Annotated in this window: 58 protein-coding genes and 1 tRNA gene (1 of these 59 running past the window's edge); 43 read left to right on the forward strand and 16 right to left on the reverse strand. The window is 67.1% G+C overall.

Annotation, left to right across the window (positions count from 1 at the left end; genetic code table 11):
• The first annotated feature begins 201 nt into the window (after window positions 1-201).
• Window positions 202-867, forward strand: a complete 666-nt coding sequence (locus BA899_RS08965; RefSeq protein WP_159300381.1) for a peptidoglycan DD-metalloendopeptidase family protein — start codon at window positions 202-204, stop codon at window positions 865-867.
• Here the strand turns inward: BA899_RS08965 and BA899_RS08970 are convergent.
• Complete coding sequence (locus BA899_RS08970; RefSeq protein ID WP_110882793.1) at window positions 855-1,235, reverse strand: Mth938-like domain-containing protein; 381 nt, start codon at window positions 1,233-1,235, stop codon at window positions 855-857. The two genes, BA899_RS08965 and BA899_RS08970, sit on opposite strands and share 13 nt — an antisense overlap.
• Window positions 1,236-1,383: 148 nt before the next feature.
• Here BA899_RS08970 and alaC point away from each other — a divergent pair, with 148 nt between their 5' ends.
• Genes alaC through recJ form a run of 5 tightly spaced genes read left to right on the forward strand, consistent with a single transcriptional unit; the run spans window position 1,384 to window position 7,802 of the window.
• Window positions 1,384-2,574 carry an alanine transaminase gene (alaC, locus tag BA899_RS08975; protein WP_110882795.1) on the forward strand — a complete coding sequence of 397 codons (1,191 nt, stop codon included), beginning with the start codon at window positions 1,384-1,386 and terminating at the stop codon, window positions 2,572-2,574.
• A gap of 19 nt (window positions 2,575-2,593) precedes the next feature.
• Window positions 2,594-3,904 (forward strand): homoserine dehydrogenase, encoded by a 1,311-nt coding sequence (locus BA899_RS08980; protein WP_144348294.1) that lies wholly within the window; start codon window positions 2,594-2,596, stop codon window positions 3,902-3,904.
• Window positions 3,904-5,040 carry a threonine synthase gene (gene thrC / locus BA899_RS08985; protein ID WP_144348448.1) on the forward strand — a complete coding sequence of 379 codons (1,137 nt, stop codon included), beginning with the start codon at window positions 3,904-3,906 and terminating at the stop codon, window positions 5,038-5,040. Before BA899_RS08980 ends, thrC begins: the two co-directional genes overlap by 1 nt.
• Before the next feature lie 54 nt (window positions 5,041-5,094).
• The gene (locus BA899_RS08990) at window positions 5,095-6,060 is read left to right on the forward strand and encodes a hypothetical protein (protein ID WP_159300382.1); all 966 of its coding nucleotides are present in this window, start codon (window positions 5,095-5,097) and stop codon (window positions 6,058-6,060) included.
• Window positions 6,042-7,802 (forward strand): single-stranded-DNA-specific exonuclease RecJ, encoded by a 1,761-nt coding sequence (gene recJ, locus BA899_RS08995; RefSeq protein ID WP_159300383.1) that lies wholly within the window; start codon window positions 6,042-6,044, stop codon window positions 7,800-7,802. Before BA899_RS08990 ends, recJ begins: the two co-directional genes overlap by 19 nt.
• 6 nt (window positions 7,803-7,808) lie before the next feature.
• Here recJ and BA899_RS09000 read toward each other — a convergent pair whose 3' ends face one another.
• Window positions 7,809-9,878 (reverse strand): carboxy terminal-processing peptidase, encoded by a 2,070-nt coding sequence (locus BA899_RS09000; protein ID WP_159300384.1) that lies wholly within the window; start codon window positions 9,876-9,878, stop codon window positions 7,809-7,811.
• Between the two features lie 107 nt (window positions 9,879-9,985).
• Between BA899_RS09000 and BA899_RS09005 the strand changes: the two genes are divergently transcribed.
• Complete coding sequence (locus BA899_RS09005) at window positions 9,986-10,837, forward strand: alpha/beta hydrolase (protein ID WP_144348290.1); 852 nt, start codon at window positions 9,986-9,988, stop codon at window positions 10,835-10,837.
• Window positions 10,838-10,841: 4 nt separating this feature from the next.
• On the opposite strand, the gene BA899_RS09010 is transcribed toward BA899_RS09005, so the two are convergent.
• Both BA899_RS09010 and BA899_RS09015 read right to left on the reverse strand, forming a co-directional pair.
• Complete coding sequence (locus BA899_RS09010) at window positions 10,842-11,324, reverse strand: DUF6231 family protein (RefSeq protein WP_144348289.1); 483 nt, start codon at window positions 11,322-11,324, stop codon at window positions 10,842-10,844.
• Window positions 11,321-12,088 carry a ParA family protein gene (locus BA899_RS09015; RefSeq protein ID WP_144348288.1) on the reverse strand — a complete coding sequence of 256 codons (768 nt, stop codon included), beginning with the start codon at window positions 12,086-12,088 and terminating at the stop codon, window positions 11,321-11,323. Before BA899_RS09015 ends, BA899_RS09010 begins: the two co-directional genes overlap by 4 nt.
• 86 nt (window positions 12,089-12,174) lie before the next feature.
• On the opposite strand from BA899_RS09015, the gene BA899_RS09020 reads away from it, so the two are divergent.
• A complete protein-coding gene (locus tag BA899_RS09020) occupies window positions 12,175-13,194 on the forward strand; it encodes a quinone-dependent dihydroorotate dehydrogenase (protein WP_370456338.1) in 1,020 nt (339 codons plus the stop codon).
• A 43-nt stretch (window positions 13,195-13,237) separates the two neighbouring features.
• Window positions 13,238-13,327 (forward strand) — tRNA-Ser (locus BA899_RS09025).
• Between the two features lie 26 nt (window positions 13,328-13,353).
• On the opposite strand, the gene BA899_RS09030 is transcribed toward BA899_RS09025, so the two are convergent.
• On the reverse strand, window positions 13,354-13,932 hold the full coding sequence (locus BA899_RS09030; protein ID WP_144347286.1) for a hypothetical protein: 579 nt from the start codon (window positions 13,930-13,932) through the stop codon (window positions 13,354-13,356).
• Between the two features lie 93 nt (window positions 13,933-14,025).
• On the opposite strand from BA899_RS09030, the gene BA899_RS09035 reads away from it, so the two are divergent.
• Entirely contained in the window at window positions 14,026-15,009 is a 984-nt protein-coding gene (locus tag BA899_RS09035; protein WP_235011877.1) for a L,D-transpeptidase family protein, read from the forward strand.
• A gap of 46 nt (window positions 15,010-15,055) precedes the next feature.
• Here the strand turns inward: BA899_RS09035 and BA899_RS09040 are convergent, their stop codons facing one another.
• The 3 genes from BA899_RS09040 to BA899_RS09050 form a co-directional block, all read right to left on the reverse strand.
• Window positions 15,056-15,325: an Lpp/OprI family alanine-zipper lipoprotein gene (locus BA899_RS09040; RefSeq protein ID WP_157809086.1), complete on the reverse strand. Its 270-nt coding sequence runs from the start codon at window positions 15,323-15,325 to the stop codon at window positions 15,056-15,058.
• Between the two features lie 120 nt (window positions 15,326-15,445).
• The gene (locus tag BA899_RS09045) at window positions 15,446-16,027 is read right to left on the reverse strand and encodes a murein L,D-transpeptidase family protein (protein ID WP_235013342.1); all 582 of its coding nucleotides are present in this window, start codon (window positions 16,025-16,027) and stop codon (window positions 15,446-15,448) included.
• A complete protein-coding gene (locus tag BA899_RS09050) occupies window positions 16,024-16,260 on the reverse strand; it encodes a glutaredoxin family protein (RefSeq protein ID WP_110882821.1) in 237 nt (78 codons plus the stop codon). Before BA899_RS09050 ends, BA899_RS09045 begins: the two co-directional genes overlap by 4 nt.
• A gap of 53 nt (window positions 16,261-16,313) precedes the next feature.
• Between BA899_RS09050 and dusA the strand changes: the two genes are divergently transcribed.
• Window positions 16,314-17,321, forward strand: a complete 1,008-nt coding sequence (gene dusA / locus BA899_RS09055) for a tRNA dihydrouridine(20/20a) synthase DusA (RefSeq protein WP_159300425.1) — start codon at window positions 16,314-16,316, stop codon at window positions 17,319-17,321.
• On the opposite strand, the gene BA899_RS09060 is transcribed toward dusA, so the two are convergent.
• Window positions 17,257-18,105, reverse strand: coding sequence for a TatD family hydrolase (locus BA899_RS09060; protein ID WP_200833087.1), 849 nt, complete (start codon window positions 18,103-18,105; stop codon window positions 17,257-17,259). The two genes, dusA and BA899_RS09060, sit on opposite strands and share 65 nt — an antisense overlap.
• On the opposite strand from BA899_RS09060, the gene BA899_RS09065 reads away from it, so the two are divergent.
• From BA899_RS09065 to fdxA, 4 genes are read left to right on the forward strand one after another with little or no spacing between them, the layout of a single operon-like run.
• Window positions 18,061-19,713: a class I adenylate-forming enzyme family protein gene (locus BA899_RS09065; RefSeq protein WP_235012770.1), complete on the forward strand. Its 1,653-nt coding sequence runs from the start codon at window positions 18,061-18,063 to the stop codon at window positions 19,711-19,713. The genes BA899_RS09060 and BA899_RS09065 overlap by 45 nt on opposite strands.
• Entirely contained in the window at window positions 19,710-20,531 is an 822-nt protein-coding gene (thiD, locus tag BA899_RS09070) for a bifunctional hydroxymethylpyrimidine kinase/phosphomethylpyrimidine kinase (RefSeq protein ID WP_159300386.1), read from the forward strand. Before BA899_RS09065 ends, thiD begins: the two co-directional genes overlap by 4 nt.
• A 16-nt stretch (window positions 20,532-20,547) precedes the next feature.
• A complete protein-coding gene (locus BA899_RS09075; RefSeq protein ID WP_110882827.1) occupies window positions 20,548-21,030 on the forward strand; it encodes an Rrf2 family transcriptional regulator in 483 nt (160 codons plus the stop codon).
• Window positions 21,027-21,350, forward strand: a complete 324-nt coding sequence (fdxA, locus tag BA899_RS09080) for a ferredoxin FdxA (protein ID WP_144347295.1) — start codon at window positions 21,027-21,029, stop codon at window positions 21,348-21,350. Before BA899_RS09075 ends, fdxA begins: the two co-directional genes overlap by 4 nt.
• A gap of 14 nt (window positions 21,351-21,364) precedes the next feature.
• On the opposite strand, the gene ispG is transcribed toward fdxA, so the two are convergent.
• Complete coding sequence (gene ispG, locus BA899_RS09085) at window positions 21,365-22,606, reverse strand: flavodoxin-dependent (E)-4-hydroxy-3-methylbut-2-enyl-diphosphate synthase (RefSeq protein ID WP_144347298.1); 1,242 nt, start codon at window positions 22,604-22,606, stop codon at window positions 21,365-21,367.
• 27 nt (window positions 22,607-22,633) lie between these two features.
• On the opposite strand from ispG, the gene BA899_RS09090 reads away from it, so the two are divergent.
• The 3 genes from BA899_RS09090 (at window position 22,634) to BA899_RS09100 (ending at window position 24,564) form a co-directional block, all read left to right on the forward strand.
• Window positions 22,634-23,326 carry a glutathione binding-like protein gene (locus tag BA899_RS09090; RefSeq protein ID WP_148122033.1) on the forward strand — a complete coding sequence of 231 codons (693 nt, stop codon included), beginning with the start codon at window positions 22,634-22,636 and terminating at the stop codon, window positions 23,324-23,326.
• Entirely contained in the window at window positions 23,323-24,147 is an 825-nt protein-coding gene (mazG, locus tag BA899_RS09095; RefSeq protein WP_159300387.1) for a nucleoside triphosphate pyrophosphohydrolase, read from the forward strand. Before BA899_RS09090 ends, mazG begins: the two co-directional genes overlap by 4 nt.
• Before the next feature lie 84 nt (window positions 24,148-24,231).
• Entirely contained in the window at window positions 24,232-24,564 is a 333-nt protein-coding gene (locus BA899_RS09100) for a 4a-hydroxytetrahydrobiopterin dehydratase (RefSeq protein WP_110882834.1), read from the forward strand.
• Here the strand turns inward: BA899_RS09100 and moaC are convergent.
• Window positions 24,561-25,034 (reverse strand): cyclic pyranopterin monophosphate synthase MoaC, encoded by a 474-nt coding sequence (gene moaC, locus BA899_RS09105; protein WP_159300388.1) that lies wholly within the window; start codon window positions 25,032-25,034, stop codon window positions 24,561-24,563. The two genes, BA899_RS09100 and moaC, sit on opposite strands and share 4 nt — an antisense overlap.
• Window positions 25,031-25,729: a 2,3-diphosphoglycerate-dependent phosphoglycerate mutase gene (gpmA, locus tag BA899_RS09110; protein ID WP_144347309.1), complete on the reverse strand. Its 699-nt coding sequence runs from the start codon at window positions 25,727-25,729 to the stop codon at window positions 25,031-25,033. The genes moaC and gpmA overlap by 4 nt, the downstream gene beginning before the upstream one ends.
• 76 nt (window positions 25,730-25,805) lie before the next feature.
• Here gpmA and BA899_RS09115 point away from each other — a divergent pair, with 76 nt between their 5' ends.
• From BA899_RS09115 to BA899_RS09125, 3 genes are read left to right on the forward strand one after another with little or no spacing between them, the layout of a single operon-like run.
• Window positions 25,806-26,291 (forward strand): L,D-transpeptidase, encoded by a 486-nt coding sequence (locus BA899_RS09115; protein WP_110882837.1) that lies wholly within the window; start codon window positions 25,806-25,808, stop codon window positions 26,289-26,291.
• The gene (gene nagZ / locus BA899_RS09120) at window positions 26,291-27,298 is read left to right on the forward strand and encodes a beta-N-acetylhexosaminidase (RefSeq protein WP_159300389.1); all 1,008 of its coding nucleotides are present in this window, start codon (window positions 26,291-26,293) and stop codon (window positions 27,296-27,298) included. The genes BA899_RS09115 and nagZ overlap by 1 nt, the downstream gene beginning before the upstream one ends.
• A gap of 45 nt (window positions 27,299-27,343) precedes the next feature.
• Entirely contained in the window at window positions 27,344-27,919 is a 576-nt protein-coding gene (locus BA899_RS09125; protein ID WP_200833088.1) for a hypoxanthine-guanine phosphoribosyltransferase, read from the forward strand.
• Here BA899_RS09125 and BA899_RS09130 read toward each other — a convergent pair.
• Complete coding sequence (locus BA899_RS09130; RefSeq protein WP_159300390.1) at window positions 27,916-28,515, reverse strand: CsiV family protein; 600 nt, start codon at window positions 28,513-28,515, stop codon at window positions 27,916-27,918. The two genes, BA899_RS09125 and BA899_RS09130, sit on opposite strands and share 4 nt — an antisense overlap.
• On the reverse strand, window positions 28,512-31,982 hold the full coding sequence (mfd, locus tag BA899_RS09135; RefSeq protein ID WP_159300391.1) for a transcription-repair coupling factor: 3,471 nt from the start codon (window positions 31,980-31,982) through the stop codon (window positions 28,512-28,514). The genes BA899_RS09130 and mfd overlap by 4 nt, the downstream gene beginning before the upstream one ends.
• Window positions 31,983-32,081: 99 nt before the next feature.
• Here mfd and sfsA point away from each other — a divergent pair, with 99 nt between their 5' ends.
• The 10 genes from sfsA to BA899_RS09185 are packed head-to-tail and all read left to right on the forward strand — an operon-like array spanning window position 32,082 to window position 42,149.
• Window positions 32,082-32,783: a DNA/RNA nuclease SfsA gene (gene sfsA / locus BA899_RS09140; RefSeq protein WP_144347318.1), complete on the forward strand. Its 702-nt coding sequence runs from the start codon at window positions 32,082-32,084 to the stop codon at window positions 32,781-32,783.
• Window positions 32,780-34,027, forward strand: a complete 1,248-nt coding sequence (locus BA899_RS09145) for a lipoprotein-releasing ABC transporter permease subunit (protein ID WP_159300392.1) — start codon at window positions 32,780-32,782, stop codon at window positions 34,025-34,027. The genes sfsA and BA899_RS09145 overlap by 4 nt, the downstream gene beginning before the upstream one ends.
• A complete protein-coding gene (gene lolD, locus BA899_RS09150; protein WP_110882842.1) occupies window positions 34,020-34,706 on the forward strand; it encodes a lipoprotein-releasing ABC transporter ATP-binding protein LolD in 687 nt (228 codons plus the stop codon). Before BA899_RS09145 ends, lolD begins: the two co-directional genes overlap by 8 nt.
• 46 nt (window positions 34,707-34,752) lie before the next feature.
• On the forward strand, window positions 34,753-37,113 hold the full coding sequence (locus BA899_RS09155) for a DNA internalization-related competence protein ComEC/Rec2 (RefSeq protein ID WP_159300393.1): 2,361 nt from the start codon (window positions 34,753-34,755) through the stop codon (window positions 37,111-37,113).
• Window positions 37,101-37,724, forward strand: coding sequence for a MotA/TolQ/ExbB proton channel family protein (locus tag BA899_RS09160; protein ID WP_159300394.1), 624 nt, complete (start codon window positions 37,101-37,103; stop codon window positions 37,722-37,724). The genes BA899_RS09155 and BA899_RS09160 overlap by 13 nt, the downstream gene beginning before the upstream one ends.
• A complete protein-coding gene (locus BA899_RS09165) occupies window positions 37,721-38,143 on the forward strand; it encodes a biopolymer transporter ExbD (protein WP_159300395.1) in 423 nt (140 codons plus the stop codon). The genes BA899_RS09160 and BA899_RS09165 overlap by 4 nt, the downstream gene beginning before the upstream one ends.
• On the forward strand, window positions 38,140-39,924 hold the full coding sequence (gene msbA, locus BA899_RS09170) for a lipid A export permease/ATP-binding protein MsbA (RefSeq protein WP_159300396.1): 1,785 nt from the start codon (window positions 38,140-38,142) through the stop codon (window positions 39,922-39,924). Before BA899_RS09165 ends, msbA begins: the two co-directional genes overlap by 4 nt.
• The gene (gene lpxK, locus BA899_RS09175) at window positions 39,917-40,909 is read left to right on the forward strand and encodes a tetraacyldisaccharide 4'-kinase (RefSeq protein WP_159300397.1); all 993 of its coding nucleotides are present in this window, start codon (window positions 39,917-39,919) and stop codon (window positions 40,907-40,909) included. Before msbA ends, lpxK begins: the two co-directional genes overlap by 8 nt.
• Window positions 40,906-41,673: a 3-deoxy-manno-octulosonate cytidylyltransferase gene (kdsB, locus tag BA899_RS09180; protein ID WP_159300398.1), complete on the forward strand. Its 768-nt coding sequence runs from the start codon at window positions 40,906-40,908 to the stop codon at window positions 41,671-41,673. Before lpxK ends, kdsB begins: the two co-directional genes overlap by 4 nt.
• Window positions 41,670-42,149, forward strand: a complete 480-nt coding sequence (locus BA899_RS09185) for a low molecular weight protein-tyrosine-phosphatase (RefSeq protein WP_148122020.1) — start codon at window positions 41,670-41,672, stop codon at window positions 42,147-42,149. The genes kdsB and BA899_RS09185 overlap by 4 nt, the downstream gene beginning before the upstream one ends.
• Here the strand turns inward: BA899_RS09185 and rne are convergent.
• Window positions 42,146-44,761, reverse strand: a complete 2,616-nt coding sequence (rne, locus tag BA899_RS09190; protein ID WP_235013343.1) for a ribonuclease E — start codon at window positions 44,759-44,761, stop codon at window positions 42,146-42,148. The two genes, BA899_RS09185 and rne, sit on opposite strands and share 4 nt — an antisense overlap.
• 369 nt (window positions 44,762-45,130) lie before the next feature.
• Here rne and BA899_RS09195 point away from each other — a divergent pair, with 369 nt between their 5' ends.
• Both BA899_RS09195 and BA899_RS09200 read left to right on the forward strand, forming a co-directional pair.
• Window positions 45,131-46,063, forward strand: a complete 933-nt coding sequence (locus tag BA899_RS09195) for an RluA family pseudouridine synthase (protein ID WP_159300399.1) — start codon at window positions 45,131-45,133, stop codon at window positions 46,061-46,063.
• A 35-nt stretch (window positions 46,064-46,098) separates the two neighbouring features.
• Window positions 46,099-47,043 carry a S49 family peptidase gene (locus BA899_RS09200; RefSeq protein WP_148122737.1) on the forward strand — a complete coding sequence of 315 codons (945 nt, stop codon included), beginning with the start codon at window positions 46,099-46,101 and terminating at the stop codon, window positions 47,041-47,043.
• Window position 47,044: 1 nt separating this feature from the next.
• On the opposite strand, the gene BA899_RS09205 is transcribed toward BA899_RS09200, so the two are convergent.
• Window positions 47,045-47,623 carry a nucleoside triphosphate pyrophosphatase gene (locus tag BA899_RS09205; protein ID WP_159300400.1) on the reverse strand — a complete coding sequence of 193 codons (579 nt, stop codon included), beginning with the start codon at window positions 47,621-47,623 and terminating at the stop codon, window positions 47,045-47,047.
• Between the two features lie 125 nt (window positions 47,624-47,748).
• On the opposite strand from BA899_RS09205, the gene BA899_RS09210 reads away from it, so the two are divergent.
• The 10 genes from BA899_RS09210 to mltG all read left to right on the forward strand — a co-directional run.
• Window positions 47,749-48,276 carry a DUF177 domain-containing protein gene (locus BA899_RS09210; RefSeq protein WP_159300401.1) on the forward strand — a complete coding sequence of 176 codons (528 nt, stop codon included), beginning with the start codon at window positions 47,749-47,751 and terminating at the stop codon, window positions 48,274-48,276.
• A gap of 27 nt (window positions 48,277-48,303) precedes the next feature.
• On the forward strand, window positions 48,304-48,483 hold the full coding sequence (rpmF, locus tag BA899_RS09215; protein ID WP_110882854.1) for a 50S ribosomal protein L32: 180 nt from the start codon (window positions 48,304-48,306) through the stop codon (window positions 48,481-48,483).
• An 81-nt stretch (window positions 48,484-48,564) separates the two neighbouring features.
• Window positions 48,565-49,593 carry a phosphate acyltransferase PlsX gene (gene plsX / locus BA899_RS09220; RefSeq protein WP_144347342.1) on the forward strand — a complete coding sequence of 343 codons (1,029 nt, stop codon included), beginning with the start codon at window positions 48,565-48,567 and terminating at the stop codon, window positions 49,591-49,593.
• Window positions 49,590-50,561, forward strand: a complete 972-nt coding sequence (locus BA899_RS09225; RefSeq protein ID WP_110882856.1) for a beta-ketoacyl-ACP synthase III — start codon at window positions 49,590-49,592, stop codon at window positions 50,559-50,561. Before plsX ends, BA899_RS09225 begins: the two co-directional genes overlap by 4 nt.
• A 12-nt stretch (window positions 50,562-50,573) precedes the next feature.
• Complete coding sequence (gene fabD, locus BA899_RS09230; protein WP_159300402.1) at window positions 50,574-51,521, forward strand: ACP S-malonyltransferase; 948 nt, start codon at window positions 50,574-50,576, stop codon at window positions 51,519-51,521.
• Window positions 51,522-51,523: 2 nt separating this feature from the next.
• The gene (fabG, locus tag BA899_RS09235) at window positions 51,524-52,267 is read left to right on the forward strand and encodes a 3-oxoacyl-ACP reductase FabG (RefSeq protein ID WP_159300430.1); all 744 of its coding nucleotides are present in this window, start codon (window positions 51,524-51,526) and stop codon (window positions 52,265-52,267) included.
• Between the two features lie 91 nt (window positions 52,268-52,358).
• Window positions 52,359-52,598: an acyl carrier protein gene (gene acpP / locus BA899_RS09240; RefSeq protein ID WP_159300403.1), complete on the forward strand. Its 240-nt coding sequence runs from the start codon at window positions 52,359-52,361 to the stop codon at window positions 52,596-52,598.
• 17 nt (window positions 52,599-52,615) lie between these two features.
• Window positions 52,616-53,860: a beta-ketoacyl-ACP synthase II gene (gene fabF, locus BA899_RS09245; RefSeq protein ID WP_159300404.1), complete on the forward strand. Its 1,245-nt coding sequence runs from the start codon at window positions 52,616-52,618 to the stop codon at window positions 53,858-53,860.
• The gene (pabC, locus tag BA899_RS09250) at window positions 53,857-54,711 is read left to right on the forward strand and encodes an aminodeoxychorismate lyase (RefSeq protein WP_159300405.1); all 855 of its coding nucleotides are present in this window, start codon (window positions 53,857-53,859) and stop codon (window positions 54,709-54,711) included. Before fabF ends, pabC begins: the two co-directional genes overlap by 4 nt.
• Window positions 54,708-55,043, forward strand: partial view of an endolytic transglycosylase MltG gene (mltG, locus tag BA899_RS09255; RefSeq protein ID WP_159300406.1) — the start only. The gene runs 684 nt beyond the window's last position; 336 of the gene's 1,020 nt are visible here — the first part of the coding sequence; the start codon lies at window positions 54,708-54,710; the stop codon falls past the right edge of the window. Before pabC ends, mltG begins: the two co-directional genes overlap by 4 nt.

Raw genomic sequence — 55,043 nt, forward strand, 5'->3', positions numbered from 1 at the left:
GGCCGTCCTGCTGGCGTGGCTGCTGGGCCGGGGGGCGGGGTGCTAGCGGGTGGCTGCGGTGCTGGGGTGGGGCGGTCCGCGCATGGAACCGTGGCTGCGTCGTTATATGGAGCGGATCGGGTGGTTCAGTGTGATCGTGCTGCTCGCCCTTGTCGTGTACCTGTCGCGGTAGGGCGGCCTCTGGCGGCATGCGCGGCGGCAATGCTCGTGCTGGGCGGCTGTTCCGAGTTTGACTATCCCGCCGACCGGGCCGTGCGCGAGTCGGCCATCCCCACTGGAAGGGCTGCCCCCACCGGGACGGCCGACACCTATACCGTGCGCGAGGGCGATACGCTCTATCAGATCGCCTTTGGCGCCGGGCTCGACTTTCGTGACATCGCGCAGTGGAACGACATTGAGCCCCCTTATGTGATCTATCCCGGTCAATCCCTGCGGCTGCGTCCGCCGCAGGGTCGGCAGTCTCAGACCGCGGCGACGCCGGCGCCGGTGCAGCGCCCGGATCCGTCGACCTGGCAATGGCCACTGGACGGCGAGATCGTGCGCGACTACAACCCCGGGTCACCCGGCAAGCGGGGCATCGGGATCGCGGCCGATCCGGGCAGCCCGGTGCTTGCCGCCGCCGCCGGCGAAGTGGTCTACAGTGGGGATGGACTGCCCGGCTACGGTAATCTGGTGATCATCCAACACAATGCGCGCTACCTGACCGCCTATGGCTACAATCGCGCCCTGCTGGTGGACGAGGGCGCCACGGTCGCCCAGGGGGAGACGATCGCCCGGGTGGGCGCCAGTGACGCGCGGCCCGGCGAATTGCATTTCGAGCTCAGGCAGCGGGGCGAGCCCGTGGATCCGGGTGACTATCTGCCCTGATCGATGATCAGCGCGGCCACCACCCGCCGGCCCTCGGACATTAGGACGTTGTAAGTCCGGCAGGCCGAGGCGGTGTCCATGACCTCCAGCCCCACGCCGGTCTCCATCACGCTCAGCATGAGCTCACGGCTGGGGAAGGTCTGGTGGACGCCGGTGCCCAGCAGGACCACTTCGGGGTCGAGTTCATGGACGGCGGCGAAGTCGCTCGTGCGGGCGGCCTCCACCGACGCCGGCCCCCACTCGGTGACCAGGGTATCGGGGGTCACCAGCAGGCTCCGGTTGTAGCGCACATCGTTGATGCGGATCTCGCCGTCGGCGTAGCCCTGGATGCGGTAGGTGCCCTCGGCACCGTCAAGACTCATCTTCATGGCGCAACAATAGCGACTGGGACGGGCCCCGGGCAACTGCCCCCGATTTGACAGGTCCGGGAGGCAATTTTAGCGTTCAGGGTTTATCATTGTGCCTTTCGGGAAATGATCCCGAGTTCGATCAAACGACCGCCCCGAGGGGACCGCCTTGAACGAAGAATTCCAGCGCATCAAGCGCCTGCCGCCGTATGTGTTCAACATCGTCAATGAACTCAAGGCAGCAGCCCGCGCCCGTGGCGAGGACATTGTCGACTTTGGCATGGGCAACCCCGATCAGCCCACGCCGCGGCATATCGTCGACAAGCTGGCGGAGGCGGCCCAGCGGCCGGACACCCATCGCTATTCGGTCTCCCGTGGGATCCCCCGGCTGCGCCGGGCCATCACCCGCTGGTACGAGGATCGCTATAACGTATCGCTCGACCCCGAGAGCGAGGCCATCGTGACCATCGGCTCCAAGGAGGGGCTGGCGCATCTGGCGCTGGCCACCCTCGGGCCGGGCGACGCGGTGCTGGTGCCGAACCCGGCTTATCCGATCCATCCCTACGGCGTGGTGATCGCGGGCGCCGACATCCGTCATGTGCCGCTGGTTGAGGACGGTGACTTTTTCACCGAGCTTGAGAAGGCCATCAAGGACACCTGGCCGAAGCCGAAGATGCTGATCCTCAACTTTCCCGCCAACCCCACGGCGCAGTGCGTCGATCTGGCGTTCTTTGAACGGGTGGTGGAGATCTGCCGCGAGCACCGGATCTGGATCGTCCACGATCTGGCCTATGCCGACCTGGTCTACGACGGCTATCAGGCGCCATCGATCCTGCAGGTGCCGGGGGCCCGCGAGGTGGCGGTGGAGTCGTTTTCGCTGTCGAAAAGCTACAACATGCCCGGCTGGCGGGTCGGATTCATGTGCGGAAGCGAGAAACTGATCGCTGCACTGGCGCGGATGAAGTCCTATCTCGACTACGGCATGTTCACGCCCATCCAGGTGGCCGCCATCCACGCGCTGGAAGGGCCGCAGGACTGCGTCACGGAAATCCGCGACACCTACCAGGGGCGTCGTGACGTGCTCTGCGATGGGCTGGAGGCCGCGGGCTGGCCCATCAAGCGCCCCCAGGCGACGATGTTCGCCTGGGCGCGCATCCCCGAGCCCTATCAGTCCATGGGCTCGCTGGAGTTCGCGAAAAAGCTGATCAGCGATGCCGGCGTGGCGGTTTCACCCGGGGTCGGGTTTGGTGAATACGGCGACACGCATGTGCGCTTCGGGCTGATCGAGAATCAACACAGAACACGCCAGGCGGTACGGGGCATCAAGCAGATGTTCCGACGCGATGGGCTTGGGCAGTAACAGGAAGGGAGAAACGAACTTGGATCCGGTAAAGGTCGGGGTACTCGGGCTGGGCACGGTGGGCGGCGGAACCGTCAACCTGCTGGAGCGCAATCGTGACGAGATCACGCGACGGGCGGGGCGCCCCGTGGATGTCGTCCGGGCCGCGGCGAGGCATCCCGATCGCCCGCGGACCTGCAGCACCGAGCATATCCAGCTCGACTATGATGCGCATGCCGTCGTCGACGATCCCGAAATCGAGATCATCGTCGAGTTGATCGGTGGCGAGACACTGTCCAAGTCGCTGATCCTCCGGGCCCTGGATAACGGCAAACATGTCGTCACCGCCAATAAGGCGCTGATCGCGCTGCATGGTAACGAGATCTTTGCCCGGGCCCGGGCCAATGGCGTGACGGTGGGTTTTGAGGCCGCCGTCGCGGGAGGGATCCCCATCATCAAGGCGGTCCGCGAGGGCCTGGTCGGCAACCGCATCGAGTGGCTCGCCGGGATCATCAACGGAACCGGCAACTTCATCCTCACCGAGATGTGCTACGCCGGCCGTGAATTCGGCGACGTCCTCGCCGAAGCCCAGCGCCTGGGGTATGCCGAGGCTGATCCCACGTTTGATGTCGACGGTATCGACGCCGCCCACAAGCTGACCATTCTGGCCTCGATCGCCTTTGGCATCCCGCTGCAGTTTGACAAGGTCTACACCGAGGGCATCGGCCAAGTCAGCACCGACGATGTCAACTACGCCGCCGAGCTGGGTTTTCGCATCAAGCACCTGGGCATCTGCCGCCGAGAGGGCGACGGCATTGCGCTGCGCGTGCACCCCACGCTGCTGCCCGAGCGCCAGCTGCTGGCCAATGTCGATGGGGTCATGAACGCGGTCATGGTCAATGCCGATCCGCTGGGGCCAACGCTCTACTACGGGGCCGGTGCCGGCGCCGAGCCGACGGCATCGGCGGTGGTGGCCGATCTGGTGGATGTGGTGCGCGAGTTCACGCTCGAGCCCGAAAACCGGGTGCCCTACCTCGCGTTCCAGGCCCACTCGCTGTCCGACGAGCCGGTGCTCGGCATGCAGTCCGTGGAAACGGCCTATTACCTGCGCGTTGAAGCCCAGGATCAGCCCGGCGTGCTGGCCGATCTGACCGGCATTCTCAGTAACGCCGGCATCAGCATTGAGGCGGTCATCCAGAAACAACCCGCCCCCGGGGCCGAGACCGTGCCGGTCATCCTGTTGACGCATCGGGTGCAGGAGTTCCGCATGGATGAAGCCTGCAGCCGTATTGAGGCGATGGAGGCCATTCACGGCAAGGTGACCCGCATTCGCGTGGAGGCGCTACTGTGATGCAAGGCAATCGCTATACCGGATTGATCGGTGCCTACGGGGATCGCCTGCCGCTGACACCGGGCGCCCGGCCGATCAGCCTGGGCGAGGGGAATACGCCGCTGATCCGGCTCGAAAACCTGCCGGTCGCGCGCGACCGCGACATCGAGCTCTACGTCAAGTATGAAGGGCTCAACCCCACGGCCTCGTTCAAGGACCGCGGCATGACCGTGGCGGTCACCCAGGCCGTGGCGGAGGGCAGTGAAGCGATCATCTGTGCCTCCACCGGCAACACCTCGGCGTCGGCGGCGGCCTATGCCGCGCGTGCCGGGATCAAGGCGTTCGTGCTCATTCCCGATGGCAAGATCGCCATGGGCAAGCTCGCCCAGGCCATCATGCACGGTGCCGAGGTGCTGCAGATCCGCGGCAATTTCGACGATGGCATGCGCATCGTCAAGGAAATGGCCGAACAGGCACCGGTGAGCCTGGTCAACTCGGTCAACCCCTACCGTCTGCAGGGGCAGAAGACCGCCGCGTTCGAGATCTGCGAGGCATTGGGTGCGGCCCCGGATTATCACTGTCTGCCGGTGGGCAACGCCGGCAACATTACTGCCTACTGGATGGGTTACAGCGAGATGGTGCTGAGCCCCGGGCAGGCAGGCACCCAGGCCTGCGGATTCTGTGGCGGCGACTGCCAGTTCCATCAGGGAGTCGGTGGCAAGCGCCCTGTCATGCTGGGCTATCAGGCGAGTGGCTCGGCGCCGTTTCTGCGCGGCGGACCGGTCAGCCACCCGGAGACCCTCGCCACGGCCATCCGCATCGGTGCGCCCCAGAGCTGGGATTATGCGCGCACCGCCTCACGCGAGTCGGGCGGCTGGTTTGACGAGTTCAGCGACGAGGCCATCCTTGATGCCCAGTGGCAGCTTGCCAGTCACGAGGGGATTTTCTGCGAGCCGGCCTCGGTGGTCTCGGTGGCGGGGGCGCTGCGCGACATCGACAACGGCCAGATCCCGGCCGGCAGTCGCGTGGTCTGTACCCTCACTGGCCACGGTCTGAAAGATCCGGATGTGGCCCAGCGCCATGCCGAGTCCGCCGTCAGCACGGTGGATGCCAGCGGGGCCGCCGTCCGCGAGGCCATCCTCGGTAAGATGGGTTAGGGCGTGTCAACGACGCCCAGGATCCGTTGTCTTGCGCCGGCCTTACTCGGCCCGGTGCCGGCGACGCTGGCCGACGCGACCGCCTCAGCGGGGCCGTTTCCCGCATTGGAGTATCTGCTGGGCAAGGCCCGGCGGCGTCGCGACGGGGCGGCGGACGGCGAAGCGCTGATTCGGGGGCTCGTCACGCCGTCGCCGGCGCCCGGGGCGTTGCTGGCCCGGGCGTTCGCGGCGCCGGCAGGGCGTCGGGGCTACCGGGCGGCGCCCGTTCATCTGCGCCCCGATCGAGATCGCCTGCTGCTCTTTGCCGGCGATGCGCTGCGCCTGAGCGATGACGAGTCGTCGTCGATCTGTACCGACTTCAACCGCCTGTTCGGCGTCGATGGACTGGCGCTTGAGAGTCGGGACGGTGAATGGCTGCTGACTGCCGAACAGCCCCCCGGGCCCGAGCTGCCGGCATTGCGGGCGGTCGCTGGGCAGTATCTTGATACCGTCATCCCGGACGACGCCGCCAGCCGACCGTGGCGGCAACTGCTCAACGAAGTGCAGATGTTCCTGTTCGATCATCCCGTCAATAGTGCCCGCGAGGCGCGGGGTGACCTGTCAGTCAATGGTCTGTGGTTCTGGGGCGGTGGCGCCGGCGATGCGGCCGCGGCGGATGCCGATATGGACTGGATCGTCACGGATGATCCGTTCGCCCGTGCGGTGGGGACGGCGCTGGGCCTCCCCGTCAGCCCCTGCGATGCGGTCACGCGTGCGGATCTCGCGGCCGCGGGGAATGTCGTCATTGTCTGGATCGATGCCGAGCGGGCGTTGCTGGGCGGGGATGTCGAGGGCTGGTTGGCGGCGTTGCAGCGTTTCGAGGCAGGCTGGGCGCCCTGCCTGCGGGATCTCGCCCTCAGCGACGGGCGCCGGGTCGCGCTTCGCACCGGGCGCAGCGGCGAGTTTGGCCTCGATCCGGGGGCGCGGCGCCGGTTCTGGCGCCGTCTACGACCACTCGGTGAATGGGTGGCACGCGAGTGACGCGGCCGCCGGGCGCGCAGATCCGCCACCGTCAGCCGGCGCCGGGTGTCGGAGCGCTACCGGATGACTGGTCCGCGCTGCTGCGAAGGCTCTATGCGGCCCGCGGTGTCACCACCGCCGAAGCGCTGGATTACCGCCTTGCGGCTCTGCCACCGCCAGCCGGCCTCGCCGGCCTCGAGCCGGCGGCGCAGGCCCTCGCCGAGGCCGTCGTCAGCAACGCCCGGGTGCTGGTCGTGGGCGATTTTGACGCCGATGGCGCGACCAGCACTGCAGTGGCGGTCAGCGCGTTACGGGCCATGGGCGCGGGTTCAGTCGACTATCTGGTGCCCAATCGGTTCGACTTTGGCTATGGCCTGTCGCCGGCGCTGGTCGAGGTGGCCCAGGAGTACACACCCGACCTGATACTGACGGTGGACAATGGCATCAGCGCCAATGACGGTGTCGAGGCCGCCAACGCCGCCGGCATCGAGGTGGTGGTCACGGATCATCACCTGCCCGGGTCCGCGCTGCCGCCCGCCCGGGCCATCGTCAATCCGCAGGTCGACTCGCCGGCGTTCGGCGCACCGCATCTGGCCGGCGTGGGGGTCTGTTTTTATGCGATGCTCGCCACGCGGGCGGCGCTCCGCGAGCGGGACTGGTTTGGCGATACACGCCCGGAGCCGGCCCTGGTGGATCAGCTCGACCGTGTGGCACTGGGGACCATTGCCGATGTGGTCCCCCTGGATCACGTCAATCGCCTGCTGGTGGATCAGGGCCTGCGGCGTATCCGCGGCGGTCGGGCCAACCCGGGCACGCTGGCGCTGCTGGAGGCCGCGGGCCGTGATCCGGCCATCACCACGGCCACCGATCTGGGTTTCGGCGCGGCACCGCGACTCAACGCCGCGGGCCGGCTGGACGACATGAGCATCGGCATCGAGACACTGCTGGCCGCGGATGCCGCCGCGGCGCAGCGTCACGCCGGCCGGCTCGAGCAGCTCAATCGCGAACGTCGGTCCCTCGAGCAGCAGATGCGGGACACGGCGGTCGCCGATATCGAAGCCGAGGCGGCCGCGGCGGAGGGCGACATGGCGCCGATCCTGTGCCTGTTCAACCCCGACTGGCACCAGGGCGTCGTCGGGATCGTGGCCTCGCGTCTGCTGGCCCGTTTTCGCCGACCGGTCATCGCCTTCGCCCCGGGAGACGCCGATACCCTGAAAGGCTCGGCGCGATCGGTGCCGGGTCTGCACATGCGTGACCTGCTCGATGCCGTGAACACCCGCAGCGACGGCCAGCTGGTGGACCGGTTTGGTGGCCATGCGATGGCGGCCGGGCTCACGCTGGCGCGTCGTCATTTCGAGCCGTTCAAGACACTCCTGATCGAGCAGGTGCGCCTGCGGTTGGGCGATGAGCCGGTGAGCGAAGTGATCTGGACCGACGGTGCGCTGCCGGCGGACGCCTATACTCTTGAAACCGCGGCAATGCTGCGCGATGCCGGCCCCTGGGGTGCCGAGTTCCCGGAGCCGCGGTTTAACGATGTCTTTCGGGTGCTCGATCAGCGTGTGGTGGGTGATTATCACCTGAAGCTGGCGCTGAGCCCCGAGGTCGTGCCGTCCGTGCGCATTGACGCCATTGCCTTCAATGCCGCACCGGATGTTGCCGTGGCCCCCGGCGATCGCGTTGAGGCGGTGTTCCGGCTGGAGGTCAATCGCTTTCGCGGCGTTGATCGCCCCCAGCTGGTGGTGGATCACCTGATTGCGAGCTGACCGCGGTCAGTTACCGGCAATCCGTGCCCCCTCATCGGCCCGCAATTCGGCCAGATCGGCGATGATCTCGGCGCTTTCATCGAGCAGTACGTCCGGCACGGCCTCCGGGTCAAGCTCAGAGAGATCGCCCAGCGGCTCCTGGCCGTAGGCCTTGCGCTGGGTGTTGATCGCCGTGAGGCGCGCTTCGGCCTGCCGGTCCATGGCAGCCTGTCGCTCCGCTTCATTGAGCGAGACCCGAGTTTCTTCGCGGGCGGTGCGCATCCGCTGCGCCTCGTCCGAGACGGCCCGTAAAGCGGGCGCTTCGCGCAGGCGACGTTCATGGCGCCGCTGCAGTTCACCGAGCATCCCGTTGAGTCGGTTCATGCGCCGGTAATCGGCGGTCTGGATGGTGTCCCAGGGCAGGGCATTGTCGGCCGCGCGCTCGCTCATGGCATCGTTGCCATGCGGGTAGGGCATTTCGAGATCCGGCGTGACACCCTGCATCTGCGTGCTGTTGCCGTTGATGCGGTAGAACTTGGCGATCGTCAGCTTCAGCCGACCACTGCGGGTGTCCTCATTCCCGACACCGAACCGGTCGAGATTGATGAGGGTCTGCACCGTGCCCTTGCCGAAGGTCTGATCCCCCATGATCACGCCGCGGCCGTAATCCTGCATGGCGGCGGCGAAAATCTCCGAAGCCGACGCGCTGCGACCATCCACCAGCACGCCGAGCGGGCCGTCGTAGGCCGCTGCATCGCCCGTTTCATCGTCAAGCACCCGACGTTCGCCATTGCGCCGATGCACCTGCACGATCGGACCGTCATCGATGAACAGCCCACTCAGGCGCACCGCCTCGTCCAGTGATCCCCCGGCGTTGCCGCGCAGATCGATGATCAGCCCGTCGATGCCCTCGAGCTGCTTGCTGTCGATGAGGTCGCGCACATCACGGGTCGTGCTGCGGTAGTCGTCATCCCCGGCGTTGGCCGCGGCGATGTCGGCATAGAAGGTCGGGATCTCGATAACGCCGATGCGGCGGGTGCCGGCGTCACGCTCAACGGTGCGCACCTCGGCCTGAGCCGCCTGTTCCTCGAGCTCAATGGTGCTCCGGGTCAGGGTGATCGTGTCCTGTGTGCTGCCGGCGGCCTCGGATGGCGGAAGGATCTGCAGATGGACCCGGGAATCCTTCGGCCCGCGGATCATGTCCACGACTTCGCCGAGGCGCAGGCCGACCACGTCCTCGATGTCGTCAGCGCTCTGACCCACACCGACGATGCGGTCGCCGGCGCTCAACTCACCGCTACGGGCGGCGGGTCCGCCGGGGATGAGCTCGACGATCTCGACAAAGTCCCCTTCGCTGCCGAGCAGCGCCCCGATGCCCTCGAGGGAGAGGCGCATGTTGATGTCAAAGTTCTCGGAGCGGCGTGGCGACATGTAGCTGCTGTGCGGGTCGTACTCACCGGCCCAGGCGCTCATGAAGGTCTGGAAGACGTCCTCGGCTTCGTACTGGTTCAGGGTGCGCGCCACCCGTTCGTACCGACCGCGCAGCGACTCTTTGATCGCGTCCATGTCGCGGCCACTGAGTTTCTGTTTGAGCGCGTCGTGGGTCACACGGCGTTTCCAGAGACGGTCGAGGCCCTGTTCCGAGGTCGCCCAGTCCGCTTCGGAGCGGTCGGTCTGGAAGGTGGCATCGCCCTCAAAGTCAAGCCCCTGATCGAGCAGCTGCAGTGCATAGTCGCTGCGCGCCTGGACACGTTCGCGGTAGCGCTCGAAGATCGCGTAGGCCGTTTCGAGGCGGCCGGTACTGACCTCGTCGTCGAGGCGGGTGCGGCGATCCGCAAAGGCGTCGATGTCCTCGCGGGTAAAGTAATAGCGCTGTGGGTCGAGGGCATCGAAGTACGCCTCGTAGGCAGCCCGGGACAGGTCATCACCGCTGGCGCGGTCGTTATAGTGGTAACGGGAAAGCAGCTGATTGACGACCTGGGCGGACTCCTGCTGGATCGCGCCCGGCTCGATTGGCTCAGCCGCCAGTAGTCCGGCGGGGGCGGCGGACAGGATCAGTCCGGCGAACAGGCCTGTCAGTCGATTGGCATATCTCAATGGTTCACCTTGATCGGGTCGATGACGATGATTATCTGACAGGTGAGCCTGCACGAAAATTCAACGGTTTCTGGTAGCGTATCGACTCCGTGACAAAGGGGGAACCGATGTACGCCGATTTTCGCTGGCCCAACTGGGCCCAGACCGCCGAACTGCAGCTCGAAGTCCTCAGCCAGCGGCCGCCCGCCGGCGTCGCTGCGCGGAGAACGCCCATCGTGTTCGCCCATGGCGCGTTCATGGGCGCCTGGTCCTGGCAGGCGCATTTCCTCGATTATTTTGCCCGTCACGGCTTTCATGCGGTCGCTCCGAGCTTTCGTGGACACGGCGGGAGTGAGGGATTCGAGCGCCTCGACAGCGCTGGTATCAATGATTACGTCAATGACCTCAGTACGGTGATTGATGGACTGGATGGCCCGCCACCCATCCTGGTCGGCCATTCCATGGGGGCCCTGGTGGCACAGCGGTACATGGAGCGTGCGCCGGTCGCGGCGGCCGTGCTGATGGCACCGGTCCCGCCCCACGGCCTGATGCCCTCGACGCTGCGCATGCTGGTGAGTGATCCGATGCTGTATCTGCAGTTCGGCATGATGCAGTTTTTCGGCCCTGACAGCATGGACACCGAGGTGGCCCAGCGCGCCGTGTTCTCCAAATCCGCCGCAGAGCAGGATCTGAGCGGCTATGCCGAGCGGGTACAGCGCGAGTCCCAGCGCGCCCTGTGGGACATGAACGTCCACGCCCGCGGTCGGCCGACGCTGTGTCGGGCGGACTGCCCGATGCATGTCATCGCCGGCGGGGAGGATGCACTGTTCAGTGAGTCTGAAACCCGCGCCGTGGCCCATGTCTGGAACGCCAGCTGGGAAACCGTCCCGGGCCTTGCCCACGCCTTGATGATCGAGCCGGGCTGGCAGCGGGCGGCGGATGCCGTCATCGGCTGGCTGGATCGTCAGGCGCTGGCTTAGGCGGTTACCAGCGGTACCGGTCCCACAGCTCCGGATTGGCCCAGTGTCGGGCATTGAGCCAGTCCGGCGTGACCTTGTAATCGGCCAGGCTGAACTCGTACCAGCGTCGCCGTTCGTCGCCCTCGCCGGTGGTGGCCCAGCGCCGGAACCCCAGACCGATCAGCTGCTGGCGGCCCATCAGCGTGGGTGACTGCCGTGGGCCGATGACGAGCACCTGCACGGCCTGCACGTCACGCAGTCGGCTGATCAGCTGGACGGCACTGGCCTCGTCGGCGAAGCCCGCCTCGGCATCGACCAGCGCCAGGTCCACCTGTGGCAGGTGATCCCGGCGCTCGTCCGCGTGGCGCGCGCTCAGGACAAGCATGTCGGTGCCGGTGGCGAGCGATGCCATTGCGTCATCGTCAGTGATCACCAGTGCGCCATTGGAGAAACCGCCGTCCAACGTTGAGCGGACCTGCTCGAGGGTGGCGTCGAGGGGAGCGTTCACTGCGCCTCCAGTTGGTCGTGGAGTTCGGCGAATGCCATCGTCAGCTTATGGCGTGGCGCCAGATCCGTCAGTGGGCGCCGGGCCTGATGGGATTCGCGCACCTTGACCGAGGCGGGCAGGAAGGGCTCGACCACTGGATAACCCTGCGCGCGTAGCTCGTCCACCAGTTCCCTCGGCAGTCGGGCCCGCGCCTGAAACTGGTTGATGATGATCGCCTCGATCGTCAGCTCGGGATTGTGGTCCATCCTCAGCTCATCCACCGTTGCCGAGAGTTCATCCAGGGCCTGCCGGGCAAACGCATCGCAGTCGAATGGCACCAGGCACCGGTCGGCGGCGATCAGCGCCGAGCGTGTATAGAAATTGAGTGCCGGCGGGGTGTCGATGTAGATGCGGTCGTAATCCGCCAATGCCGCCAGCGACTCCCGCAGCTTGTAGATCTTGTAGCGGGACTCCAGCCGACCCTGCAGGGTCTCGAGGCTGGGATGGGCGGCCACCACGGCCAGATTCTTGTAGGGAGTAGGGTGGGAAACGCTTTCAATATCGCGGGGATAGATTCGAAAGCTCAACGTATCTTCGAAATAACCGGCAATGGTGTCGTCCGCCTCCGCGGGCTGTTCGCCCAGTAGATAGTGCGTGGCATTGGCCTGGGTATCCAGATCGATCACCAGTGTCCGCAACCCGCGGCGAGCGGCCATGGCGGCGAGATTGCAGGTAATGGTCGATTTCCCGACCCCGCCTTTCTGGTTGAAGATCACCCGACGCATGCAAGCACTCCTGCTATGATTGACGCTCCGTTGTGCCAGTCTAGGCACCTCCATCACCCGGGTCGAGGGCCATTATGTTCAGTGCCGTGAGACGTCTGCTTTTCATGCTACCCCCCGAACGGGCGCATGACCTGACTTTTGGCTCACTGGATCAGCTGTTTCGTCTGGGTGGCGGGCGACTGTTTCCGGCGCGTGTCGAGGCGCCGCAGTCGCTGATGGGGCTTGAATTCGCCAATGCCGTCGGACTGTCCGCCGGGTTGGACAAAAACGGCGATCATATCCGCAGCCTTGCGGGGCTCGGATTCGGCTTCATTGAACTGGGCACGGTGACACCGGTGGCGCAGCCCGGCAATCCGGCGCCCCGGGTGTTCCGTCTCCCGGCCCACCAGGCACTGATCAACCGGCTGGGGTTCAATAACGAGGGATTGGCCGCGCTGATCCGCCACCTCGAGGATGCGGCCCCCGAGGTCGATGTGCCGATCGGGGTAAACATCGGCAAAAACCGGGACACGCCCCTCGAGCGCGCGACCGATGACTACCTGGCCTGTCTGGAAGCGGTGCATGGCCTCGCCGACTACGTGGTCGTCAACCTGTCGTCACCCAATACGCCCGGGCTGCGATCGCTTCAGGCCGGCGAAAACCTGACCGGACTGGTTCAGATATTGCGCGAGCGCGCCGATGCCCTGAACGCCACCACTGGCCGTCGGGTGCCTCTGGTGGTCAAGATTGCCCCGGATCTGGACGACGATGCCCTGCGCTGGCTGGTTGACGCGCTGCTCGCCGCGGGGGTTGATGGCCTGACTGCCACTAACACCACCGTTGACCACAGCGCCGTTGCCGGCGCCCGGCATGCGGCGGAAACCGGTGGTCTGAGTGGCAGCCCGCTGCGGCAGCGCGCCACCGAGGTCATTGCCACCGTGCGCGCGCATGCCGGCCCGGAGCTGCCGATCATCGGAGTGGGCGGGATCATGTCCGGTGAGGATGCGGTGGAGAAGATCCAGGCGGGTGCCAATCTTGTCCAGGTCTACACGGGGCTGATCTATAAGGGCCCCGCACTGATCCGGAACGCCGCCCGAGCAATCCGCGACGCGGAGCCAGGTGCTTAGGGGCTTGCCCTCGGTCGCTCGCCAATGGACAATCCGTGTTGTTGGAGAGGTGGCAGAGTGGTCGATTGCGGCGGACTTGAAATCCGCTGAGTCCTAACGGGCTCCGGGGGTTCGAATCCCTCCCTCTCCGCCAGACATAAAACAGGGGTCGTCGGGTAATCAGAAGCGGTATTCGAGTCCCGCCGATACGCTCGGGGTGTAGCGAAGGCTCTCGAACATGCTGCCCAGTCCGGTCTGATCGGAAAGATTCCGGGGCGTGTCGCCCTCCACCGTGTCGGTGCCGCGGACACTTTCAAAGGCAAGCCCCATGTCCAGCGATAATCCGAAACGCTCGTCGTCGGTGAAGTTGCTGTCCCAGCCAACCCCCAGATAAGTCTGGATGTTTTCCCGCTCGATCGCGGAGAACTGCCAGCTATCCTTTGCCGGGTCCTGGTCGCCGTAGCGAGCGCCACCGCGCATGCGCAGGCCCTCGTCGCTGAATGACCAGTCCACCAGTGCCGAGAAGGCGAACTCGTCGCTGAGGGCACCGAACCCGGATGAGGCGGGGCGCTCTGATGGCGTGCCGGAGTGGGTCACGCCAAACTGGATATCGAGTCGCTCATTGAGATGCGCAGTCAGCTCCTGACCGGCCGATGGCGCCAACTGCCAGTCGACGGGTTGCGCATAGGCTGGAGCCGCCATGGCAATGCATAGCGCCAATGCTCCGAATCCCCGCATTGTCATGGACTTGCCCGTCATGTCTCCATTATCACTCAATCGTCGGGCAAAGCGAACCCCTGTAGGCCTTCTTCCTACGGTAGACTGCCACTGAATTAACTGAGGATGACCGCAATGAGGCGTGTGCGCTCAATCGTCAAGGCAGGCTGCATGCTGGGATGCCTGGTGCTCTCCCCGGCGGTCACCGGCTTGACCTTCCCGCTGCCACCGGCCGGTACCGACGTCGTTGGACAGGTCCAGCGCATCGAAGCCGAAGCCGGCGATACGCTGCTGTCGCTTGGGCGGGAACACGGCATCGGGTATGAGGAGATGCGCCGTGCCAACCCCTCGGTGGATGTCTGGCTGCCCGGTGAGGGCACCGAGGTGGTCATCCCCAGTCGCTATATTCTTCCCCGCGGTGAGCGCGACGGGGTGGTGGTGAATGTCGCCGAGATGCGTCTCTACTACTATCCTGATGCCGAAGAGGCGGAGCAGGCGGTGGTGGAAACCTATCCCATCAGTGTCGGGCGGATGGACTGGAGCACACCGCTCGGCGAATCCCGGATCACCGAGAAAACCGAAGACCCGTACTGGTTTCCGCCGCAGTCGATTCTCACCGAGCGCCGGGAGCAGGGACGTCCTCTGCCGGATGCCGTGCCGCCAGGCCCGGATAATCCGCTGGGTCGGCACAAGATGCGCCTCGACATCCCCGGCGGCGCGTATCTCATCCATGGCACCAATGAGCCGCGCGGCATCGGCATGCGTGTGACCCATGGCTGCATTCGGATGTTTCCCGAGGACGTGGAATCGCTGTTCAATCGACTGCCGTCGGGTGCCTCGGTGCGCATCGTCAATCAACCGGTGAAAGCGGGCTGGGCGGCCGACGGATTGCTCATCGAGGCCCATCCGGTCCTGCCGGCGGAGGCCGAAAACGCCTACGACCCCATGAAACCCCCGCCGATGGAAAAGGCCGTGGAGGCGATTGCCCCGGTGCTCGATCGGCGGGCTGACCGCGTTGACCATCAGCGGCTGGCGCGTGCCATTGAAACGGCCGACGGAATGCCGGCACGGATTTCGCGCCGTGACGAAGTCGCTGGCTTTAATCTGAAGCGGCCATAAAAAACCCCGCATTAGCGGGGTTTGGTTCAGTCCGTTGCGAACGGGCTTACTTGTACATCGACTCCTCGAACATGCGATCGATCTTCTCGCTGTTCTCGTCGGCCTTGCGGTTGGCGTTGGCGGCGGAGGTCTCGGCACCCTCGGCGGTCATCATGGCCGTGCTGGCCTCATCCATCGCCGTGTCGGCGAGGCCGCGGACGTCGTCGATCTCGGCCTGCAGGTCGTCAATCGAGGTCTGCGACGCACAGCCCACCAGCAGGCCCATCGATGCGGCGGCGGCACTGAGTTTGAGCATGGTCTTCAGGGTCTGGCTCATTGGAAAACTCCTTCGTTTTTGTACAGTCATCATTCCGGTCGCGACATCACCAGCGATTTCGCGCCTCGAATGTCATCCGCATGATTGCGCGCCGTTCATCGACTTTCAACCCCCGGCGATTCACTCGATGATGACGGGGGTGCCGACGCGCACCCAATCCATGAGCGTTTCGATCTGCGCATTGGTCATGGCAACGCAGCCCTGGGTCCAATTGAATGCCTGGTGCACGCGGTGATCGCCGTTACCGATTCCGTGAAAACCGATGTGCCCCCCGAGCGGCCCGTCCTGGGGGAACCGCCCCATCCGCAGACCGGCATCCAGGGTGTCCCAATAGGCCTCATCGCTGATCCTGCCCCGGGCGCGGGCCCGGTCGAGATGGCGCAGTGTCGGATAGTTGATGCCGATGAAACGGTGGAAACGGCTTTCCCGGTTGAAGTGCGTGATGCGGTATTCGCCGCGGGGTGTCGTCCCATCGCCATTCAGATGCAGGTCGGATACCCCACCGCGGCCGAACGCGATCTCCTCGAGTCGCAGGATGGACTCGTCGCCGCGCCGGATCTCGGTGATCCCGTCGCGGGTATCCACGTGCACCCAGATCCCCGAATGGGGTGCGGACGAGGCACCGGCAGCACTGCACGTCACAAGACCGAAAACCAGCAACAGGGTCATGGCGCGCCGCCGTGGCCCGGGTAATGCGATCATGGGAGATACCGGTAGAGCGAGGCGGTATCGAAGGGCCACCGGAGCACACCCTCGCGGGCATCGCACGCCACCACCGGGATGGCCGTTGCGTAGGCGGCCTCGGCGGCGGGGTCGTCCATGATGTCGATGCACTCGATGCGCAGGCCACGGCGCCGGGCCACTGGATCGAGTAGCGCCAGGGCCTGGTCGCAGAGATGACAGCCAGAAGTCGTGTAAAATCGCACCAATGACATCGCGTATCCGCAATCCTGAAGTCAGTGTCGATCATAGCGCGTCGCGCCCGGCGATGCGCACTACGCCGGGTCGAGCGCTCAGCGTGGCGCCAATGATGGACTGGACTGACCCCGCCTGTCGCTACCTGCTGCGGTTGATCACGCGGCGGACGCTTCTTTACACCGAGATGGTCCCCGCCCAGGCCCTCTGGTACGGGCGTGCCGAGCGCTTTCTCAAGGGTCATCCGACTGAGGCGCCGGTCGCGCTGCAGCTCGGTGGCAGCGACCCTGCGCAGCTCGCTTACGGCGCGGCACTGGCCAGCGAGTGGGGCTATGACGAGGTCAACCTGAACGTCGGCTGCCCGAGCGACCGCGTCCAGTCAGGGCGCTTTGGCGCCTGTCTGATGCGCGAGCCGCAGTTGGTCGGTGAGCTGGTCGCCGCCATGCGCGAGGCCACGCAGCTACCCGTGACCGTCAAATCGCGGATCGGGGTCGATGACATGGATGACTACGCGGCCCTGCAGGGGTTCGTCGCCGCGATTGTCGCGGCGGGCTGTGATGGACTCACGGTGCATGCCCGAAAGGCCTGGCTGCAGGGCCTGTCGCCCAAACAGAACCGCGAAGTGCCGCCGCTGCGCTATGCCCGGGTGAGCGCGCTCAAAGACGATTTCCCGGCGCTGCCGATTGTGCTCAACGGCGGCATCCGTGACCTCGATACGGCGGTTTCGTGGCTGGACCGGCTGGATGGGGTCATGATCGGGCGCGAGGCCTACCACAATCCCTGGCTGCTGGCGGCGGCCGATGCCCGGGTTTTCGGCGAGGCGGGGACCCCACCGCCCGAACGCGAAGCGGTGGCGCGCGCCTACCGGGACTACGTCGCCCGACACGGGCGCGACGGGGTGCCGGTCACGCGCTTCACCCGTCACCTGTCGGGGCTGTTCCAGGGGCTGCCGGGGGCGCGGATCTGGCGACGGGCGCTGAGTGAGGGGGGCGCGGTGACGGGTGCCGGCCCCGAGGTCATCGATCAGGCGCTGGCGGCGCGGCATCGGGCGGTGGGTGAGACGCCGGTGTCGGCAGGCTGAAAAAGCGCCGGGCGTTCGCGCTGGTCCAGGCCGCGAGGCAGGCGGGCGACTCATCGCGAAGCGCGGCGACCGCGTCCACCACATGGGGCAGATAAGCCGGTTCATTGCGTCGTTTGACCGCCGGCTGGCGCACCGGCTTCGGCAGGAGGAAGGGCGCGTCGGTCTCGACCATCAGGCGATTGGCGGGGATCTCCGCCACCCCCTCGCGCAGGGCCGCGCCGCGTCGCTCGTCGCTGATCCAGCCGGTGATGCCGAAATGCAGATCCAGCGCGCAGCAGGCTTCGATCATGGCGACGTCACCGGTAAAGCAGTGCAGCACCGCGCCCGGCAGGGCGGAACGGTGGTCTCTCAGGATGGCGAGAAAGTCGGCCTCGGCATCGCGCTGGTGTAGAAACACCGGGCGCTGGTGATCCACCGCCAGGCGCAGCTGTGCTTCGAAGGCGGCGCGCTGGTCGGTGCGGGGTGAAAAGTCGCGGTTATAATCTAGCCCGGTCTCACCGACCGCGACCGTGGCCGGGGCATCCAGCAGCGTCGCCAGCGCCTGACTGCTGGCATGGGACCAGTCCCGGGCATGATGGGGGTGAACACCGGCGGTCGCGGCCATGAAGCCCGGGTGGCGGGCGGCCAGCGCCGTCGCGGCGCGGGACTCATCAAGGCTGACGCCGGTGAGGACCATGCCGTTCACGCCGGCGCCGATGGCGCGCTCGATCACTGCAGCGCGATCGGTATCAAAGCGGGCGTGGGTGAGGTTGACGCCAATATCAATCAGGTCACTGTACTGCATGGCCGCATTCTGCTGGAATTTCGGGTGATGATGAACATGGATGAAGGGATGGACCATCGGCCGATGAGCTGGGTCGGCGACTGGAGTGGACGCCGCCGCGCCCTGACGCCGGAACGGACTGCACTGATCGACCCCGGCAGTGGCCGTCGGTTGACCTATCAGCAGCTCGACGATCGCGCCCGTCTGTGGGCACGCTGGATGCGGGATGAAGCCGGGCTGGATGGCGGCGACACCGTCGTGCTGATCACCCGCAATCGGCTCGAAGCCGTAGAGCTGTTTCTGGCGGCGGGCAAGATCGGAGTGATCATTGCCCCGGTCAGTCATCGCCTGACCGCCGGCGAGGCCACCGCGCTGGTCGACCGGCTCGACCCGGCGTGGCTGGTGGTGGACGAGGCGCTGGCCGACTTCGCCGCTACGCTGGAAGGACGGGCCCAGCAGCGTCCCTGGCTGCGCTTTGGGGCCGCCAGCGGCCCAGCGGAGCAGGCCCTGGCCCGGCAGCGCTCCGAACCCGTCAATCGCCCCCTGGCACTGGCCGACCCCTGCCTGCGCGTGCACACCGGCGGCAGCACCGGGCTGCCGAAGATCTGCGAGGTCAGTCACCGGCAGATGGTCTGGAACGCCGTGGAACTGATGGTGGCTGCGGATGGCGCGCTGGCGCGGCGCCGCGAGCTGGTGCTGTTCCCGCTTTTCCATATTGGTGGCTGGAATACGGTTCTACCCATTCTCTATGCCGGCGGCTGCGTCGTGATGCCGGATGCCTTCGATCCGCCGGCGGTCCTGCGCGCCATCGACGAGCAGCGCATCAACCATTTCGGTGCCGTCGAGGCCATGCTCCAGGCACTCGCGGCCAGTCCCGGTTTTGCCGACCACCCGCTCACTTCGCTGGAGGCCATCACCACGGCGGGCGCCGCCTGTTCGGAATCCAGCATGACGCCGTTTCTCGAGCGTGGCATCACCGTGCGCCAGTCCTACGGCCTGACCGAGGCGGGGCCCTCCAATTTCGTCAATGCCGATGGCCGCGCCGACGAGATGACCGCCACTGACCGCGCCAGTATCGGGACCGCTTTCTTTCACACCGACTACCGCATCGTCGACCCCGAGCGTCTGACGCCGCTGGCGGTGGATACACCGGGCGAGCTGCAGTTACGCAGCCCCCACGATTTCGATGGCTACCTCGACGACCCGGCCGCCACGGCAGCGCGCTGGACCCCGGATGGCTGGATCCGCAGCGGCGATCTGGCCCGCGAGGATGCCGCGGGGCGTGTGTTCATCGTCGGTCGAATGGACAACGTCATCGTCAGTGGCGGCGAGAACATCGCGGCCGAGGAGGTCGAGAGCACTCTGCTGCAGCACCCCGCGGTCACCGCTGCGCTGGTGTTCGGCGTGCCCGATCCGCACTGGGGCGCACGGCCGGTGGCGTGGGTGACCGGTCCCGGTCGCGTGCCCACCGATGAAGTCGGTGAATGGCTGCACGGCCGGCTTGCCCGGTTCAAGCACCCGGCCCTCATCGAGGCCGTCGGTGAGCTGCCGCGGACTGGCGCCGGCAAACTCGATCGTCAGGCCGCTCGACACCAATACGACCAGCAGACCCCGGGAGCCCTTTCATGAATCCATCGCGCATCCTGATCATCGCCGGCTCGGACGCCGGTGGAGGGGCGGGCATCCAGGCCGATATCAAGACCGTCACTGCGTTGGGCGGTTATGCGATGACCGCCGTCACGGCACTGACGGCGCAGAACACCTGTGGCGTTCAGGGTGTGGTCGGTGTCGAGCCGGCCTTCATCCGCGAGCAGATCCGCTCGGTGGTATCGGATCTGGGGGTGGATTGTGTGAAAACCGGGATGCTCCACGATGACGCCGTCATTGATGCGGTGGCCGACGAGCTGCAGCGCGGCGCGGCGCATGTCCCATGGGTCGTCGATCCGGTGATGGTGGCGCAGAGCGGTGCGCGGCTGGTGGGCGAGGGGGCCATGGCCCGCCTGCGCAGCGTGATCATGCCGCAGGCGCGGCTCATCACCCCGAATCTGCCCGAGGCGGCGGCGTTGCTGGGCAGGCCCATCGACCACGTCGGCGAGATGGAAGATGCCGCGCGGGCGCTGCTGGCGTTTGGGCCCGAGGCCGTGCTGCTCAAAGGGGGGCATCTTGGCGGCGGGCAGCTGACCGATGTGCTGGCCACCGCCGATGGCTGCGAGCGCCTCGAGCATGCCCGCATCGACACCCGCAGCGACCACGGCACCGGTTGCACGCTGGCGTCGGCCATCGCCGAAGGCCTGGGTCGGGAACTCCCGCTGGCCCATGCCGTCCATCGAGGCAGGAATTACCTGCAGCGGGCCCTGGCCACTGCCACGCCGCTGGGAGCAGGGCATGGACCGGTCAACCACGCCCACACCGTGGCGGCCTTCGGGCTGACCCCAACAGGACGATAGCGGTTACCATGGCGCCATGATCAGACTCTCCGCAAAAAGCCGTTATGCCGTCAGCGCCCTGTTGCACCTGGCGGTGCACAACCAGGCGGGGGCGGTTCCGCTGGCTGAGATCTCGGTCTGCCAGGGCATTTCCATGTCCTACATTGACCAGATCTTCTGGAAACTGCGCCGGGCCGGTTTGGTTCGCGGGACACCCGGACCGGGGGGCGGTTATCGCCTGGGTCGGTCACCTGAGTCGATCGCCATGGGCGAGGTCATCACGCTGATGGACGGGCAGGGCGGCCCCCGACGGGCTACCTCCGCGCTCGATCAGCGTCTCTGGGCGGGGCTGGCCGAGCGCATCGAGACCTTCCTCAATGGCATCACCCTGGCGGACTTTGCGGCCCGCCCGGACGTCCGTGAGGCGCTGCTTGACCAGTATGCGGGTGGCAGCTGGCGCTGTGACGTCTGCGGTGCGCTCTCCACGCGCCAGCAGCCCATCGGGGGGTCGCAGGCATGACCTACGTGGTCACCGAATCCTGTGTGCGTTGCCGCTACACCGACTGTGTCGAGGTCTGCCCGGTGGATTGCTTTCATGGCGGGCCGACGATGCTGGTCATCGACCCGCAGGAATGTATCGACTGCGCGGTCTGTGTCGCGGAGTGCCCGGTGGATGCCATCTATCCGGATGATGAGGTACCCGCCGATCAGCAGGACTTCATCGCCCTCAATGCCCGCCTGGCCCAGCAGTGGCCGGTCATCAACCGTCGTGAGGAGGCGCCCGCCGACGCCGCAGACTGGGAGTCGGTGACCGACAAGCGCGACCAGATCGAGGAGTAGGCCGTCGGGCGGGCCTAGCGATCCTCCGTCGTCAGGCCGTAGCGCCGTTCGACGTAATCCTCGACGATCTTCTTGAACTCATCGGCGATGGCGTCGCCCTTGAGCGTGACCGTCTTCTCGCCATCGATATAGACGGGCGCCACCGGTTTTTCGCCGGTGCCCGGCAGGCTGATGCCGATGTCCGCCTGACGGCTTTCGCCGGGCCCGTTCACCACGCAGCCCATCACCGCCAGGCTCATCGACTCGACGCCCGGATAGCGATCGCGCCACTCGGGCATGCGATCGCGGACGTGGGTCTGGATTTCGTCGGCCAGTTCCTGGAAGTAAGTACTGGTGGTGCGGCCACAGCCCGGGCATGCCGCGACCAGCGGCGTGAAGCTGCGCAGCCCCATGGTCTGGAGGATCTCCTGAGCGACCACCACCTCCTGAGTCCGGTCGCCACCCGGCTCGGGGGTGAGCGAAATGCGGATCGTATCGCCAATGCCCTGCTGCAGGAGGACGGACAGCGCGGCGGTTGATGCGACGATGCCCTTGGAGCCCATTCCCGCTTCGGTGAGGCCCAGATGCAGCGGGTAGTCGCAGCGCGCGCCCAGGTCCTGGTAAACGCTGATCAGGTCCTGCACCCGACTCATCTTGCAGGAGATGATGATGGCGTCGTGGGGCAGGCCAATGGCCTCGGCCCGCTCGGCACTCTCCAGCGACGAGACCACGACTGCGTCGCGGGTGACCGTCTCCGGGGGCTTGGGCTCGGCGCGGCGGGCGTTTTCGTCCATCAGCCGCGAGAGCAGGTCCTGGTCGAGGCTGCCCCAGTTCACACCGATCCGCACCGGCCGATTCATGTCGCGCGCCAGCTCTATGATCTCTGTGAACTGCGGGTCGCGACGGCTGCCCTTGCCGACGTTGCCGGGGTTGATGCGCCACTTGCCCAGCGCTTCGCCGCAGGCGGGCACGGCGCGCAGCAGACGATGACCATTGAAGTGGAAATCGCCCACCAGGGGCACGTCGATGCCCATGTCGTCGAGTCGCTCGCGGATCCGCGGAACGGCGCGCGCGGCGTCCTCGTTGTTCACGGTGATGCGCACCAGCTCGGAGCCCGCGCGTGCCAGATCCGCCACCTGGATGGCCGTACGGATCTCGTCCACCGTGTCGGTATTGGTCATGGACTGCACCACCACCGGGGCATCGCCGCCGACCGTGACGTTGCCGACCTTGACCGGCACACTGTAGCGCCTGTGATATCCGGGTATCTCGTTCATACCGCCATCATAAAGGAAGGAAACCGCATGATCGACGTCTATAGCTGGCCGACACCGAATGGTCACAAAGTCCATATCGCCCTCGAGGAGCTGGGGCTCGATTACACGGTCCACGGGATCAATATCGGTCAGGGTGACCAGTTCACCGAGGACTTTCTGGCCATCAGCCCCAACAACAAGATCCCGGCCATCGTCGACGCGCAGGGCCCGGACGGCGATCCGATCTCCGTGTTTGAGTCGGGAGCGATCCTGATGTATCTGGCCGAAAAGACCGGCATGCTTTTACCGACCGAGCCAAGAGCCCGTTATAACACACTGGAGTGGTTGATGTTTCAGATGGGCGGGCTGGGGCCGATGCTGGGTCAGGCCCATCACTTCCGGCAGTACGCGCCGGAGCGGATCGACTACGGCATCAACCGGTACACCCAGGAGGCCAGCCGCCTGTACGCGGTCATGGACCGCCGTCTCGCCGACCACGAGTGGCTGGCGGCGGACACCTACACCATTGCCGATATCGCGAGCTATCCGTGGATCCGCCCGCACGACAACCAGGGCCAGTCGCTGACTGACTATCCCCACCTCAAGCGCTGGTATGACGCCATCAGCGAACGCCCGGCGGTACAGCGGGGGGTGGCGGTGCTCGCCGATTCCCGGCCTGCCCAACTGGATGACGCCGCCAAGGAGCAGCTCTTCGGCGCCAGCCAGTACCAGCGACGGTGAGGGGGATCGACGCACTGCTGGCGGTCATGGCGCAGCTGCGCGACCCGGTGGCGGGCTGCCCCTGGGATCGTGAGCAGGATCTGCGCAGCCTCGTCCCGCATACCCTGGAGGAGGCCTACGAGGTGGCCGATGCCATCGAACGGGACGATCCGGCGGCGATCCCCGATGAACTGGGGGATCTGTTGTTCCAGGTGGTGTTCTACGCCGAGATCGGCCGCGAGACGGGACGGTTCGACTTCGACTCGATTGCCCGGGGCATGACCGACAAGCTCGTCCGCCGGCACCCGCATGTCTTTGCCGGACGCCAGGAGACCACCGCCAGCGGCCAGCGTGCCACCTGGGAGGCGATCAAGGCCGATGAGCGATCCGCCCGCGCCGCGGGTGAGGCGCGGCCCGGCGCGCTGGACGATGTCCCACTGGCCCTGCCGGCGCTCACGCGGAGTCGCAAGCTCCAGTCCCGGGCGGCTCGGGTGGGCTTCGACTGGCCCGAGCCGCACCAGGTCATCGACAAGCTGCGCGAGGAGCTCGCCGAGCTGGAGGAGGCACTTGACCACCAACCCCCGGATCAGGGCCATATCCAAGAGGAAATGGGCGATCTGCTCCTCGCCTGCGTCAATCTCTCGCGGCGCATCGGTGTCGATGCCGAGCAGGCCTTACGGGATGGCAACGCCAAGTTCGAGCGCCGCTTCCGCGGGCTTGAGGCGATCCTGGCGGCGGCGGACGAGCGGCCCGAGACCGTCGGGTTTGATCGACTGGAATCGGCCTATCAGCAGGCGAAGGCGCAGGATGGACACGGTCCGGGTGTCGCGGACGCCGACTGAACAGGGCCCGAGCGGTTGTTGTCAGGGTTGATAGCCGGGTCGGATCCCTGATCCGCTAAACATGAGCGAAACAAAGGAGTCATCATGAGTTTGACCGAAAAACACTGCACGCCCTGTCAGGGGGGAATCGATCCCATGACCCGTGAGGCCGCCGAGCGTTATCTGGCGGACGTGCCGGGCTGGACGCTCAACGACGATGCCACCCGGATCACCCGATTGTTCAAGACCGGTGATTTCGCCAAGGCCCAGGCGGTGGCCAATAAGGCGGGTGACGTGGCCGAGCAGGAGGACCACCACCCCGACATCCGATTCGGCTATGGCTGGTGTGAGGTCGAAATCCACACCCACGCCATCGGCGGGCTGCATGAAAACGACTTCATCTATGCCGCCAAGGTCAACGAGGCCGTCGACGGCTAACGCGACCAGTCGCCGGACCGTCCACCGCGTTTGTGGATGAGTCGGACGCCCTCGATCGTCATGCCGCGATCGAGGGCCTTGCACATGTCGTAGACCGCCAGCAGTGCGACCTGCACCGCGGTCAGTGCCTCCATTTCGACGCCGGTCGCGCCCCGCGTGCCGGTTGTGGCCTCGGCCCGGACCGCACCTGCTTCGGTGTCGACGTCAAGCGCGACTTCGACGCGTGAGAGTGACAGCGGATGGCACAGCGGAATCAGCTCCGCCGTGCGCTTGGCCGCCATGATCCCGGCGATTCGTGCGGTGGCCAGTGCATCCCCCTTGGCCAGTTCGCCCTGCTGCAGCGCGGCGAGCGCCGGAGCGGCCATCCGGATCCAGCCCTCGGCGATGGCCACCCGGTCGCTGGCGGCCTTCTCGCCGATATCCACCATGTGCGCCTCACCGTGGGCGTTGAGATGAGGCAGCTCGCTCACGCCGGCGCTCTCAGCGAGTACTTGCGCGAGACGCCCAGGTCATCGTCCAGCTCGTAGACCAGCGGATCGCCGGTGGCGATTTCGACGCCGGTGATGGCCTCGTCGGAGATCCCCTCCAGGTGCTTGACCAGGGCGCGCAGGCTGTTGCCATGCGCGGCGATCAGCAGCGTCGGGTACTGCTGCAGTGCGGGCACCAGATCGCTGCGCCAGTACGGCAGCACCCGGGCGAGGGTGTCCTTGAGCGACTCGGTGGCGGGCAGTCGACTCGGATCCAGATCGGCATAGCGGGGATCGTGGCGGGGATGGCGCTCGTCGTCGACCGCCAGTGCCGGCGGTGGCGTGGCAAAGCTGCGCCGCCAGACATGCACCTGCTCATCGCCGTACTGCTCGGCGGTCTCCGCCTTGTCGAGGCCGGTGAGCGCGCCGTAGTGGCGCTCATTGAGACGCCAGTCCTTGACCATCGGGATCCATAGCCGCTCGAGCACATCCAGACTCATGAAGCCGGTGCGGATGGCGCGGGTGAGCACCGAGGTATACACCGCATCAGGCAGGATCCCGGCGTCGCGCATCAAGCTGCCGGCGGCGGTGGCCTCGTCGCGGCCTTTATCGCTCAGGTCGACATCATGCCAGCCGGTGAAGCGGTTCTCGAGATTCCAGACACTCTGGCCGTGGCGCAGCAGAATGAGACGTCGCATGGTCGGTTTGCCCCCGTTCGTCGTTGTCGTTGGCCGGGTAGGGTAGCATTGCAGACAGGGCAGAGAGGGATCCGCGATGCGTGAAGGGATAGCGATTTCGTTGCCGCAGCAGCAGCTCGTGGTACAGCGTGATGGCCGTACCCGACTGACGCTGCCGGTTTCCACGGCGGCGGCCGGCGCCGATGAGCGTGAGGGCAGCGGCGGCACACCGCGGGGCTGGCATCGCATCCGGGCCATGATCGGCGCCGACGCGGCCCCGGGAAGCGTATTCGTCGGGCGGCGGCCCACCGGCGAGTGTTATAGCGAGGCGCTGCGCCGCGCCCATCCCCGGCGTGACTGGATCCTGACCCGCATCCTCTGGCTATGCGGCGAGGAGCCCGGCCGCAATCGCGGGGGCAACGTCGACACCCAGCGCCGCCTGATCTACATCCATGGCACGCCGGATTCCGAGCCCATGGGCGTGCCGCGCTCGCACGGTTGCATCCGGCTGCACAGCGCCGCCGTGATGACCCTGTTCGATCTCTGCCGGCCCGGCATGCCGGTGTGGATCGGGGCGCAGTGATGCGCGGGCCACTGATGCTCGGCGTTGAAGGCCTGGAGTTGCTCGGTGAGGAGCGCGAGCGACTCCGCCACCCGGCGGTGGGGGGCGTCCTACTGTTCAGCCGTAACTTTGACAACCCGGCCCAGGTTACTGATTTGACGCGCTCCATCCGTGCGCTCCGCAGCCCCCCGCTGGTCATCGCCGTTGATCAGGAGGGCGGTCGGGTACAGCGCTTTCGGGAGGGCTTGACGCCGTTGCCCGCCATCGGCCGCCTCGGTCGCGCCGCCGCGGACGCCCCGGCTTTGGCGCGCGAGACCGCCCGCGCCGCTGGCTGGGTGATGGCGGCCGAGCTCCGCGCGCTGGGTGTCGATTTCAGCTTTGCCCCGGTGCTCGACCTGGACCGGGGCGTCAGTCAGGTCATTGGCGACCGGGCGTTTGGCGCGGATCCGGCGACGGTGGCGGCCCTCGGGCTTGCCTGGCAGCGCGGTGTGCGCGCGGCGGGATCGGTGTGTGTGGGCAAGCACTTCCCCGGTCATGGTGGCACCGCGCCGGACTCCCACGAACAGACCGTCGATGACCCGCGCCCGCTACCGGACCTGGTGCATGCCGACCTGCTGCCGTTTCGCCGTCTGATCGACAACGGACTGGCGGCGGTCATGATGGCGCATGTGCGCTTTCCGGCCTTCGACGCCGAGCCGGCGGGGTTTTCGCCGGCCTGGATCGATTACCTGCGGCGTTCGCTGGGTTTTCAGGGGGCCATTTTTACCGATGATCTCGAAATGGCGGCGGCAGCGGCCGTCGGCGACCGGCTCGAGCGGGCGCGGCGCGCCATGGCGGCCGGGTGTGACATGGTGATGTTCGGCAACGCCGGCCGGGCGATCGACCCGATCCTCGAGCGTCTGCCGCGCCCCGATCCGCTCACGGCCCTTCGCCTGGCGCGTCTGCAGGGGCGCGATGGCCCCGATCTGGCGGGCGTTCATGCCAGCGCCGAGTACCGTCAGGCACGATCGTTGCTGGCGGCCCTGTAGGGGGCCCGCTATACTGCCGGGTTATCAATCACTGGAGCGATGACGATGACGCAGGGCGTGGAACTGACAGCGGAACAGTTGGCCGGGGTGCTCGAGCGGGCGGAATGCCTGCATGATGCCGCCGCCATCGAGACGGCACTGGACCATCTGGGTGAGCGGATCAGTGCCGAGCTGGCCGACGCCCGGCCGCTGGTGCTGGGCGTGATGACGGGCGCCATCGTGCCCATGGGGCGTCTGCTCAACCGCCTCGACTTCCCACTGGAGATCGACTACATCCACGCGACGCGCTATCACAAGACCACCACCGGGCGGGAACTGGTCTGGCTCGCGCGGCCGCAGACGCCATTGCGCGATCGGCATGTCCTGCTGGTGGACGACATCCTCGACGAAGGCCACACCTTCCGCGGCCTGATCGACGAATGCCGCGAGCATGGCGCGGCATCGGTTCACACGGCCGTTCTCGCCGACAAACCGAACGCCGCCCGGGTGCCGGGACTGGCCGCGGATTATGTCGGACTCACCGTGCCCGAGCGCTACGTGTTCGGCTCGGGAATGGACTACAAGGGTTATCTGCGCAACGTCGACGCAATCTATGCCGCCCATCCCGAGGATGAGGATTAATCCGCTTCGATGCGCTCCACGCGGACGATTACCCCAAGCGCCGGATGATCGAAGTAGTGGGGGTTGTCGCCGCGCAGGCGCCGACTCTGGCTGAGTGTCCAGTGCGTCTCGGGGTCGGGCGTCTGACGCAGCTCAACCCGGGCATGGAGAAAACGCTCGCGATAGACCTGGATGATGCCATCGAAGCCGGGCATTGACTCTATCCGCGGCAGGGCCACCCATTGGGCCGAATCCTCGCCGACTCCGGGCTGATCCCAGCCGCCATGCCAGAGGACATTGTAGCCCGGCGTCCCATCAATGCGCCGCGCGGCGGCGCCGAGGGTCTCATCCGCGACGGGCAGGCGTGGATACCCCAGCTGCTCGGCATCGGGATCGCGCAGCGGCCACGCCATTGCCGGGGGCAGGGGCGTCGGGTCACTGGCGGGCGCCTCGACCCGCTCCCCGTCCACCGGCGGCTGGCTGAATACGACGACCTCCACGGCGTAGCGTGGCGGCTCGTCAGCGGCCTCCGCCGGGGCCTGTGACTGCGCCAGCGCGGTGGGACCGGGCAGCGCCAGGGCGGCTGCCAGGGTCAGTGCACGCAGTGATCGATTCATGCCGCTTCCTTCATGGCCATGGCCTCCAGCAGCCAGTCCACCAGTTCGATCCGTGCAGCGGCGGTTTCGGTTTCGCGCTTGAAGCGCAGCCGCTCCTGGCCCTCCAGCCGGTAGATGGCGGGCTGCTCCTGGACCAACCGCACCAGGGCGCCGGCATCCACCTGCGGCGAATCGCCGAACTGCACCACACCGCCGCCGGGGCCCACTTCAAAGCGGGTGATGCCCATCGCCTGTACCTGCTGGCGGATTCGGGCGATCTCCATCAGGTTGCGCGCGGGTTCGGGCAGCAGCCCGAAACGATCGATCATTTCCACCTGCAGTTCGCGCAGCGCCTCGCCGGTCTCGGCATTGGCAATGCGTTTGTACATCACCAGCCGGGTATGCACATCCGGGAGGTAGTCCTCGGGGAGCAGGGCGGGGATATGCAGCTCCACATCGGCACTCTGCTCCAGGGGGGCCTCCAGGGCCGGTTCTTTGCCGGCCTTGAGGGACTTCACGGCGCGGTCGAGCAGATCACTGTAGAGGTTGAAGCCCACCTCGTGGATCTGTCCGCTCTGGCCTTCGCCGAGCAGTTCACCGGCGCCGCGGATTTCCAGATCATGGCTGGCGAGGGCAAAGCCGATGCCCAGGTCTTCGAGCGACGCAATCGCGTCGAGGCGCTTCACCGCATCGGCGGTCTGACTGCGTCGGGGCGGCGCGATCAGATAGGCGTAGGCCCGATGGTGGGATCGACCCACCCGGCCACGCAGCTGATGCAACTGAGCCAGACCCAGGCGATCGGCGCGATTGATGATGATGGTGTTGGCGGTGGGCACATCGATGCCGCTTTCGATGATTGTGCTGCACACCAGGATATTGAAGCGCTGGTGGTAGAAGTCGAGCATCACCCGCTCGAGGTCACGCTCGGGCATCTGTCCGTGGGCGATCGCGACGCGCGCTTCGGGCAGGAGCTCGCCGAGGGTCTCGGCCGCCCGTTGAATGCTCTCGACATCGTTGTGCAGGAAGTACACCTGCCCCCCACGATGCAGCTCGCGCAGGCAGGCCTCCCGGATCGTGGTGTCATCCCATTCGTTGACGAAGGTCTTGACCGCCAGCCGCCGCGCCGGCGGTGTCGCGATGATCGACAGATCCCGCAGCCCCGCCAGCGACATGTTCAGAGTGCGGGGAATGGGCGTGGCGGTCAGGGTGAGGACGTCCACGTTGGCGCGCAGCCGCTTGAGTGCCTCCTTCTGACGCACCCCGAAGCGATGTTCCTCGTCAATGATCATCAGCCCCAGGCGCTTGAAGCGCACGGACTGCTGGAGCAGTTTATGGGTGCCGATGACCACATCGACCCGACCCTCGTTGAGCGCTTCAAGGGTCTTCGCCTGCGCCTTGGCGGACTGAAACCGCGAGAGCTGCTCGATGCGCACCGGCCAGTCCGCGAATCGATCGATGAAGTTCTGATAATGCTGCTGGCAGAGCAGCGTCGTGGGCACCAGCACGGCCACCTGGCGGCCTGACTGGATGCCCGCGAACGCCGCGCGCATGGCGACTTCAGTCTTGCCAAAGCCCACATCACCACAGACCACGCGGTCCATCGGCCGGGACTGCTGGAGATCCTGCAGGACAGCATGAATCGCGGTCTGCTGATCGGGGGTCTCTTCAAAGGGAAACTGCGCGGCGAACTGCGCGTAATCGTCCGCTGGCACGACATGCGGCTCGCCCTGCTGCGCCTCACGCCGGGCATAGATGTCGAGCAGTTCGGCAGCCACATCACGGGCCTTCTGGGCGGCGCGCCGGCGGGCCTTCTCCCACTGCCCGCTGCCGAGTCGGTGGACGGGCGCCGCCTCGTCATCCGCGCCGGTGTAGCGGCTGATCAGATGCAGCGACGCCACCGGGACATAGAGCTTGTCGCCCCCCGAGTACTCAAGGGTGAGGAATTCGGTCTGCACGCCATCCACCGCCAGTGTCTGGAGCCCCTGGTAGCGGCCAATGCCATGCTGTTCGTGGACCACCGGTGCGCCGATCGACAGATCGGTGAGGTCGCGGATGATGGCGTCGGGGTCGCGGTCCGGTGAATGCTTGCGCCGTCGGCGCTGTTCCGCACGCTCGCCGAGCAGGGCGGATTCGGGGACGACGGCGAGGCCCACATCGGGCAGGCTGAAGCCCTCATCCAGCGGCGCGACGGTCAACGCCAGGCCGGGCTGCTCGGCGACAAAGGTGGACCAGTCACCGACTTCCCGGGGCTGCAGCCCGGCGGCCTGGAGGCGCTCGCGAAAGGCCTCGCGCCGGCCGGCGGTCTCGGCGGTCAGCAGCACACCACCTTCGAACCGCTCGATGAACGCCCGCAGTGCGGCCATCCCGCTGTCATCCCCGGGCGTGCTGCGCAGATCCGGCAACGCCCGGGCGGGCAGCGCACGATCGCGGCCATGCGTGGCCGTCCGCCCGGTCTCCACCGGCAGCGCCACCTGCGCGCGGTGATTCAGCCCCTCGCGCACGGCATCCGGGGACAGATAGAGCTCGTCCGGGGTGAGCAGCGGGCGCTCGCGATCATGCCGGCGCTGCTCGTAGCGCTCGCCAATCTGCGACCATTCCGACTCGAGCTGATCATCCACCGAGCCCACGCGCATGGCCAGCGTGCCGGCCGGCAGGTAGTCAAACAGCGTCGCCGTCGACTCGAAGAAAAGCGGCAGGTAGGCCTCAATGCCGTTGGGGATGTGGCCGTCACTGACCGACTGATAGATGGGACTCGCTGTCGGGTCGCCCTCGAAGCGGGCCCGATATTCGCGCCGGAAGTGCCGGATCCCCGCCTCATCGGTGGGGAATTCATGGGCGGGCAGCAGCTCGACGTTTTCGAGCCGGTCGATGCTGCGCTGGGTCTCGGGGTCGAAGCGGCGGATGGTGTCGATTTCGTCATCGAACAGATCGACGCGGTAGGGGGCTTCGGCCCCCATCGGATAGAGGTCGAGAATCGCCCCGCGAACCGCAAACTCACCATGCTCGAGCACCTCGGAGACACAGCGGTAGCCACTTGCCTGCAGCGATGTGCGCATCGCCTCGAGGTTGAGGGACTGGCCGGTGGCGAGCCGGATCACGGTCGCCTCGAGGAAGGTCGGCGGCGCGATGCGCTGCATGAGCGTCGCCGCCGGCACGATCACCACACCCTGAGTTTTGCGGGGCAGACGGTGCAGGGCCCGCAGGCGCTCGGAGGTAATGTCCTGATGGGGCGAGAAGATGTCGTAGGGGAGGACTTCCCAGTCGGGCATCAGCTCAATGTCATCGACACCGAAAAACCGCAGTCCGCGGCGCAGTTCCTCGGCCTCGACCATGCCGGGCGTGATCAGCAGCAAGGCGCTGTCATGCCGCTGGGCGGTCTCGGCGATGGCGAGTGCCCGCGCATCACCGGCCAGACCCAGCCAGTCCTGGCGGTCGCCGGCGCGCACGGGTCGGTCGTTGTGGATGAGCAGCGGATCGGTTAGGGCCATGAATATGCGGGTCACTGACGGTCGAACGCGAAGTCTACCCAATGCGGCGATCGCGGGAAACGGGATGATCGGCGGGCAGGCAGGGGTTAGACTGCCAGCATGGAGTATCAAGCGCCGCTTATCGCCGGCACCCTGCAGCGTCGCTACAAGCGCTTCCTGGCGGATATCAGCCTCGACAGCGGCGAGTCGATCACCGCCCATTGTCCGAACACGGGGTCGATGCTCGGCTGCGCCGAGCCCGGCATGCGGGTGTGGGTGTCGCATACCGATCGGCGTGGCCGTAAGTACGCGCACACCTGGGAGCAGGTGGAACTGGGCGGGGGACTGCGGGTTGGCATCCACACCGGACGGACCAATCGCCTGGTGGCCGAGGCGCTGCTCGACCCGGCACTGATCCCGGAGGTGGCCGATGGCGGATCCCTGCGGGCCGAGGTCAATGTGCCGGACGAGCCCATGCGCGCCGATTTCCAGCTCGAGGGCGACGGCCGGTTCATTGAAGTGAAGAACGTCACCGCCGCCGTTGAGGCCGGCGTGGCGGTGTTCCCGGATGCACCCAGCAGCCGGGGCGTGCGCCATCTCGAAGTGCTGCAACGTCTGGCTGAACGCGGCACCGGCGGCATGCTGGTGTTCTGCGCGCAGCGCAGCGATGTCAGCGAGATCCGTCCCGCCGATGCCATTGATCCGGCCTACGGCCGCGCCCTGCGATCCGCACAGCACGCCGGTGTCGCGGTCATCGGTGTCGGCGCGAGTCCCGATGCCACGGGCATTCGCGTCAACCGGCGTATTCCGGTGGTGACATGATCCGGCCGCTGCCGCTGTTCATCGGCGTTCGCTACACCCGTGCCCGGCGGCGTAACGGCTTCGTCTCGTTCATTTCGGCCAGCTCCATGCTGGGTATTGCCGTTGGGGTGATGGCCCTGATCACGGTGCTATCGGTCATGAACGGCTTCGAAAAAGAGCTTCGCGAGCGCATCCTTGGCATGGTGTCGCATGCCACCGTGCAGGGCGGCGCCGATGGTCTCGAGGACTGGCAGTCGCTGCTGCCCACGCTGGACGAGCGCCCGGCGGTGATCGGTGCGGCGCCGTTCGTCAACGGCGAGGTCATGCTCACCCGGGGCTCGGCGGTGACCGGTGCGCTGGTGCGCGGTATCGACCCCGAGCGCGAGCCGGCCGTCTCGCGGATCGCCAACAACCTGATCAGCGGCCAGCTGAGTGATCTCACCGACGGGGCGTATCAGATCATCCTGGGCAGTCGGCTGGCGGATGAGCTGGGCGTTGGGCGCGGCGATGCCGTCAACCTGATCACCCCCGAGGTGCGGGTGTCCGCGGCGGGGATCCTGCCGCGACTGCGGCGTTTTGAGGTCGCGGGGACCTTTGAGGTCGACATGGCGCAGTACGACAGCTCGCTGGCGCTGATCCATCTGGCCGATGCGCAGCGACTCCAGCGTCTCGGCGACGCGGTCACCGGGATCCGGCTCGAGTTCGACGACCTCATGACCGCGCCCCAGCGCGTGCGCACGATCGCCGGAGAGCTGCCGGGGCGCTATCGGGTCAGCGACTGGACCATGCAGCATCGCAATTTCTTCCGCGCCGTGGCGATGGAGAAAACCGTCATGTTCATCATCCTGATGCTGATCGTCGGGGTGGCCGCATTCAATATCGTCTCGACACTGGTCATGGCGGTCCAGGACAAGCGCTCAGACATCGCGATCCTGCGCACCCTTGGCGCGCGGCCGGCGACGGTGATGGGCATTTTCATCATCCAGGGCAGCCTGCTGGGCATTGTCGGCACGCTGATCGGCACCGGCGCGGGCGTCGCCCTGGCGCTGAATGTCGAGACGATCGTCCCGGCCATCGAGCAGCTCTTCAATGTCCAGTTCCTGTCCGGCGATATCTATCTGATCAGTGATCTGCCATCGGATCTGCGCGCTGGCGATGTCTGGCGGATCAGCCTCTCGGCGATCGGGCTGAGCCTGCTTGCCACGTTGTACCCGGCCTGGCGTGCCGCGCGCACCGCGCCGGCGGAGGCGCTGCGGCATGAGTGAGCGCGAAGCGGTGCTGGAATGCCGCGCGGTCGGCAAGGGATTCCACGAAGGGGGCCTGGATGTCGAGGTATTGCGGGGCCTCGACTTCCGCGTCGCCGCCGGCGAACAGATCGCCATCCTGGGGCGTTCGGGATCGGGCAAGAGCACACTGCTGCAGCTGCTTGGTGGGCTCGAGGACCCGGATGCCGGCGAGGTACGCATCGGCGGGCAGCCCGTGCACCGGCTGCGGGCCGCGGCGCGCGGGCGGCTGCGCAATCGGATGCTGGGCTTTGTCTATCAGTTTCATCACCTGCTCGGTGAGTTCACGGCACTCGAGAACGTGGCCATGCCGCTGCTCATCCGTGGCAGCGCGCTGGGTGAAGCGCGTGATTCGGCGGCGGCCATGCTCGAGTCAGTCGGCCTTGGTCATCGTCTGGGTCATAAGCCGGGCGAACTCTCCGGGGGCGAGCGTCAGCGGGTCGCCATCGCCCGGGCGCTGGTGACCCGACCGGCCTGTCTGCTTGCCGACGAGCCCACCGGCAACCTCGACAATCAGACCGCCGAGTCGGTCCTTGCGCTGTTCCAGTCCCTCAACCGCGCCCATGGCACCAGCGTCGTGCTGGTCACTCACGATCAGGACGTGGCGGCACGGATGGATCGGCGGATGAACCTCGCCGACGGTCGGCTCCAGCAGGTCTGAGCGGCGCTGATAATCTGGCGTCTGACCCTCATCGGGAGACAGGCGCATGCCGCGCAGCGTGGGCGATGGGCTGGGAGCGCTGCTCGCGGGATTGATTCTGGCCGTGATGCTGCCGGTGGGTATGGCCCCCGCGCTGGCGATAGCGATCGTCCTGCTGCCCTGTCTGGCTTTACCGGGTCGGGGCCAGCTGCCCGGCTGGCTGGCGCTTGGCGTACTGGTGGCACTGCTCAGTCAAGCCGCAGCGCTTGAGCGCCGCCCGGCGGTGGATCGCGCCGAGACCGTGAATGCGGTGGGTCGCGTGGTAAGCCTGCCGCAGGCGAGCGACGGGCGCCAGCGTTTTCTCCTGCGGCCTGAATCCGTCGCCGGCGTATCCCGGGGACTGCCGCGGCGCATCCGCATCAGCCTCTACGCCGATGAGCCGGCAATCGGGGCCGGTGAGCGCTGGGAGCTGCCGCTTCGTCTGCGTCGACCCCGCGGGTTCATGAACCCGGTGCGTTTCGATTACGAACAGTGGCTCGCCAGCGAGCATATCGACGCCACCGCCTATGTGACCGAGCCGGATCAGGCGCGGCGCCTCGCTCCCGGGCGCGGACTGGTGGCCTGGCGGGCCTGGATGGCCGCGCATCTGAGCGAGCTGGCTGCCACCCCCGGGCCCGGCGGGGCGCTGCTGCGTGGGCTTGTCGTGGGCGATCGGCGCGGATTCAGCGAGACCACCTGGGATGTCCTCCAGGCGACGGGGACCAGTCACCTGATGGCCATTTCCGGCCTGCACATCGGCCTGGTGGCGGGCTTTGGCTACTGGCTGGGCCGCTGGCTCTGGGCGTTGGCCCGGCTGCCCGGCGAGCGCCGCCTCACCGCCTCGCTGATCGGGGTGGGCGCGGCCCTCGGTTATGCCGCCATGGCAGGCTTCGCCCTGCCCACCCAGCGCGCCCTGATGATGCTCGCGGTGCTGGCGCTGGCGGCACTGCTCGGCCGCCGCGTCGGCGCGGGACGGCTGCTATTGATCGCCGCCACCGGTGTGGTGCTGATGGATCCGTCGGCGTTGCTGGGCGCGGGCTTCTGGCTGTCGTTCGTGGCGGTCGCGGTGATCATCCTCGTGGTCCGGGGACGACGCACCGGGGCGGTGAGTGGGCTGTGGCGCATCCAGCTGGCGCTGCTGATCGGCCTGGCGCCCCTATCGGGGCTTTTCTTTGGCAGCTGGAGTCCCGCCGGGCTGCTCGCCAACCTGCTGGTACTGCCGCTTTTCTCGCTGCTGATCGTCCCGCTCGCACTGCCCGCGGCGGTGATCAGTATCGGATTGCCTGGTCCGGGCGGTGCTGTGCTGCACGGGCTGGCCCGACTGCTGGATGCCCTGGTCGGGGCCGGCGAGGGACTGCTGGACGCCGGCCTCGGCCCATGGCCCCTCAATCCGGTTGATCTGCTGACCGGGCTCGGCCTGGCCACTGGCCTTGCCCTGTGGATGGTCCCCACGGGTCGGGCGCTGCGATTGCTGGGAGTCTGCCTGATCGGGGGCTTTTTCCTTGCGGGTCCCGAGCCGCCCGCTCCGGGGGCGGTGACGGTGGCCTGGCTGGAGGTGGGGCAGGGCAATGCCGCGGTGATCCACACCCGGCGTCATACCCTGGTGGTGGACACCGGACCGGCCTGGTCCGGGGGCAGCAATGCCGCCGCGTTTTCGCTGATTCCGTATCTCGAACAAAGGGGCATCGAGCGCATCGACCGGCTGATCGTCACGCATGCGGATCGCGACCACCGCGGCGGGGTCCCCGCGCTCAGACAGGCGGTGCGCATCGACCGGGTGGATGCCGGCGAGCCACTGGCCGAGTTCGCTGAGGTGCGGCGCTGCCGGCGCGGGCAGTCCTGGGCGCTCGATGGCGTGCGGTTCGAATACCTCTGGCCGGATGCGCCGGGTGATGCGAGCGGGAATGCCGCCTCCTGCGTGCTGCACATGCGTTCGGCCGGCGGCGATGTCCTGTTCACCGGCGACATCGATCAGGCCATTGAGCGGCGCATTGCGCCGCGCATCGATGCCCCGGTGGTCGCGCTCGAGACGCCCCACCACGGCAGTCGCACCGGCAGCAGTGCGGCACTGCTCGAGCGGGCGTCGCCGCGGCTCGCGGTCCTTGCCGCCGGCTACCGCAATGCCTACGGCATGCCTCACCCGGCGGTCATCCGCCGCCTGCGCTGTCGCGGCATACCGCTGCATGATACCGGTCGCCACGGCGCATTGACGCTCGAACTGCACCCGCAGCGCGCGCCCCGCTGGCGGGCGGCGCGGGGCCCCGGGCGGCGCCTGCTTCACGACTCACCCCGGCGGCGTCGCTTTCCGGATGACCCGTCAATCCATTACCATCCATTGCCTTATCGCTTGTTACCGATGGAGTCGCGCCAACCAACGTGTGGGAACTGATGCGTATCGGTGGTTGGGTGATGGTGCCCATCGTGGGCTGCTACATCCTGGCCATCGCCATTATGCTCGAGCGGGCGTGGATCCTGCGCGAGCCCCGGGTCGCGCCCGCGGATCTGGTCCCCGAGGTCTGGCGGCTGGTGGCCACTGACGCGCTGGGGCCGGTCAATCTGCGTCGACTGCGCGCCGGCTCGCCCCTCGGCCGGGTCATCGCCGCGGGGCTCACGCATGCCGGGCTTTCGCGGGCCGACCGGCTGGAGCGGATCGAGGAAACCGGGCGCGTCGAGGCCCTGCAGCTCGAACGCCACCTCACCACCCTTGGCACCATCGCCGCCGTCACGCCGCTGCTCGGTCTGCTGGGTACCGTGATCGGCATGATCGATGTTTTCGCCGGCATTGACGCCGAAGGGCTGAGTGACCACCGGGCGCTTGCCGGCGGTATCGGCGAGGCCCTGATCACCACCGGGGCAGGGTTGACCGTGGCCATCCCCACGGTGGCTGCCCATCGCTATCTGCGTGGCCGCGCCAACCGCCTGATCGTCGCCATCGAGCGGGAAGCCCTCAAACTGGCCGATGTCCTCGACCGCAACCCGATGCCGGCGGGAAAGGCATGAAGCTGCCCACCCGCGAGCCCGAAGCGCCCGAGATCAACCTCACGCCATTGATTGACGTGGTTTTTCTCATGCTGGTGTTTTTCATCATCACCACCACATTCAGCGAGCGCGACGCGCTGGACGTAACGCTCCCCACTGCGGAGACCGCCGAGCCCATGGAGACCGCCCCCGTTGAGATCGTCATCGACGCCGCGGGCGCCATCCAGGTCGACGGGGAGACCGTGGCCGGCGGCGCGGCGGCACTGCGCCGGGTACTGACCGAGGCGCGCCGCGGGCGCCCCGCCGAGGCCCGGCAGGTGCTGATCCGGGCCGATCATCGCGTTCCCCATGGGCAGGTGCTGACCGTGATGGACCAGGCCGGGCGGAACGGCTTTACCGAGGTGGGGATCGCCACCACCGGCACGGATGACGGGTCATGAGCGCGACGGGACCCGGCACTCAGTCGGCGAGCGGTCTGCAGATTTACCGCCGGCTGATCAGTTATGTGCTCATCCACTGGCGTGTCGCGGCACTGGCCGTTGTCGGCATGCTGATTACCGGCGCCAGCGAGGCGGGTTTTGCGTGGCTGATCAAGCCCATGCTCGACTCCGGCTTTGTCGAGCGTGATCCGGCGACGCTGCGGCTGATTCCGCTGGGGGTGCTGGGCATCTTCCTCGTGCGGGGCATCAGCAGTTTTGCCGCCCAGTACGGCACCGCCTGGGTGAGTCGACGGGTCATCGCGCAGTTGCGCGGCGAGGTGTTCGCCCGGCTGCTGACCCTGCCGCGCCGGTATTTCGATGATGTGTCCTCGGGGATGCTGCTGTCGCGGCTCACCTACAACGTCGAGCAGGTGGCCCAGGCCGGGACCAATGCCATGGTGATCATCATCCGTGACACCGCCACCGTGGTGTTCCTGCTCGCCTATATGGCCTGGCTCAGCGTCTCGTTGACCCTCACGTTCATGCTGCTCGGGCCGGTGGTCATCGGGGTCGTGCTCTACGTCAGCAAGCGCTTCCGGCGCCTCAGCCATACCATCCAGCAATCGGTGGGGAGCATCGCCTATGTGGCCGAGGAGGCCATCGAGGGCAGTGACGAGGTCCGCATGCACGGGGCGCAGGCGGTGGAGCGTGAGCGCTTCGAGGCGGCCAACCGCCGCAACACCGAGCAGTTCATGAAATTCGCCAGCACGCAGGCGTTGAGCACTCCGGTGGTCCAGTTCTGCGCGGCATTGGCGCTGTCCATCGTCGTCTGGCTGGCGACCCTCCAGGGCAGTGTGACCACGGTCAGTGTCGGCACATTCGTGTCCTTCATCACCGCCATGATGCTTTTGCTCCAGCCGCTCAAGCGGCTGACCCGCGTTCATGCCGAGATCCAGCGTGGCATCGCCGCCGGCGAGAGCATTTTCGAGATCATCGATGAACCCCCGGAGCCGGATACCGGCGGCTATGCGCCGGCCCGCGTTGAAGGCAGCCTGTGCTTTGACGATGTGAGCTTTCGTTATGCGAGCGGCGCTGACAGTGTCCTGGACGGCATCAACCTGGATATCCCGGCCGGTGAGACGGTGGCGATCGTCGGCCGATCGGGCAGCGGAAAGACCACGCTGGTCAATCTGCTGCCGCGTTTCTATCAGCCATCGGCCGGCGAGATCCGCCTGGATGGCGTATCCCTGAGCGATTATCGACTGGATGCGCTACGCCGGCAGCTGGCGCTGGTCGGTCAGCAGGTGGTGCTGTTCAACACCAGTGTCGCCGAGAATATCGCCTACGGTCAGGATCCCATGCCGTCGCGCGAATCCATCATGGCGGCGGCCGAGGCGGCCAATGCGCGGACGTTCATCGAAGCACTGCCGGCGGGATTCGATACGCTGATCGGCGCCGACGGCGTTCAGCTCTCCGGGGGACAGCGCCAGCGTCTGGCCATTGCCCGGGCGCTGCTCAAGGATGCCCCGGTGCTGATCCTCGACGAGGCCACCTCGGCGCTCGATTCGGAGTCGGAGCAGCATATCCAGTCGGCGCTGGAGCGCCTCATCCGTGGCCGCACCACGCTGGTGATCGCCCATCGCCTGTCGACCATCGAGCGCGCCGATCGGATCGTGGTGCTCGATGCAGGACGCGTCGTCGAGCAGGGGACCCATCGCGAGCTGATCGCCCGGGGCGGGCACTATGCCGCCCTGCATCGGCTGCAGTTCCGCCGCGAGACACCGCCGGCGGCCGATGACTAGGCAATGGCTGGCGTTCTGGTCGCGGACCGGGGGGCTGGCCACGCTGCTCCTTCCACTGGAGTGGCTGTTCCGTCAGGCGGCGGCCTGGCGGCGCCGGCGGCTGCAGCGCAATCCACCGTTCATCGCTGCGCCGGTGGTGGTGGTGGGCAACCTCATTGTGGGCGGTAGCGGCAAGACGCCGCTGGTGATCTGGCTGGTGGATCGGGCAGCGGCCCGTGGCTGGCGGCCCGGTGTGGTGATGCGCGGCTATGGGGGACACGTCAAGGGCATCGAGCGGGTCGGCCCCGAGACGGATCCCGAGCGGGTCGGGGATGAGGCCGTCCTCATCGCCCGGCGCACGGGTGTGCCGGTGATGGTGGGTCGCGATCGCCCCGCCGCCGCCCGGGCGCTGGTGAGCGGGGAGGACGTCGATCTGGTCATCAGCGATGACGGCCTGCAGCACTACCGGCTGGTGCGCGATGCCGAAGTGGCGGTGGTGGATGTCCGACGGGGGCAGGGCAATGGGCATTGCCTGCCGGCGGGGCCCTTACGCGAACCGCTCAGCCGGCTGCGCGAGGTGGACTGTGTCATCGGCCGGGGCGGCGCGGCCGGCCCCCACGGGGACCGCTTTGACCTGCTCGCCGATCCGCTGGAGCCGCTGGGCGAGACGGCCGGTGTGGCGCCGGTTGCCGGAGATCGCGTCCATGCGGTCGCGGGGATTGGCGAGCCTGAGCGGTTTTTCGAGAGCCTGCGCGAATCGGGGCTCGAGGTGATCCCTCATGCGTTTGGCGACCACCATCACTACCGTGCCGGGGATCTGCCTGACAGTCGCGGCTATCCCCTTGTGGTCACGCAGAAGGATGCGGTGAAACTGAGCGGCCTCGCGCCGGTCGGTAGCTGGCAGCTGCCGGTGAGCGCCCGGCCCGACGCCGCCAGTGCGGAACGTCTGGAAGGCCTGCTCGAGATTGCCCGGCGCCGGTTTGAGCAACGCAGGAGAACGCCATGAACGCTTTTACGGTCGTCATTCCGGCGCGCTATTCGTCCACGCGGCTGCCCGGTAAGCCATTGCTGCCGCTGGGCGGGCGGCCGGTCATCGAGCATGTCTGGCAGCGCGCCACGGAAAGCGGTGCGCGCCGCGTGATCATCGCCACTGACCACGCCGATATCGCCGGATGTGCCCGCGCACTGGGCGCGGAGTGCTGCCTGACGGACCCCGGCCATGCCAGCGGCACTGAGCGGATTGCCGAGGTGGTGGCGACCTGCGCACTGGACCCCGCGGAGATCGTGGTCAATCTGCAGGGCGACGAGCCTTTGATGCCGCCCGCGCTGCTGGCACAGGTCGCCCACACCCTGGCAGGCAACCCGGCGGCGTCCATGGCCACACTGGCAACGGCCCTCCACGACAGCGACGAACTGCATGACCCGCATGCGGTCAAGCTCGTGGCGGATCACAGCGGGCGGGCGCTTTACTTCAGCCGGGCGGCCATTCCCTGGGACCGCGAGGGCCAGGGGGACCGGCTGCGCCGAGTGGCGCGCCGGCATCTGGGGATCTATGCCTACCGCGCGGGGTTTCTGCGCGAGTATGCCGCACTGCCGGTCAGTGCCCTGGAGGGCATTGAGCACCTCGAACAACTGCGGGCGCTCGAGGCGGGCGTCCACATTCAGGTGGCCGACGCCGATGAGCCGCCGGGGCCGGGAATCGATACCGCCGCGGATCTGGCAATGGTCGAGGCCGTGATCGGTTCAACAGCAACAGGAGATCGCCAATGACGCGCCTGCTTTTTGTGTGCATGGGCAATATCTGCCGCTCACCGATCGCCGAGGGGATTGTCCGCGAACGCCTCCGCACGCGGGGACTGGCGGCGCACATCAGCACCGATTCCGCCGGCACCCACGACTACCACGTCGGCAGGGCACCGGACCGGCGCGCCCAGCGGCTGATGGCCGGGGAGGGGATCGACATCAGTGACTTGCGTGCCCGGCAGGTGGACGGATTCGATTTCGAGTTCTTTGACCACATCCTCGCCATGGACGAGGGCAACTACGCCTGGCTGCGGGCTGAGGCGCCCAGCGCCCATCGGGATAAGATCCAGCCAATGCTGAGCCATGCCGCGGCCCCGGGCGTGGACTGGGTGCCCGATCCCTATTATGGCGGCGAATCAGGCTTTCGCCGCGTCCATTCACTGATCGATGACGCGGCGAATGGCCTGATTGACGCGATCGCGGCGCGACCGGCCGACGACTAGTCGCCGGCGTTGTCGCCAGGCGAGGCCGCATCGGCCTCATTGGCGGGAAGCCGCGGACGCCCGGACCAGCGGCGCGGATCGTCCGTGCGCCCGGCGCCACCGGTTTCGACAGACGCGCCATTGCTCGGAGCCGATTCAGTTTCCTGGGCGTTGGTCTTGGCCTCGCCCTTGTCGGCCTTCCTGGATCGGGAGGCCGCCTTGGCCTTGGGCGCAGGCTTCTCCCCATCGCCCGGCGCGGCGGAGTCCGCTGTTTCAGTATCAGCACTATTCTCGGCGCCCGACCCCGTATCCTCAGCGCCTCCGCCGTTGCCGCCGTTACGACGCCGGCGGCGGCCGCCGCGGCGTCCCCGGCGGCTACGGGTGCTGCCACTGGCCGCCTCATTGGCGTCGCTGCCTTCCTCGCCATTGCCGTCGTTGCGCGCCTCGGTCTGCTCGGCACCGCCGGTCGCGGTGGATTCTGCCGCCGGCGTCTCATTCTTCGCGGCGGGTTTCGCCGCCGGCTTCGACGCGGACTTTTTCGCGGCCGGCTTGTCTTCGGCAGCCTTTTTCTTGCGGGTGTTGCGGGCAGGCTCAGAGGCGTCTGACTCAGTGCTTGCCGCACTTGTCCCGGCGCCGCGCGGGGTGGCGTCGTCGTCACTGCCGTTGCCCCCGCTGCGACTGCGTCGCTGACCGCCCCGACGGTTGCCGGAGGATGACTGACCCCCGCCGCCGCTGCGACGGCGTCGGCCATTGCCACTGCGGTTACGCTGCCCCGTCCCCTCGCTGGTTTCGGTCTCGTCCGACTCCGTGCTCCGGGTGCCCGCCGCGCTCCGGTTCGAGTCGGTTATGGGTGAGTGCCGTGTGCCGTCGTCATCACCACTGACCAGGCGTTTCAGCCAGCCGATCAGTCCGGGCGCACGCGGTGTGCCGGGCTCGGGCGTGGGGGCAACGGCGGCCGGTGTCGACTCGGCCGCGGGGCTCGCCGCCGGTGGTGCTTCAGCGGCGGGCTGCTGAGGGGTGGGTGCCGGGCGCCCGGCGCTGACCCCGCTGACGACGGGGCGTTCGGCGCGGGGCCGCTCGGCGGTGAGCAGCTCTTCGGCCCGGCTCGGGGCGGTGTCTTCGCTGCTCAGGTCGTAGCTGTTCTCCGCCGGCAGATCCTCGTCGGTGCGCACGCGCTGGAGTTCGTAGTGCGGCGTTTCGAGCGCCCGGTTGGGAATGAGGATGACGCCGATCCCGTTGCGCGTCTCGATGGTCTCGAGGATGCCGCGCTTTTCATTGAGCAGGAAGGTCGCCACGTCCACCGGAAGCTGGGCGACCACCTTGCCCGTCTTGTCCTTCATCGCCTCTTCTTCGATGATCCGCAGCACCGACAGGGCGAGGGATTCGACGCTGCGCACAGTGCCCTGGCCGCTGCAGCGACTGCAGACCTCGAGCGCCGCTTCACCCAGCGACGAGCGCAGTCGCTGGCGCGACATTTCCAGCAGGCCAAACCGCGAAATGCGCCCCAGTTGGACGCGGGCGCGGTCCTGCTTGACCGAATCACGGACCCGGTTTTCGACCTCGCGCTGGTTGCGGTTGGGGCCCATGTCGATGAAATCGATGACGATCAGACCGCCGAGATCCCGCAGCCGCAGCTGTCGGGCGATCTCGTCGGCGGCCTCCAGATTGGTCTTGAGCGCTGTTTCCTCGATGTCCGCACCCTTCGTGGCGCGCGCCGAGTTGATGTCGATGGAGATCAGCGCCTCGGTGTGGTCGATGACGATCACGCCCCCGCTGGGCAGGCGCACCTCGCGCTGGAAGGCCGACTCGATCTGGCTTTCGATCTGATAGCGGCTGAACAGCGGCACACGGTCGTCGTAGAACTTGAGCTTCTGCAGGTTATGGGGCATGACCTGCTCGACGAACTCGCGGGCCCGCTCGTAGACATCCCGATCGTCGATGAGGATCTCGCCGATATCGGCGCGCAGATAGTCGCGCAGGGCACGGATGATGACGTTGCTTTCCTGATAGATGAGGAATGGCGCCGCCCGGGTCTCCGCGGCCTTGCCCACCGCCGACCAGAGGTTACGCAGATAGTCCAGATCCCATTGCAGTTCTTCGGCGCTGCGGCCGACACCGGCGGTGCGCACGATCACCCCCATGCCGTCAGGGACTTCAAGCGCTTTCAAAGCATCCCGGATTTCGTTGCGCTCATTGCCCTCGATGCGCCGGGATACACCGCCCGCGCGGGGGTTGTTGGGCATCAGGACCAGGTAGCGGCCGGCGAGGCTGACGAACGTGGTCAGCGCGGCGCCCTTGGTGCCACGCTCCTCCTTTTCGACCTGCACCACGACTTCAAGGCCTTCGGCGATGACATCGGCGATGGAAACCTTGGCGGGATCAACGTCGCTGTCTCCAGAGAAGTACTCGCGCGCGATCTCCTTGAACGGCAGAAAGCCGTGGCGCTCGGCACCATATTGAACAAAGGCGGCCTCGAGGCTGGGCTCGACCCGGGTGATCCGGCCTTTGTAGATGTTGGCTTTTTTACGCTCCCGCGCAGGGGTCTCGATGTCGAGGTCGTAGAGGGACTGGCCGTCCACCAGCGCAACCCGCAGCTCTTCGGGCTGGGTTGCATTGACGAGCATTCTTTTCATGCGGTCTTAGTCTCCGGCGCCGGTCCGTGGCGTCCGCACACGCGTTACGCTGGCCGGCGCACCGCCAGAAAAATCTGGCGAGCGTCAACGGCAGGCAGCGGATTCGCAGGATCAAGAGACCCATCATGGGGCATCCATTATTGCGGGCGCCCGGGCAGGCGCGTTGTCAGTATTGATTGTTGGTTCCATCGAGCGCCAGTCCGCGACTCGCGCCCACTCAGCATTCGTTTCCGGCTGGCGGGGAGCGCACCGATTCGCGCCTCTCTCACCCGTGTCAGCTTTCGCACTATAGCAACCGAGCGGCAGGGCGTCCAAAAACCGGCGGGATCTGTGGCAATCTTGGCGTCTTTTCCACAGCGGAGACGCGGATTGCCCGGAGCAACGATTCACACGGTGGCGGCGGAACTGGCCGGCCAGCGCATCGATAATTTCCTGCTGCGTGAGCTCAAGGGCGTCCCGCGCACCCGCGTCTACCGGCTGCTGCGGCGGGGTGAAGTGCGCGTCAACGGCGGTCGCATCCGGCCCACTTATCGGCTCGCGGAAGGCGATCGGGTGCGACTGCCCCCGGTGCGCCAGGCAGCGGCGGGCGAGGCCATGGCGGCGTCGTCCGCCGTCATGGCGCGGCTGGAGTCGGCAATCATTCATGAAGACGACCGCCTGCTGATCATCGATAAACCGTCAGGGATGGCCGTGCATGGCGGCTCGGGCATCGCCTACGGCGTGGTCGAGGCACTGCGCCTGATGCGCCCGCGGGCGCCTTTCCTGGATCTCGCCCATCGGCTTGACCGGGATACCAGTGGCTGTCTGGTCCTGGCAAAACGACGCTCGGCGCTGCGGGCCCTGCACAGCGAGTTCCGCGACAACCGCGTCGACAAGCACTACCTGGCCCTGCTGCGGGGTCCATTGTCGCCGCCGCAACAGCGCATCGACGCCCCGCTGCGGGCGGAGGCCGGCAAGGGGGGCGAGCGGGTGATGCGCGTCCACCCAGCGGGTCAATCGGCGCGAACTGACGTCGCCCTGCTCGAGTCATATAACGGGTGGAGCCTGGTTCGGGCCACGCTCCACACCGGGCGTACCCATCAGATCCGCGCCCACGCCGCCTCCATCGGTCATCCGGTGGCGATGGATGCGCGCTACGGCGACGATCGGGCCGATCGGGGGCTCCGCACCCTCGGGCTCAGGCGGCTGTTTCTACACGCCGAGCACCTGGGCTTCGAGCTGCCCGGTCATGGCCGGATCGATGTGACGGCGCCGTTACCCGACGATCTACAGGCGCTGCTATCGCGCCTCGAGCACCAATAACCGGCCGGAAGGCCGTGATGAACGGGAGTGAACCGATGAGTGATGATGAGTCCTGGGCGCGTGAAACCCTTCGCGAGGTTGCCCTTGAAAGCGTCCGGGAGCGTCGGCGTACCCGCCGCTGGGGGATCTTCCTGCGAATCGTATTCCTGTTGATCATCGGCACGGCGGTTTTCTCGACTCTGGGCCCGCTGCTGGCGCTGGGAGAGTCCCAGCCCACCGGGCCCCATACCGCCGTGGTGCAGGTCAACGGACCGATCCTGGCCAGTCGCCCGGCGAATGCCGAGCGCCTCATCGAGGGTCTGGAGCGCGCTTTCGAGGCGGAGAACGCCGAGGGCGTCCTGCTGCAGATCAACAGCCCCGGCGGCTCGCCGGTGGCCTCGAGCCGCGTCTACCAGGCCATTGAACGGCTCCGCTCGGCTCACCCGGAGACACCGGTGCATGCGGTGGCCGGCGACATCATGGCCTCCGGTGCCTACTACATCGCCGCCGCGGCGGACGAGATCCATGTCAATGGCGCGTCACTGATCGGCTCCATCGGGGTGATCAATCGGGGGTTCGGTTTCTCAGAAGCCATCAATCGGCTGGGTATCGAGCGCCGTGTCTACACCGCCGGCGACGAGAAGGCCGGGCTGGATCCGTTCATGCCACCGGACTCTGATCAGATAGAGGAAATGCAGGGCATGCTCGACGCCATTCACGAGCAGTTCATCGAGGCGGTCGAGGCCGGCCGCGGCGATCGCCTGACTGGCGACCCGTCGTCCCTCTACTCGGGACGTATCTGGACCGGCGGCGAGGGCATCGAGATCGGGCTCGCGGACGCCTATGGCAGCCCCGAGAGTGTGGCCCGCTCGGTGATCGGTGCGCCCCGACGGGTCGACTACACGCCGCGCCGGCGGCTGCTCGACCGGGCGCTTGAGCAGGTCGGCAGCGCCATGGCCACCACCCTGAATCGCATGCAGGGCCCGACGCTGCGCCCCTGAATCAGGGGCGGATGATGCCGATCCGCCCGAGCAGCTGATTCAGCGCGATCAGCGGCAGGCCGATCAGGGCGTTGGGGTCGTCGGTGCGGATCGACTCGAACAGGCTGATTCCGAGCCCTTCGGCGCGGAATGCCCCGGCGCAGTCGAGCGGCTGATCGGTGTGCACATAGCGCTCGATGGCGGCGCGCGCCAGCCGGCGGAAGCGGACGTCCGTCGTCACGGCGTCGACTTCAATATGGCCGCTGGCGGGGTCATGGACCGCGACGGCGGTGGTCAGTGTCACTGGCTGGCCGGATGCGGCCAGCAGCTGATCGATGGCCCGCTCCACCGTGCCCGGCTTGCCGAGGATCTCCCCCCGACATTCGCTGCACTGATCCGAGCCGATGACCACGGCCCGGGGATGATCGGCGGCAACGGCCGCGGCCTTTTCCCGGGCCAGACGGCGGACGTAGGTCTCGGGGGTTTCCCCCGGGCGACGGGTCTCGTCGATATTCGGGGCAATCGTCATGAAATCGATCTGCAGACGGCGCAGCAGCTCGGCGCGATAGGGGGAGCTTGAGGCGAGGATGATGGAGGCCATGCGCGGATCCAGGGTTGAAGGTCGATGGAATATGGTCGATGACGGCGCGGGCGGACGCAAACTGTTGTAGGCCGGTGTCAGCGCTTTTTGACAGCTTCCCCATGGCCCCCTAACATTCAACGGTTATGCACGGGAATGGCTTACCGCATCGCGTCGACATCGCCCGTCTGGGCGAGGGCGAGCACTCGTGGGCCGGGGGGCTGGCGGGCTGTCCGCTGCCACGCATGGATGCCCTGGATGCCCGGGTGGGCGATGTCAGCGCCACGCTGACGCTGACCATCGATCGCGGGCGGCCCCGGCTTCAGGGCAACTGCTCAGCCGTGGTCACACTGGTCTGCGAGCGTTGTCTGGCGCCGGTCGCGCTGGACACGGCGGGGGCGTTCGATCTGGTCGTCGTCGATCGGATTGAAGAGGCGGATGGCTACGGGGCCGATCAGCCCGTGGTGGTGGCGCCCAAGGGGCAGCTCGACATCGCCGCGCTGATCGAAGACGAGCTGATACTGGCGCTGCCGGTGATCCCGACCCATGACGATGCGGACTGCGACGGCGGACAACGGCAGTTCGGACCGGCGGGCGAGGCCGCCCCCGCGCGCGACAACCCATTTCAGGCACTCGAATCACTCAAGCGGGACGATTCGGGTGAGGTACACTGACCGACTCAGCAACAGGCAGGATCAACAATGGCCGTACAGAAATCGAAAAAATCCCCTTCGCGCCGTGGCATGCGCCGCAGCCACCACGCCCTCGAAAACCCCACGCTCAGTGTGGAGCCGACGACCGGGGAAACCCATCGCCGTCATCACATCTCCGCCGACGGCTACTATCGTGGACGCAAGGTGACCACCGGCAAGGACGACTAGCCGGGTGAGCAGTGAACCCATCGGCCGCGTCGGCGCTGCGCTGACGCGGTCATTTCGTTATGGCGATGTGAAGCGGCACCCATGAGTGATACCTGTACCCTGGCCATCGACGCCATGGGCGGCGATCACGGCCCGGCGGTCACCCTGCCGGCGGCCGCCGCGATGCTGGGCCGTCACCCGTCGCTGTCGCTGATTCTGGTCGGGGATCAGGAGCGCCTTGAGTCCGCCGCCGCCTCGCTCGATCCGCCGGTCCGCCAGCGCCTGACCATCCAACCCGCCAGCCAGGTCGTCGACATGGACGAGTCGCCCTCCCAGGCACTGCGCTTCAAGCGCGACTCATCGATGCGGGTCGCCATTGATCTGGTGCGCAGCGGCGAGGCCGATGCCTGCGTCAGCGCCGGAAATACCGGCGCATTGATGGCTACCGCGCGTTATCGGCTGAAGACCCTGCCGGGCATCGACCGGCCGGCGATCTGCACGACCATTCCCTGCCGCGGGGGGCGGTTCCGGATGCTCGATCTGGGCGCCAACGTCGACTGCACCGCCGAGCACCTGTTCCAGTTCGCCGTCATGGGGTCGGTGCTTGTCGAAGCGGCCGGTGACAGCGACCATCCTCGCATCGGGTTGCTCAACCTGGGCGAGGAGGAGATCAAGGGCAATGATCAGGTCAAGCAGGCGGCCCAGCTGCTGCAGTCGAGCGGCCTCAACTACGTCGGTTACGTCGAGGGCGACCGCATGTTCCACAATGTCGCCGACCTGGTGGTCTGCGACGGTTTCACCGGCAACGTGGCGCTCAAGAGCAGCGAAGGGGTGGCGGCGATGATTTCGCAGTACCTGCGCGATGAGTTCCGGCGCAACGGCTTCACCCGCCTGGCGGGGCTTGTGGCGCTCCCGGTGCTCAAGGCCCTGCGCCGGCGCCTCGATCATCGCCAGTACAATGGCGCCAGTCTCCTGGGGCTGCGCGGTGTGGTGGTCAAAAGCCACGGCAGCGCCGATGCCTGGGCGTTCGAGCAGGCCATCGAGACCGGATTCATCGAGGCCTCCGAGGCCATCCCTCAGCGGATCGATGCGCGTCTCGGTGAGATCTTCGGCGCGGGTCCGACGCAATGAGCCATTCCCGGATCAGTGGTACCGGCGGTTACCTGCCCGAGCGGGTGGTGACCAATGCCGAACTCGAGACCCTGGTTGAGACCTCCGATCGCTGGATCGTCGAGCGCACGGGCATCGCCCAGCGCCACGTCGCCGCCCCCGATCAGATCTGCTCGGACCTGGCCGAGGCGGCGGCCCTCGAGGCGCTTGCCAATGCCGGTATCGGCGCCGACGCCATCGACCTGGTGCTGGTCGCCACCTCGACGCCGGATCATGTCTTCCCCAGTACCGCCTGCCGACTGATCGAGCGCCTCGGTATCGCCCCCGGCGCCATCGCCTTCGATCTGGGGGCCGCCTGCTCCGGGTTCGTCTACGGTCTGGATGTGGCCGACCGATTCATCCGCACAGGCGGTGCCCGCCGCGCGCTGGTGATCGGTGCCGAGGTGTTCTCGCGCATCCTCGACTGGTCCGACCGAAGCACCTGTGTGCTGTTCGGCGATGGCGCCGGAGCGGTGGTGCTCGAGGCCGGCGAGGCGCCGGGCATCCTCTCCACCCACCTGCATGCCGACGGACGGCAGACACCACTACTCAATGTGCCCTGGGGCGTCGCCCAGGGTTACGAGTCACTGCAGGGCAGTCATGGCAAGGTCAGTATGCGCGGTAATGAGGTGTTCCGCGTGGCGGTGCGCACCCTCGGCGCGCTGGTTGATGAAACGCTTGAGGCCAACGGGCTGGCCCGTGGGGATGTCGACTGGCTGGTGCCGCACCAGGCCAACATCCGCATCATGACAGCGACGGCGCGCAAGCTCGGACTGTCCACCGACCGGATGGTGAGCACCGTCGCCGAGCAGGGCAACACATCGGCGGCGTCGATCCCGCTCGCCCTGCACACGGCGGTGAGCGATGGCCGTATCCAGCGCGGTGATCTGCTGCTGCTTGAAGCCTTCGGGGCCGGTTTCACCTGGGGCTCCGCCCTGATCCGCTACTGAACGGAAATGACTATGCCGACGCGTACCGATCTTGCCTTCGTGTTTCCCGGTCAGGGCTCCCAATCGCTGGGGATGCTCGCGGACCTGGCCGAGCGCCATGCCGTCGTCCAGAAAACCTTCATCGAAGCCTCATCCGCCATGGGCGAAGACCTGTGGGCACTGGCCAGCGAGGGGCCCGAGACGCTGCTCAACCGCACCGACCATACCCAGCCGCTGATGCTCACGGCCGGCGTCGCGGTCTGGCGGGCGTGGCGTGAGGGCGGCGGGGCGCTGCCGGCGCTGATGGCGGGGCACAGCCTGGGCGAATACACCGCGCTGGTCGCCGCTGGGGCGTTGGACTTTCCTGTCGCCGTTGAACTGGTGCGCGATCGTGGCCGCTACATGCAGGACGCCGTACCGGAGGGCGAGGGCGCAATGGCGGCGGTCCTGGGACTGGATGAGTCCACCCTCGCTGAGCTGTGTGAGCAGGCGGGCGATGGGGTGGTCGAGCCGGTCAACTACAACGCCCCGGGGCAGATCGTGATAGCCGGGCATCGCGCCGCGGTCGACCGCACCCTCGAGGCGGCCCGCGAGGCCGGGGCCAAACGGGCAGTGATGTTGCCGATGAGCGTGCCGGCACACTGCTCGCTGATGGCGCCCGCGGCTGAGCGACTCGCCGGGCGTCTGGCGGATGTGCCGGTCCATGCGCCGGCCATCCCGGTGGTTCACAATGTTGATCTGAGTCTGGGGACGGCGCCCGAGGCCATCCGCGAGCGTCTGGTCGAGCAGGTGCGCTCGCCGGTGCGCTGGACCGGCTGCATCGAGACGCTCGCCGGCCAGGGTATCGAGCAGGTGGTCGAGTGCGGGCCGGGACGGGTCCTCGCCGGGCTCAACCGCCGAATCGACCGCCGGATGGGCATTCAGGCGATCCACGATCCGGATTCGCTGGCCAAGGCACTGAACACACTGGAGCTGACATGAATCTGCAACTCGACGGCGAGATCGCCCTGGTGACCGGCGCCAGCCGCGGCATTGGGGCGGCGATCGCCGAACAGCTCGGCCGCAGCGGGGCGACGGTGATCGGCACCGCGACCCGCGAGGTGGGGGCCGACCGCATCAGCGCCCATCTCGAGACGTTGGGCATCGCCGGTCGCGGAGTGGCGCTTGACGTCCAGGATCGCGCGGCCATTGATGCCTGCGTGCGCGATATCGCCGCCAACGAGGGCACGCCCGGGATTCTGGTCAACAATGCCGGCATCACCCGCGACAACCTCGCCATGCGCCTGAGTGACGAGGACTGGGATCAGGTCATCGACACGAACCTCAGTGCGGTGTTCCGCGTCTCGCGGGCGGTGCTCCGCGGGATGATGAAGGCCCGCCGCGGGCGCATCATCAATATCGGCTCAGTGGTGGGGCTGATGGGCAATGCCGGTCAGACCAACTACGCCGCGGCCAAGGCGGGGCTGCTGGGCATGACCCGTTCGCTGGCCCGCGAGGTCGGGGCCCGCAATATCACGGTCAACGCCATCGCCCCCGGGTTCATCGAAACCGACATGACCGACGCGCTGGACGATGATCAGCGCGCGGCGCTGACCGCGCAGACACCCCTGCAGCGGCTGGGCCAGCCCGCGGATATCGCGGCGGCGGCCTGCTTTCTGGCATCCCCCGCCGGTGGCTATATCACCGGTGAAACCCTTAACGTCAACGGCGGGCTGCTGATGCCTTAGCCGGTTGCTGGCGCATTGTCACCGTATTCCATAGAATACGCCCCGGTTCGGGCCATAGCCCCACAATTGCAATCCGAGAGGTAGGAGCGAGATGAGTAGCATCGAGGAAAGAGTCAAGAAAATCGTGGTCGAGCAGCTCGGCGTCAAGGAAGAAGAAGTGACCGCCGAGGCGTCGTTCGTCGACGACCTGGGCGCGGATTCGCTCGACACCGTTGAGCTGGTGATGGCGCTCGAGGAAGAGTTCGAGTGCGAGATCCCGGACGAGGAAGCCGAGAAGATCACCACGGTCCGGCACGCGTTCGACTACATCAACCGTCACCTCGAAGAGTAACGGCAGGGGGTTCGCGGGTGATCGGACGCAGGGTCGTAGTCACCGGGCTGGGTATCGTGTCGCCGGTGGGCAACACCACTGACAGCGCCTGGCAGAGCATTCGTGAGGGGCGCAGCGGCATTCAGCCCATCCAGCGCTTTGATACGACGCCGTTCGCGGTTCGCTTCGGGGGCGAGGTGCGTGACTTTGACGTCACGCAGTACCTCAGTCGCAAGGAAGCCCGCAAGATGGACCCCTTCATCCATTACGGAATCGCTGCGGCGGTGGATGCGCTGCGGGATTCCGGGCTTACAATCGACTCGGAGAACGCCGACCGGGTGGGCGTCTCCGTGGGCTCCGGCATCGGTGGCATTCACTCCATCGAGGAAGGTCACAAGACCTATCTTGAATCCGGCCCGCGCCGGATATCGCCGTTTTTCATCCCCAGTGCGATCATCAACATGGTCTCGGGCAATCTGTCGATCCTGCTCGGCGCCAAGGGGCCCAACGTCGCGACAGTGACCGCCTGCACCAGTGCCACCCACAACATCGGCCAGAGCGCGCGCATGATCGCCTACGGGGATGCCGATGCGATGATCGCCGGTGGGGCCGAGTTCTCCACCACGCCCACCGGGCTGGGCGGTTTCGCGGCGGCCCGGGCACTGTCCACCCGCAATGACGATCCCCAGGGCGCCAGTCGGCCCTGGGATCAGGGCCGGGACGGCTTTGTGCTGGGCGACGGGGCGGCGGTGCTGATTCTCGAGGAATACGAGCAGGCACGCCAGCGAGGGGCGCCCATTTATGCCGAAATCGCCGGCTTTGGGATGAGCGGGGACGCCCATCACATGACCCTGCCCGCCGAGACGGGCGAGGGGGCGCAGCGCTGCATGGACCGGGCGCTGGAAGACGCCGGCATGAACCCGGATGAGATCCACTACGTCAACGCCCACGGCACCTCCACCCAGGCCGGCGACCGCGCCGAGCTGCGGGCGGTGCAGGGCACCTTCGGCGAGCACGCGCGGCGCCTGCCGGTGAGCTCCACCAAATCGATGACCGGGCATCTGCTGGGCGCCGCGGGTGGGGTCGAGGCGGTCTTCACGCTGCTCGCCATGCGCGACGGCATCCTGCCGCCCACCATCAATCTCGAAACACCGGACGAGGATCTCGACATGGACCTTGTCCCCAATGTCGCGCGTGACCAACCGATCCGGGCCGCCCTGTCCAATTCATTCGGTTTTGGTGGCACCAACGGGACGGTGATCTTTCGCGCGCTTGACGCGTGAACGCCGCCCGCGACGCCTGTCGGGTCAACGGCGAGCCGGGCACCGTTGCCGGCGTCGATGATCGCGGTCTGCGTTACGGGGATGGCGTCTTCGAGACTCTCGCCATCGTCGGGCATCAGCCACAGCTTTGGACACGGCATCTTGACCGGCTCGAGACCGGCTGCCGCCGACTCGGTCTGCCGGTTCCTTCCCGCGGGCGTTGGCAGGCCGATCTGGCAGCGCTGGCCCTGCCACGATTCGGCACGCTCCGACTGACCGTTACCCGGGGTGAAGGGGGGCGCGGCTATGCGCCGCCGACGGCGCCACAGACGACGACGATCACTCAATGCGGCGCGGTGCCCGAGCGCCCCGATGACTGGTGGCAGACGGGCGTCGCCGTGCGATTCTGTGAGACCCGGCTCGCGGTGCAGCCGGCGCTGGCCGGGATCAAGCACCTCAATCGGCTTGAGCAGGTCCTCGCGCGGGGCGAGTGGAGCGATCCGGGCATTGCCGAGGGCGTCATGGAGGCGATGGATGGACGCATCATCGAGGCGACCAGCAGCAATCTCATCATCGATCAGGGGGATCACCTCTGCGCGCCCGCTATCGATGACTGCGGCGTGGACGGTGTGATGCAAGCCTGGCTGCTCGATCGGGCGGCGGCCAGCGGCGCGTCGGTCAAGCGGACCGCCGTGCGGCGGGCGGATCTCTGGCAGGCGCGGGGCGTCATGCTGGTGAACAGCCTCATCGGCCTGTGGCCCGTACGGACACTGGCCGGTCACCCCCTCCCGCGCAGTCCCTGGGCGGATCGACTCCAGGATGAGCTGGTCCGCGCGGGCACGGCGCTGCTGCCGGCGGTGGTCAGATCATGAGCCGGCGGCGTGTGGGCTTGATCGCGGCGGCACTGATGGCGACGCTGGCGGTGGTCGTCGTGGTTGTGGTGACCAGCAGCGTTCGACACCTCGAGACCGCCCCCATGGTCCGCAGCGATGCGGCGCCCCTCACCGTTGAACGGGGCACCAGCTTTGCCCGGGTGGCCGATGAGCTGGCCGAGCGGGACCTCATCGACCATCCGCTGGCGCTGCGGCTTTACGCGCGCTGGCAGGATCTGGCCAATCGCATCCAGGCCGGGGAGTACGCCATCAGCGCCGGCCTGACCGCAGCCGGACTGGTCCAGCGCATGGTCCAGGGCAGGGTCATCGAG

The sequence above is a fragment of the Spiribacter sp. SSL99 genome, from assembly GCF_009805925.1.
GTDB classification, from domain to species: domain Bacteria; phylum Pseudomonadota; class Gammaproteobacteria; order Nitrococcales; family Nitrococcaceae; genus Spiribacter; species Spiribacter roseus.

What these genes read in the sequence shown, in the direction of transcription:
- sfsA (WP_144347318.1), top strand. Translation starts at nt 32,082, where the DNA reads ATGGAGTATCAAGCGCCGCTTATCGCCGGCACCCTGCAGCGTCGCTAC.
- BA899_RS09225 (WP_110882856.1), top strand. Translation starts at nt 49,590, where the DNA reads ATGAGCCATTCCCGGATCAGTGGTACCGGCGGTTACCTGCCCGAGCGG.
- BA899_RS09060 (WP_200833087.1), bottom strand. Translation starts at nt 18,105, where the DNA reads ATGCAGTACAGTGACCTGATTGATATTGGCGTCAACCTCACCCACGCC.
- BA899_RS09155 (WP_159300393.1), top strand. Translation starts at nt 34,753, where the DNA reads ATGCCGCGCAGCGTGGGCGATGGGCTGGGAGCGCTGCTCGCGGGATTG.
- fdxA (WP_144347295.1), top strand. Translation starts at nt 21,027, where the DNA reads ATGACCTACGTGGTCACCGAATCCTGTGTGCGTTGCCGCTACACCGAC.
- BA899_RS09115 (WP_110882837.1), top strand. Translation starts at nt 25,806, where the DNA reads ATGCGTGAAGGGATAGCGATTTCGTTGCCGCAGCAGCAGCTCGTGGTA.
- acpP (WP_159300403.1), top strand. Translation starts at nt 52,359, where the DNA reads ATGAGTAGCATCGAGGAAAGAGTCAAGAAAATCGTGGTCGAGCAGCTC.
- BA899_RS09200 (WP_148122737.1), top strand. Translation starts at nt 46,099, where the DNA reads ATGAGTGATGATGAGTCCTGGGCGCGTGAAACCCTTCGCGAGGTTGCC.
- thiD (WP_159300386.1), top strand. Translation starts at nt 19,710, where the DNA reads ATGAATCCATCGCGCATCCTGATCATCGCCGGCTCGGACGCCGGTGGA.
- BA899_RS09145 (WP_159300392.1), top strand. Translation starts at nt 32,780, where the DNA reads ATGATCCGGCCGCTGCCGCTGTTCATCGGCGTTCGCTACACCCGTGCC.
- BA899_RS09205 (WP_159300400.1), bottom strand. Translation starts at nt 47,623, where the DNA reads ATGGCCTCCATCATCCTCGCCTCAAGCTCCCCCTATCGCGCCGAGCTG.
- BA899_RS09045 (WP_235013342.1), bottom strand. Translation starts at nt 16,027, where the DNA reads ATGATCGCATTACCCGGGCCACGGCGGCGCGCCATGACCCTGTTGCTG.
- BA899_RS09185 (WP_148122020.1), top strand. Translation starts at nt 41,670, where the DNA reads ATGACGCGCCTGCTTTTTGTGTGCATGGGCAATATCTGCCGCTCACCG.
- mfd (WP_159300391.1), bottom strand. Translation starts at nt 31,982, where the DNA reads ATGGCCCTAACCGATCCGCTGCTCATCCACAACGACCGACCCGTGCGC.
- BA899_RS09125 (WP_200833088.1), top strand. Translation starts at nt 27,344, where the DNA reads ATGACGCAGGGCGTGGAACTGACAGCGGAACAGTTGGCCGGGGTGCTC.
- BA899_RS09100 (WP_110882834.1), top strand. Translation starts at nt 24,232, where the DNA reads ATGAGTTTGACCGAAAAACACTGCACGCCCTGTCAGGGGGGAATCGAT.
- BA899_RS09050 (WP_110882821.1), bottom strand. Translation starts at nt 16,260, where the DNA reads ATGTCATTGGTGCGATTTTACACGACTTCTGGCTGTCATCTCTGCGAC.
- thrC (WP_144348448.1), top strand. Translation starts at nt 3,904, where the DNA reads ATGCAAGGCAATCGCTATACCGGATTGATCGGTGCCTACGGGGATCGC.
- BA899_RS08970 (WP_110882793.1), bottom strand. Translation starts at nt 1,235, where the DNA reads ATGAAGATGAGTCTTGACGGTGCCGAGGGCACCTACCGCATCCAGGGC.
- BA899_RS08965 (WP_159300381.1), top strand. Translation starts at nt 202, where the DNA reads ATGCTCGTGCTGGGCGGCTGTTCCGAGTTTGACTATCCCGCCGACCGG.
- BA899_RS09015 (WP_144348288.1), bottom strand. Translation starts at nt 12,088, where the DNA reads ATGCGTCGGGTGATCTTCAACCAGAAAGGCGGGGTCGGGAAATCGACC.
- kdsB (WP_159300398.1), top strand. Translation starts at nt 40,906, where the DNA reads ATGAACGCTTTTACGGTCGTCATTCCGGCGCGCTATTCGTCCACGCGG.
- BA899_RS09130 (WP_159300390.1), bottom strand. Translation starts at nt 28,515, where the DNA reads ATGAATCGATCACTGCGTGCACTGACCCTGGCAGCCGCCCTGGCGCTG.
- recJ (WP_159300383.1), top strand. Translation starts at nt 6,042, where the DNA reads ATGGGTGGCACGCGAGTGACGCGGCCGCCGGGCGCGCAGATCCGCCAC.
- rpmF (WP_110882854.1), top strand. Translation starts at nt 48,304, where the DNA reads ATGGCCGTACAGAAATCGAAAAAATCCCCTTCGCGCCGTGGCATGCGC.
- nagZ (WP_159300389.1), top strand. Translation starts at nt 26,291, where the DNA reads ATGCGCGGGCCACTGATGCTCGGCGTTGAAGGCCTGGAGTTGCTCGGT.
- BA899_RS09030 (WP_144347286.1), bottom strand. Translation starts at nt 13,932, where the DNA reads ATGACGGGCAAGTCCATGACAATGCGGGGATTCGGAGCATTGGCGCTA.
- BA899_RS09165 (WP_159300395.1), top strand. Translation starts at nt 37,721, where the DNA reads ATGAAGCTGCCCACCCGCGAGCCCGAAGCGCCCGAGATCAACCTCACG.
- BA899_RS09035 (WP_235011877.1), top strand. Translation starts at nt 14,026, where the DNA reads ATGAGGCGTGTGCGCTCAATCGTCAAGGCAGGCTGCATGCTGGGATGC.
- lolD (WP_110882842.1), top strand. Translation starts at nt 34,020, where the DNA reads ATGAGTGAGCGCGAAGCGGTGCTGGAATGCCGCGCGGTCGGCAAGGGA.
- gpmA (WP_144347309.1), bottom strand. Translation starts at nt 25,729, where the DNA reads ATGCGACGTCTCATTCTGCTGCGCCACGGCCAGAGTGTCTGGAATCTC.
- ispG (WP_144347298.1), bottom strand. Translation starts at nt 22,606, where the DNA reads ATGAACGAGATACCCGGATATCACAGGCGCTACAGTGTGCCGGTCAAG.
- BA899_RS09075 (WP_110882827.1), top strand. Translation starts at nt 20,548, where the DNA reads ATGATCAGACTCTCCGCAAAAAGCCGTTATGCCGTCAGCGCCCTGTTG.
- dusA (WP_159300425.1), top strand. Translation starts at nt 16,314, where the DNA reads ATGCGCACTACGCCGGGTCGAGCGCTCAGCGTGGCGCCAATGATGGAC.
- BA899_RS09040 (WP_157809086.1), bottom strand. Translation starts at nt 15,325, where the DNA reads ATGAGCCAGACCCTGAAGACCATGCTCAAACTCAGTGCCGCCGCCGCA.
- BA899_RS09090 (WP_148122033.1), top strand. Translation starts at nt 22,634, where the DNA reads ATGATCGACGTCTATAGCTGGCCGACACCGAATGGTCACAAAGTCCAT.
- rne (WP_235013343.1), bottom strand. Translation starts at nt 44,761, where the DNA reads ATGAAAAGAATGCTCGTCAATGCAACCCAGCCCGAAGAGCTGCGGGTT.
- lpxK (WP_159300397.1), top strand. Translation starts at nt 39,917, where the DNA reads ATGACTAGGCAATGGCTGGCGTTCTGGTCGCGGACCGGGGGGCTGGCC.
- fabD (WP_159300402.1), top strand. Translation starts at nt 50,574, where the DNA reads ATGCCGACGCGTACCGATCTTGCCTTCGTGTTTCCCGGTCAGGGCTCC.
- msbA (WP_159300396.1), top strand. Translation starts at nt 38,140, where the DNA reads ATGAGCGCGACGGGACCCGGCACTCAGTCGGCGAGCGGTCTGCAGATT.
- BA899_RS09210 (WP_159300401.1), top strand. Translation starts at nt 47,749, where the DNA reads ATGCACGGGAATGGCTTACCGCATCGCGTCGACATCGCCCGTCTGGGC.
- BA899_RS09005 (WP_144348290.1), top strand. Translation starts at nt 9,986, where the DNA reads ATGTACGCCGATTTTCGCTGGCCCAACTGGGCCCAGACCGCCGAACTG.
- plsX (WP_144347342.1), top strand. Translation starts at nt 48,565, where the DNA reads ATGAGTGATACCTGTACCCTGGCCATCGACGCCATGGGCGGCGATCAC.